54 protein-coding genes (2 of these 54 running past the window's edge) are annotated in these 54,295 nt (G+C 71.8%); 30 read left to right on the forward strand and 24 right to left on the reverse strand.

The window, feature by feature from the left end:
* On the forward strand, positions 1-956 hold the 3' portion of the coding sequence (folP, locus tag HCU73_RS04760) for a dihydropteroate synthase (RefSeq protein ID WP_168622232.1). 61 nt of this gene lie to the left of the window's left edge; the window shows 956 of its 1,017 coding nt (coding positions 62-1,017); the start codon falls outside the window, past its left edge; it ends in the stop codon at positions 954-956.
* 31 nt (positions 957-987) lie between these two features.
* On the forward strand, positions 988-2,331 hold the full coding sequence (glmM, locus tag HCU73_RS04765) for a phosphoglucosamine mutase (protein WP_168622233.1): 1,344 nt from the start codon (positions 988-990) through the stop codon (positions 2,329-2,331).
* Between the two features lie 91 nt (positions 2,332-2,422).
* On the opposite strand, the gene guaD is transcribed toward glmM, so the two are convergent.
* Positions 2,423-3,709 carry a guanine deaminase gene (gene guaD, locus HCU73_RS04770; RefSeq protein ID WP_168622234.1) on the reverse strand — a complete coding sequence of 429 codons (1,287 nt, stop codon included), beginning with the start codon at positions 3,707-3,709 and terminating at the stop codon, positions 2,423-2,425.
* A gap of 105 nt (positions 3,710-3,814) precedes the next feature.
* Between guaD and mgtE the strand changes: the two genes are divergently transcribed.
* A complete protein-coding gene (gene mgtE, locus HCU73_RS04775; RefSeq protein WP_210730475.1) occupies positions 3,815-5,215 on the forward strand; it encodes a magnesium transporter in 1,401 nt (466 codons plus the stop codon).
* 47 nt (positions 5,216-5,262) lie between these two features.
* On the opposite strand, the gene HCU73_RS18800 is transcribed toward mgtE, so the two are convergent.
* Together HCU73_RS18800 and HCU73_RS04785 are read right to left on the reverse strand one after the other, a co-directional pair.
* Positions 5,263-8,322: a hypothetical protein gene (locus tag HCU73_RS18800; RefSeq protein WP_168622236.1), complete on the reverse strand. Its 3,060-nt coding sequence runs from the start codon at positions 8,320-8,322 to the stop codon at positions 5,263-5,265.
* Positions 8,323-8,513: 191 nt separating this feature from the next.
* The gene (locus tag HCU73_RS04785; protein ID WP_168622237.1) at positions 8,514-9,806 is read right to left on the reverse strand and encodes an O-acetylhomoserine aminocarboxypropyltransferase/cysteine synthase family protein; all 1,293 of its coding nucleotides are present in this window, start codon (positions 9,804-9,806) and stop codon (positions 8,514-8,516) included.
* Positions 9,807-10,171: 365 nt separating this feature from the next.
* Here HCU73_RS04785 and HCU73_RS04790 point away from each other — a divergent pair, with 365 nt between their 5' ends.
* The 3 genes from HCU73_RS04790 to HCU73_RS18610 all read left to right on the forward strand — a co-directional run bounded on the left by HCU73_RS04790 (position 10,172) and on the right by HCU73_RS18610 (position 11,669).
* Complete coding sequence (locus HCU73_RS04790) at positions 10,172-10,549, forward strand: NADH:ubiquinone oxidoreductase subunit NDUFA12 (protein ID WP_168622238.1); 378 nt, start codon at positions 10,172-10,174, stop codon at positions 10,547-10,549.
* An 89-nt stretch (positions 10,550-10,638) separates the two neighbouring features.
* The gene (gene mlaD, locus HCU73_RS04795; RefSeq protein ID WP_168622239.1) at positions 10,639-11,097 is read left to right on the forward strand and encodes an outer membrane lipid asymmetry maintenance protein MlaD; all 459 of its coding nucleotides are present in this window, start codon (positions 10,639-10,641) and stop codon (positions 11,095-11,097) included.
* Positions 11,097-11,669: a DUF2155 domain-containing protein gene (locus tag HCU73_RS18610; RefSeq protein ID WP_210730476.1), complete on the forward strand. Its 573-nt coding sequence runs from the start codon at positions 11,097-11,099 to the stop codon at positions 11,667-11,669. Before mlaD ends, HCU73_RS18610 begins: the two co-directional genes overlap by 1 nt.
* Here the strand turns inward: HCU73_RS18610 and HCU73_RS04805 are convergent, their stop codons facing one another.
* The 4 genes from HCU73_RS04805 to accB all read right to left on the reverse strand — a co-directional run bounded on the left by HCU73_RS04805 (position 11,670) and on the right by accB (position 15,418).
* The gene (locus HCU73_RS04805) at positions 11,670-12,641 is read right to left on the reverse strand and encodes a Hint domain-containing protein (protein ID WP_168622240.1); all 972 of its coding nucleotides are present in this window, start codon (positions 12,639-12,641) and stop codon (positions 11,670-11,672) included.
* A gap of 116 nt (positions 12,642-12,757) precedes the next feature.
* Positions 12,758-13,411, reverse strand: coding sequence for a leucyl/phenylalanyl-tRNA--protein transferase (aat, locus tag HCU73_RS04810; RefSeq protein ID WP_168622241.1), 654 nt, complete (start codon positions 13,409-13,411; stop codon positions 12,758-12,760).
* A gap of 151 nt (positions 13,412-13,562) precedes the next feature.
* A complete protein-coding gene (accC, locus tag HCU73_RS04815; protein WP_168622242.1) occupies positions 13,563-14,909 on the reverse strand; it encodes an acetyl-CoA carboxylase biotin carboxylase subunit in 1,347 nt (448 codons plus the stop codon).
* A 14-nt stretch (positions 14,910-14,923) separates the two neighbouring features.
* The gene (gene accB / locus HCU73_RS04820) at positions 14,924-15,418 is read right to left on the reverse strand and encodes an acetyl-CoA carboxylase biotin carboxyl carrier protein (RefSeq protein WP_168622243.1); all 495 of its coding nucleotides are present in this window, start codon (positions 15,416-15,418) and stop codon (positions 14,924-14,926) included.
* Positions 15,419-15,731: 313 nt separating this feature from the next.
* Between accB and HCU73_RS04825 the strand changes: the two genes are divergently transcribed.
* Both HCU73_RS04825 and preA read left to right on the forward strand, forming a co-directional pair.
* On the forward strand, positions 15,732-17,066 hold the full coding sequence (locus tag HCU73_RS04825) for an NAD(P)-dependent oxidoreductase (protein ID WP_168622244.1): 1,335 nt from the start codon (positions 15,732-15,734) through the stop codon (positions 17,064-17,066).
* Between the two features lie 76 nt (positions 17,067-17,142).
* Positions 17,143-18,447, forward strand: a complete 1,305-nt coding sequence (gene preA / locus HCU73_RS04830) for an NAD-dependent dihydropyrimidine dehydrogenase subunit PreA (protein ID WP_168622245.1) — start codon at positions 17,143-17,145, stop codon at positions 18,445-18,447.
* A gap of 74 nt (positions 18,448-18,521) precedes the next feature.
* On the opposite strand, the gene HCU73_RS04835 is transcribed toward preA, so the two are convergent.
* Entirely contained in the window at positions 18,522-19,133 is a 612-nt protein-coding gene (locus HCU73_RS04835) for a TetR family transcriptional regulator C-terminal domain-containing protein (protein WP_210730477.1), read from the reverse strand.
* A 244-nt stretch (positions 19,134-19,377) separates the two neighbouring features.
* On the opposite strand from HCU73_RS04835, the gene aptA reads away from it, so the two are divergent.
* From aptA to HCU73_RS04885, 10 genes are all read left to right on the forward strand, one after another.
* Positions 19,378-20,709, forward strand: coding sequence for an omega-aminotransferase AptA (aptA, locus tag HCU73_RS04840; RefSeq protein WP_168622246.1), 1,332 nt, complete (start codon positions 19,378-19,380; stop codon positions 20,707-20,709).
* A 37-nt stretch (positions 20,710-20,746) separates the two neighbouring features.
* Positions 20,747-21,997 (forward strand): Zn-dependent hydrolase, encoded by a 1,251-nt coding sequence (locus HCU73_RS04845; protein ID WP_168622247.1) that lies wholly within the window; start codon positions 20,747-20,749, stop codon positions 21,995-21,997.
* The gene (locus HCU73_RS04850) at positions 21,994-22,251 is read left to right on the forward strand and encodes a hypothetical protein (protein WP_168622248.1); all 258 of its coding nucleotides are present in this window, start codon (positions 21,994-21,996) and stop codon (positions 22,249-22,251) included. Before HCU73_RS04845 ends, HCU73_RS04850 begins: the two co-directional genes overlap by 4 nt.
* Positions 22,252-22,291: 40 nt before the next feature.
* Complete coding sequence (gene hydA / locus HCU73_RS04855) at positions 22,292-23,746, forward strand: dihydropyrimidinase (protein WP_168622249.1); 1,455 nt, start codon at positions 22,292-22,294, stop codon at positions 23,744-23,746.
* Between the two features lie 23 nt (positions 23,747-23,769).
* Positions 23,770-24,471, forward strand: coding sequence for an SDR family oxidoreductase (locus HCU73_RS04860; protein WP_168622250.1), 702 nt, complete (start codon positions 23,770-23,772; stop codon positions 24,469-24,471).
* A 34-nt stretch (positions 24,472-24,505) separates the two neighbouring features.
* A complete protein-coding gene (locus HCU73_RS04865; RefSeq protein ID WP_168622378.1) occupies positions 24,506-25,309 on the forward strand; it encodes an ABC transporter ATP-binding protein in 804 nt (267 codons plus the stop codon).
* A gap of 110 nt (positions 25,310-25,419) precedes the next feature.
* On the forward strand, positions 25,420-25,752 hold the full coding sequence (locus tag HCU73_RS04870; RefSeq protein ID WP_168622251.1) for a hypothetical protein: 333 nt from the start codon (positions 25,420-25,422) through the stop codon (positions 25,750-25,752).
* Between the two features lie 13 nt (positions 25,753-25,765).
* Positions 25,766-26,761, forward strand: a complete 996-nt coding sequence (locus tag HCU73_RS04875) for an ABC transporter permease (protein ID WP_168622252.1) — start codon at positions 25,766-25,768, stop codon at positions 26,759-26,761.
* A gap of 65 nt (positions 26,762-26,826) precedes the next feature.
* Positions 26,827-27,678 (forward strand): ABC transporter permease, encoded by an 852-nt coding sequence (locus tag HCU73_RS04880; RefSeq protein ID WP_168622379.1) that lies wholly within the window; start codon positions 26,827-26,829, stop codon positions 27,676-27,678.
* A 34-nt stretch (positions 27,679-27,712) separates the two neighbouring features.
* Entirely contained in the window at positions 27,713-28,693 is a 981-nt protein-coding gene (locus HCU73_RS04885) for an ABC transporter substrate-binding protein (protein ID WP_168622253.1), read from the forward strand.
* 84 nt (positions 28,694-28,777) lie between these two features.
* Here HCU73_RS04885 and HCU73_RS04890 read toward each other — a convergent pair whose 3' ends face one another.
* Positions 28,778-29,140, reverse strand: coding sequence for a hypothetical protein (locus HCU73_RS04890; RefSeq protein WP_168622254.1), 363 nt, complete (start codon positions 29,138-29,140; stop codon positions 28,778-28,780).
* A gap of 205 nt (positions 29,141-29,345) precedes the next feature.
* On the opposite strand from HCU73_RS04890, the gene HCU73_RS04895 reads away from it, so the two are divergent.
* Positions 29,346-30,677 carry a helix-turn-helix transcriptional regulator gene (locus HCU73_RS04895; RefSeq protein ID WP_168622255.1) on the forward strand — a complete coding sequence of 444 codons (1,332 nt, stop codon included), beginning with the start codon at positions 29,346-29,348 and terminating at the stop codon, positions 30,675-30,677.
* A 10-nt stretch (positions 30,678-30,687) separates the two neighbouring features.
* Here the strand turns inward: HCU73_RS04895 and HCU73_RS04900 are convergent, their stop codons facing one another.
* On the reverse strand, positions 30,688-31,470 hold the full coding sequence (locus HCU73_RS04900; RefSeq protein WP_168622256.1) for a methyltransferase domain-containing protein: 783 nt from the start codon (positions 31,468-31,470) through the stop codon (positions 30,688-30,690).
* 150 nt (positions 31,471-31,620) lie between these two features.
* On the opposite strand from HCU73_RS04900, the gene HCU73_RS04905 reads away from it, so the two are divergent.
* The 8 genes from HCU73_RS04905 (at position 31,621) to HCU73_RS04940 (ending at position 39,554) form a co-directional block, all read left to right on the forward strand.
* On the forward strand, positions 31,621-32,010 hold the full coding sequence (locus tag HCU73_RS04905; protein ID WP_168622257.1) for a response regulator: 390 nt from the start codon (positions 31,621-31,623) through the stop codon (positions 32,008-32,010).
* Positions 32,011-32,023: 13 nt separating this feature from the next.
* A complete protein-coding gene (locus HCU73_RS04910; RefSeq protein ID WP_210730478.1) occupies positions 32,024-32,308 on the forward strand; it encodes a hypothetical protein in 285 nt (94 codons plus the stop codon).
* Complete coding sequence (locus HCU73_RS04915; protein WP_168622258.1) at positions 32,308-34,992, forward strand: ATP-binding protein; 2,685 nt, start codon at positions 32,308-32,310, stop codon at positions 34,990-34,992. The genes HCU73_RS04910 and HCU73_RS04915 overlap by 1 nt, the downstream gene beginning before the upstream one ends.
* A 59-nt stretch (positions 34,993-35,051) precedes the next feature.
* Positions 35,052-36,008, forward strand: a complete 957-nt coding sequence (locus HCU73_RS18805; protein WP_168622259.1) for a FliM/FliN family flagellar motor switch protein — start codon at positions 35,052-35,054, stop codon at positions 36,006-36,008.
* 67 nt (positions 36,009-36,075) lie between these two features.
* Positions 36,076-36,837 carry an HpcH/HpaI aldolase family protein gene (locus HCU73_RS04925; protein ID WP_168622260.1) on the forward strand — a complete coding sequence of 254 codons (762 nt, stop codon included), beginning with the start codon at positions 36,076-36,078 and terminating at the stop codon, positions 36,835-36,837.
* Positions 36,838-37,136: 299 nt separating this feature from the next.
* Positions 37,137-37,769: a DUF6778 family protein gene (locus HCU73_RS04930; RefSeq protein WP_168622261.1), complete on the forward strand. Its 633-nt coding sequence runs from the start codon at positions 37,137-37,139 to the stop codon at positions 37,767-37,769.
* Between the two features lie 37 nt (positions 37,770-37,806).
* Positions 37,807-39,015 (forward strand): RSP_2647 family RNA methyltransferase, encoded by a 1,209-nt coding sequence (locus tag HCU73_RS04935; protein WP_168622262.1) that lies wholly within the window; start codon positions 37,807-37,809, stop codon positions 39,013-39,015.
* Positions 39,012-39,554, forward strand: a complete 543-nt coding sequence (locus HCU73_RS04940; protein ID WP_168622263.1) for an RSP_2648 family PIN domain-containing protein — start codon at positions 39,012-39,014, stop codon at positions 39,552-39,554. The genes HCU73_RS04935 and HCU73_RS04940 overlap by 4 nt, the downstream gene beginning before the upstream one ends.
* A gap of 72 nt (positions 39,555-39,626) precedes the next feature.
* Here HCU73_RS04940 and HCU73_RS04945 read toward each other — a convergent pair whose 3' ends face one another.
* The 8 genes from HCU73_RS04945 to HCU73_RS04980 form a co-directional block, all read right to left on the reverse strand.
* Positions 39,627-40,325 carry a M48 family metalloprotease gene (locus tag HCU73_RS04945; RefSeq protein ID WP_168622264.1) on the reverse strand — a complete coding sequence of 233 codons (699 nt, stop codon included), beginning with the start codon at positions 40,323-40,325 and terminating at the stop codon, positions 39,627-39,629.
* Between the two features lie 39 nt (positions 40,326-40,364).
* Positions 40,365-41,528, reverse strand: coding sequence for a cytochrome P450 (locus tag HCU73_RS04950; RefSeq protein WP_168622265.1), 1,164 nt, complete (start codon positions 41,526-41,528; stop codon positions 40,365-40,367).
* Positions 41,529-41,561: 33 nt separating this feature from the next.
* Entirely contained in the window at positions 41,562-42,158 is a 597-nt protein-coding gene (locus HCU73_RS04955) for a DedA family protein (RefSeq protein ID WP_168622266.1), read from the reverse strand.
* Positions 42,155-42,499: a hypothetical protein gene (locus HCU73_RS04960; protein WP_168622267.1), complete on the reverse strand. Its 345-nt coding sequence runs from the start codon at positions 42,497-42,499 to the stop codon at positions 42,155-42,157. Before HCU73_RS04960 ends, HCU73_RS04955 begins: the two co-directional genes overlap by 4 nt.
* Positions 42,496-43,680, reverse strand: a complete 1,185-nt coding sequence (locus HCU73_RS04965) for a vWA domain-containing protein (RefSeq protein WP_168622268.1) — start codon at positions 43,678-43,680, stop codon at positions 42,496-42,498. Before HCU73_RS04965 ends, HCU73_RS04960 begins: the two co-directional genes overlap by 4 nt.
* Before the next feature lie 22 nt (positions 43,681-43,702).
* A complete protein-coding gene (locus tag HCU73_RS04970) occupies positions 43,703-43,867 on the reverse strand; it encodes a hypothetical protein (RefSeq protein ID WP_168622269.1) in 165 nt (54 codons plus the stop codon).
* 19 nt (positions 43,868-43,886) lie between these two features.
* The gene (locus HCU73_RS04975; RefSeq protein ID WP_168622270.1) at positions 43,887-45,272 is read right to left on the reverse strand and encodes a DUF2927 domain-containing protein; all 1,386 of its coding nucleotides are present in this window, start codon (positions 45,270-45,272) and stop codon (positions 43,887-43,889) included.
* Between the two features lie 401 nt (positions 45,273-45,673).
* The gene (locus tag HCU73_RS04980; protein WP_168622271.1) at positions 45,674-46,519 is read right to left on the reverse strand and encodes an AAA family ATPase; all 846 of its coding nucleotides are present in this window, start codon (positions 46,517-46,519) and stop codon (positions 45,674-45,676) included.
* Positions 46,520-46,761: 242 nt separating this feature from the next.
* On the opposite strand from HCU73_RS04980, the gene dksA reads away from it, so the two are divergent.
* Together dksA and HCU73_RS04990 are read left to right on the forward strand one after the other, a co-directional pair.
* Entirely contained in the window at positions 46,762-47,229 is a 468-nt protein-coding gene (dksA, locus tag HCU73_RS04985) for an RNA polymerase-binding protein DksA (RefSeq protein WP_168622272.1), read from the forward strand.
* Between the two features lie 99 nt (positions 47,230-47,328).
* Positions 47,329-48,492 carry an FAD-dependent monooxygenase gene (locus HCU73_RS04990; RefSeq protein WP_168622273.1) on the forward strand — a complete coding sequence of 388 codons (1,164 nt, stop codon included), beginning with the start codon at positions 47,329-47,331 and terminating at the stop codon, positions 48,490-48,492.
* Between the two features lie 167 nt (positions 48,493-48,659).
* On the opposite strand, the gene HCU73_RS04995 is transcribed toward HCU73_RS04990, so the two are convergent.
* The 6 genes from HCU73_RS04995 to HCU73_RS05020 form a co-directional block, all read right to left on the reverse strand.
* A complete protein-coding gene (locus HCU73_RS04995; protein WP_168622274.1) occupies positions 48,660-49,400 on the reverse strand; it encodes a proteasome-type protease in 741 nt (246 codons plus the stop codon).
* Between the two features lie 33 nt (positions 49,401-49,433).
* Complete coding sequence (locus HCU73_RS05000) at positions 49,434-50,237, reverse strand: transglutaminase family protein (protein ID WP_168622275.1); 804 nt, start codon at positions 50,235-50,237, stop codon at positions 49,434-49,436.
* Positions 50,238-50,241: 4 nt separating this feature from the next.
* A complete protein-coding gene (locus HCU73_RS05005; protein WP_168622276.1) occupies positions 50,242-51,183 on the reverse strand; it encodes an alpha-E domain-containing protein in 942 nt (313 codons plus the stop codon).
* A gap of 4 nt (positions 51,184-51,187) precedes the next feature.
* Positions 51,188-52,615 (reverse strand): circularly permuted type 2 ATP-grasp protein, encoded by a 1,428-nt coding sequence (locus HCU73_RS05010; RefSeq protein WP_210730479.1) that lies wholly within the window; start codon positions 52,613-52,615, stop codon positions 51,188-51,190.
* Positions 52,616-52,743: 128 nt separating this feature from the next.
* Positions 52,744-53,181 (reverse strand): D-aminoacyl-tRNA deacylase, encoded by a 438-nt coding sequence (gene dtd / locus HCU73_RS05015; protein WP_168622277.1) that lies wholly within the window; start codon positions 53,179-53,181, stop codon positions 52,744-52,746.
* Positions 53,178-54,104, reverse strand: a complete 927-nt coding sequence (locus HCU73_RS05020) for a carbohydrate kinase family protein (RefSeq protein ID WP_168622278.1) — start codon at positions 54,102-54,104, stop codon at positions 53,178-53,180. The genes dtd and HCU73_RS05020 overlap by 4 nt, the downstream gene beginning before the upstream one ends.
* Positions 54,105-54,258: 154 nt before the next feature.
* Here HCU73_RS05020 and HCU73_RS05025 point away from each other — a divergent pair, with 154 nt between their 5' ends.
* Positions 54,259-54,295, forward strand: partial view of an Hsp20/alpha crystallin family protein gene (locus HCU73_RS05025; protein ID WP_168622279.1) — the 5' portion only. It continues 383 nt past the right edge of the window; only the first 37 of its 420 coding nucleotides appear in the window; it begins with the start codon at positions 54,259-54,261; the stop codon falls past the right edge of the window.

Below are 54,295 nucleotides of genomic sequence, written 5' to 3' on the forward strand. Positions count from 1 at the left end.
TGCCGCTGGCCGGGGGCTGGGTGCGCTTCACCCATCTCGAACGCCTCGCCCGCGGGCGCGCGCCCGAGATCGTCGCCGCCGCCGATCTGCCCGAGGCTGTGCTCGCGCCCTTCCTTGCGCCGCGCGCCGCCATCGCGGGCCTGTCGCTGGACCGGCCGCGCCTGATGGGCATCGTCAACGTGACGCCCGACAGCTTCTCGGACGGCGGTCAGCACGGGCAGACCGACGCCGCCGTGGCGCGCGGGCAGGCGCTTCTGTCCGAGGGGGCGGACCTGCTCGACATCGGCGGGGAATCGACCCGCCCCGGGGCCGCGGAACTGCCGGCCGAGGCCGAGGCCGCCCGCGTCGTCCCGGTGATCGCGGGGCTGCGCGCGGCGGGCGTGACCGCGCCTGTCAGCCTCGACACCCGCAAATCGGCGGTGGCCAAGGCGGGCCTCGACGCCGGCGCCGATATCCTGAACGACGTCTCGGGCCTGCGCTTCGACCCGGCACTGGCCGGCGTCGCGGCCGCGGCGAACGCGCCGCTGATCCTGATGCATTCCATCGGCACGCCCGAGACGATGCAGGACATGGCGGCCACGGCCTACGACGACGTGCTGCTCGACGCCTACGACGCGCTGGCGGCCGCGGTGGCGCAGGCCGAGGCCGCGGGCGTGCCGCGCGCGCGCATCCTCGTCGACCCCGGCATCGGCTTCGGCAAGACGCTGGAGCAGAACATGGCGCTCCTGTCGCGCATCGGCCTGTTCCACGGGCTCGGCTGCGGCATCCTTCTGGGCGTGTCCCGCAAGGGCATGATCGGCCGCCTCGCGGACGAGCCCGTCGCCGCGCGGCGCGGCCCCGGATCGGCGGCGATCGGCCTATGGGCGGTCGCGCAGGGGGTACAGATGCTGCGGGTTCATGATATGGACATGCACAGGCAGGCACTGGCGCTGTGGCAGGCGCTGGTGGCGCGCTGAGACGCGCGGGCGAAGGACAAGAGAGAGCGGCATGACGCGAAAACTGTTCGGCACCGATGGCGTCCGGGGGCGCGCCAACACCTACCCGATGACCGCCGAGATGGCGCTGCGCCTCGGCGCCGCCGCCGGGCGCTATTTCCGCCGCGACGGCAGCCGGGCGCACCGGGTGGTGATCGGCAAGGACACGCGCCTGTCGGGCTACATGCTGGAAACCGCGCTGACGGCGGGCTTCACCTCGACGGGCATGAACGTGCTGCTGCTCGGCCCGGTGCCGACGCCGGCGGTGGGGCTGCTGACGACCTCGATGCGGGCGGATGTGGGCGTGATGATCTCGGCCAGCCACAACCCGGCCGAGGACAACGGGATCAAGTTCTTCGGCCCCGACGGCTTCAAGCTCTCCGACGAGGCCGAGGCCGAGATCGAGGCGCTGGTCGACAGCGACCTGCAGCCCGCGCAGGCCGCCAACATCGGGCGGGCCAAGCGGATCGACGACGGCCGGTTCCGCTACGTGGAGCGGGTCAAGGGCACGTTTCCGCAGGGCCTGACCCTAGACGGGCTGAAGGTGGTGATCGACTGCGCCAACGGGGCCGCCTACCGCGCCGCGCCCGAGGTGCTGTGGGAACTGGGCGCCGAGGTGATCGCGCTGGGCGTCACGCCTGACGGCACCAACATCAACGCGGGCGTGGGGTCGACCGCGCCCGAGGCGGCGGCGGCCCGCGTGCGCGAGACCGGGGCCGACGTGGGCATCTGCCTCGACGGCGACGCCGACCGGGTGATCCTGCTCGACGAGCGGGGCGAGGTGGCGGACGGCGACCAGATCATGGCGCTGTTTGCCAACCGCTGGGCCGAGGAGGGGCGGCTCAAGGGCCAGACGCTGGCGGCGACCGTGATGTCGAACCTCGGGCTCGAGCGCTACCTCGCCGAGCGCGCCATCGCGCTGCACCGCACGCCGGTGGGCGACCGCTACGTGGTCGAGGCGATGCGCGCCCATGGCCTGAACCTCGGCGGCGAGCAGTCGGGCCACATCGTGATGACCGACTACGCCACCACCGGCGACGGGCTGATCGCGGGGCTGCAGTTCCTGGCCGAGATGGTGCGCACCGGCCAGCCCGCCAGCCGTCTGGCGCGCAGCTTCGAGAAGGTGCCGCAGCTCTTGCGCAACGTGCGCTACGTCGCGGGGCAGGCGCCGCTGGAACAGGCCGCCGTTCAGGCCGCCATCGCGGCGGCCGAGGCGCGGCTGTCGGGGCAGGGGCGGCTCCTGATCCGCAAGTCGGGCACCGAGCCCCTGATCCGCGTCATGGCCGAGGCCGAGGACGAGGCGCTGATGCGGGCGGTGGTGGACGAGATCGTCGGCGCGGTCGAGGCGGCGGTCTGAGGGGGCGTGCGGGTTTTCGTGCGAAAATCCGGCGGGGGCGCTGCCCGTCGCACCGCCGGAGTATTTTTTTGGGCAAGGATGAAGGCGGGGGTCAGCCCCTGACCGGCCGCCCCGCGACGTAGACCTGCGCGATGGCGCGGTCGTCGCCCATCATGATGGTGGGGAACACCGCCTCCCAGATCGTGTCGGCCCGTGCCGCCGCCTGCGCGATGGCGGGCGTCGAGGCGAGGTCCAGCACCACGAGGTCGGCCTCATGGCCCGGCGCGAGCCGCCCGATCCGGTCGCCGAGCCTGAGCGCCTCGACCGAGCCGCCGGTGGCCAGCCACAACAGCTCGGAGGGGTGCAGCGCGATGCCCTTCAGCTGCGCGATCTCGTAGGCCGCGGCCATCGTCCTGAGCATCGAGAAGGACGATCCCCCGCCGGTGTCGGTGGCCAGACCCACACGCATCCGGGCGCGCAGCCCCATGTCGAACAGCCCCGAGCCGATGAAGCTGTTCGAGGTCGGGCAATGCACCACCGCCGCGCCGACCTCGGCCAGCCGGTCGATCTCGCGCGGCTCGAGGTGGATGGCGTGGCCGTAGAGCCCGTTCGGCCCCAGCAGCCCGTGCGCCTCGTAGGTGTCGAGGTAGTCGCGGGCGGCGGGGTAGAGCGACCGCACCCAGGCGATCTCGTCGGTCTGTTCGCTCAGGTGGGTCTGCATCAGGCAGTCGGGGTGCTCGGCCCAGAGCGCCCCCAGCGCCGACAGCTGTTCGGGCGTCGAGGTGGGCGAAAACCGGGGGGTGATGACGTAGGACAGGCGGTCCACCCCGTGCCAGCGGGTCAGCAGCGCGCGGCTGTCGTCATAGGCCGCCTGCGCCGTGTCGCGCAGGAAGGCCGGCGCGGTGTCGCGGTCCATGCAGGTCTTGCCGGCCAGCACCCGCATCCCCCGCGCCTGCGCGGCGGCGAAGATGGCGTCGACACTGCCCGGGTGGATGGTGCAGTAGCTGGCGACCGTGGTGGTGCCATGCGCGAGCAGCAGGTCGAGGGTGCGCCCCGCCACATCGGCCGCGTAGGCGGGGTCTGCAAACCGGGCCTCCTCGGGGAAGGTGTAGGTGTTCAGCCAGTCGATCAGCCGCTTGCCCCAGGACGCGATGATCGCGGTCTGCGGGTAATGGGCGTGGGCATCGACGAAGCCCGGCAGGATCAGCGCGTCGCCGTGGTCGGTGACCTGCGCCGTGGGGTAGAGCGCGCGCAGCCCGTCCGCGGCCCCCACCGCCGCGATGCGCCCGTCCTGCAGAAGCACCCCGCCGCGCCGCTCGTGGGTGGCCGCCGCGGGGCCGTCGGCGAAGGGGTCGCTGGCGAAGGCCAGCGTCTGGCCCAGGATCAGCCGGTCGGTCATGGCACAGCCCTTTTTCCCGAGAAACCGCCCGCCCGTGATAGCCCCGGGCGCTGCGCTATGTTAGGGGCAACCGACGGCAGAACGCGCGAAAAAGCGGGGGCGGGCATGGCGGATCAGCACGACGACGAGGTCCTGGAGCGCGACGAGGACGAGCGCGACGCCTACGCGCTGGACGAAAGCCTGCGCGGCCGGCTGAAGGCGCTGGTGGCCGCGGGCGACGTCGACGGCATCGACGCGCTGATGGAGCCGCTCCACCCCGCCGACATCGCCGACCTTCTGGAACAGGTGTCCGACGGCGAGCGCGAGTCGTGGCTGGCGCTGTGGTCGCGCGGCATCGACGGCGAGGTGCTGTCGGAGCTCGACTGGGGCCTCCGCGAGGAGGTGATCGCGCTCCTGCCCGGCGACGTGCTGGCCGACGCGGTGCGCGAGCTGGACAGCGACGACGTGGTCGACCTGGTGGAAGACCTCGAGGACGACCAGATCGAGGCGATCCTCGAGGTGCTGGAGCCCGCCGACCGGGTCGCGGTCGAGCAGGCGCTGGCCTATCCCGAGGAGACCGCCGGCCGCCTGATGCAGCGCGAGGTGGTCCACGCCCCCGAGCACTGGACCGTGGGCGAGATGATCGACTACCTGCGCGCCCATGCCGGGCAGCTGCCCGAGCAGTTCTACCACGTCATCCTGACCGACCCGCGGATGAAGCCCACGGGCTATGTCACGCTGGGCCGGCTGTTGTCCTCGGCGCGGCAGACGCCCCTGCAGGACATCGTCGAGGACAGCTTCCGCGTGATCCCCGCGACCCAGCACGAGGACGACGTGGCCTATGCCTTCAACCAGTACCACCTGATCTCGGCCCCGGTGGTCGACGAGGACGGGCGGCTGGTGGGTGTCATCACCATCGACGACGCCATGATCGTGCTGGACGAGGGCGCCGAGGAGGAGATCCTCAAGCTCGCGGGCGTGGGCGAGGAATCGAGCCTGTCGGACCGCGTGCTCGAGACCACCAAGCAGCGCTTTCCCTGGCTGTTCGTGAACCTGATCACCGCGATCCTCGCCTCGCTGGTCATCGCCCAGTTCGAGGATGCCATCGCGCAGATCGTGGCGCTGGCGGTGCTGATGCCGATCGTCGCCTCGATGGGCGGCAACGCGGGCACCCAGTCGCTGACGGTGGCGGTGCGGGCGCTGGCGACGCGCGACCTGACCAGCTCGAACCTGATGCGCGTCGTGCTCCGCGAGGGGGTGGTGGGGCTGATCAACGGCGCGGCCTTCGCGCTGGTGATGGGGATCGTGGGGCTGGTGTGGTTCGGCAGCCCGGCGCTGGGCGGGGTGATCGCGGCGGCGATGGTGATCAACCTGTTCGTCGCGGGGCTGGCCGGGATCCTGATCCCGGTGGTGCTCGACCGGCTGAACATCGACCCGGCGCTGGCCTCGGGCGCCTTCGTCACCACGGTGACGGACGTGGTGGGCTTCTTCGCCTTCCTCGGGCTGGCGGTGGTGTTCCTGCTGTGAGGCGCAGGCACGCCTGACGGCACCGGCGACCGCGCCCCGGGGCCGTGTCAGCCGGGGATTTCCAGCGTGATGTTGCGCCCGTTGCGCACGTATTGCAGCGAGGTCTCGCCGATCGCCGCGACGCGCCCGCCGTCGAGCCGGTCCCCCACCGCGACGCGCACGAAGCGCCCCGAGGGCAGCCGCACCAGCGCGCGGCGGTTCGACGGCGTGCCGGTGACGCCGATCAGGTTGACGTCGCGCAGGCGGATCGCGTTGCGCTCGGTCGCGGCGCGCGCCACGTCGGCGTTGGACGGGATCGAGGGCGCCGCGGCCACCGCGGTCGCGGCCACGGCGACCACCTCCTCGGGGGCGCGCTCGGCGGCGGCGACGATGGTGGCGATGTCGGCGGGCCGGAGCGACGGCATCCGCGACGCGGCCACGGCCAGCGCCGTGCCGCCGACCGGCTCGGGCGCGGGGTCCGCGGCTGCGGCTGCGGCGGTTTCCTCGGCGGGGGCGGCCTCGTCGGCGGGGAAGAGCGAGGCCTGCGCCGCCGCCTCCTGCGCCGACACCGGCCGCTGTCCGGGCCGCAGCCCGGCAAGCTCGGTCACGGTCAGCCCGCCCAGCACCTGCCGCTCGCGGGTCTCGTCAAGGTCGGCGGGCCGCGGCGTCGGCTGGAAGGTGCCGAGGATCGCGTCCTCCACGCCGAGGGCGGGCGCCGCGGGGGCGGCGGCCGGCTCCACCTCGCGCGGGCGCGGCACGGCGGCGATGGGCGGGCGGCCCAGAACGACGAAAGCCCCCTCGGGGGTCAGCACGCCCTCGGGCGTGGCGGCGACGAGGCCGCGGGCGTCGCGTTCGGGCGTCACGCCAAAGGGCGGTGGCGGCGGCACCCGGCGCAGGGTCTCGGCGGGGTTGATGCCGGGATCGGTCAGCGCGACCGCGTCGAAGGCCGACACCTCGGGGTCGATCGAGGCGATGTAGAGGTCGTCGAGGATCGGGAACGGCTCGAAATAGGGCCGGTCCGGGGTGCGCGGCCAGATCCGGGCGGCGGCATAGAGCGCCTCAGTCTCCTCGATCGAGGGCAACATGTCCTCGGGGAGCGGCGGCAGCGGCGGCAGCTCGATCTCGGCGTCGATGTCGGGGAGGGGCGCCTCGGCCGGCGCGGGGGTCTCGGCGGCGGCGATCTCGCCATCCGCGGCAGCCTCGGGGTCGGACAGGGGCGGGGCCTCGGCCTCGGGCACCAGCGCCGCCAGCTCCGTCGCCGCCGGCGGGTCGGTGGCCGAGGCGGTCGGGTCCGCCACCGGCGCGGCGGCCACGGCCTCGGGCGCGGCCGGCGCGGGGTCGAGCGCCGCCATGGCGGGCGGTGCGGTCACGGCCACGGGCGGGGCGGGGCCGTCGAGCGGGTCGTCGGCCAGCGTCGCCTCGGTCTGCCCGCCGCCGAACAGCCGCGCCATCGGGCTTTCAGGCAGGAACAGGACCGACCACAGCGCGATCAGCGCCAGCAGCACCAGCAGCACCAGCGTCAGGATCAGCCCGGTCTTGAAGGACGGGCCGGCGGGCTCGCTGGGCTTGCGCGCCAGAAGCCCGCTGGTGAAGGCGCGGTCGGCGGTCGCCGCCCCCCCGCCGGCCGCCGCGGCCGCCGCGCGCGCGGGACGGCGGAACAGCCCGCCGCGGCGGGGCGCCTCCTCGGGCGCGGTTACGCGGGCGGCCGCCGGCGCCTCGGCCAGATCGTCGATGTCGACCTCGGCCGACGGGGCCGGGGCAGGGACGGTCCGCGGCGGCGGCGCGGGCTCGGGCTTGGGCCGGGCCTTGCTGGCGTCGCGCACCCGGGCGAGCTGGGCCGCGAGGCGGCTGCCGGGGCCGGCCGGGGCGGGCTCGGGCCGCAGCGGCGGGGCGGCATCGGGGTGCAGGACCGGGGCCTCGGCGTCGCCCTCGGGCGCCGCGCCGAAGCCCAGCCGGGAGCGGCGGCTCGACACGATCTGCCCGGCCTCGGCCTCGGGCCGGGCGGCCTTGCCGCGGCGGGCGCCGAAGCCAAGGGCCGGCCCCTCGGCCGGGGCGGGCGGCAGCTCGGGCTCGGCGCGCAGCGGCTCGGCCGGGGTCGGGGTGAAGCGCGCGGCGCGGGCCGGGCGCGGGGCGCCGCCCTCGGGCTTCTCGGCGGTCAGCGGGCGCGCCTCGGCGGAGGGTTTCGGGGCCTTGCCCCGGGCCGCGACGGGGGCGTCGGCGACGGCCGGCGCCTCCGGCTCCGGTTCAGGCTGCGCCTCGGGTTCTGCCTCGGGCTCTGCGGCCGTGTCGGCGGCGCGGGCCGGTTCGGGCTCGGCGTCCTCAAGGATCGACAGCACCGGCTGGTCCAGCGTCGGGTCCGCGATCGGGGCGGGGGCGGGCTCCTCCTCGGCCACGGCGGGCGCCGCGGCCTCCTCGGCGGGTTCCGGCTCGGGCTCAGGCTCAGGCTCGGGGGGTGTCTCGGGCGCCGGTTCGGCCTCCGCCGCGACCGGGGCCACCTCGGCCTCGGGCTCTGCGGCCGGTGCCTCAGCCGTCGGGTCCTCGGTCGCCGCGGCCTCGGGCTCCGGTTCCGGCTCCGGCTCCGGCGCCGCCGGCGGCACCCAGGCGTCCGCGCCAAAGGCCATGCCGGTCGCGGCATCCGGCAGCTCGGGCCGGTCGTCGCCGAACAGCGGCATCCCCGGGAAGCGTTCGGCCGGCGGCATCGCCGCGAAGCCCGCCGCGGAGAACCCGTAGCCCGCGACGAAGGCCGTCGCCTCCTCCAGCGTCTCGCGCGCCACCACGGCGACCTTCACCCGGTCGGCCTCGACCGCGCGCCAGTCATAGGTCAGGTCGGAGACGGCGTAGGGCGTCGCCCCGTCCAGCCCCTCGGTGATCCGCGCGACCACCGCCTCGGCATCGTCGGCCGGCGCCATGAAGGAGGTGTAGAGGATCTGGTCGTCCGGCAGCACCAGCAGCACGCCCGCGCCGTCGCCGCCCCGCTCGGCCGCGGCCGCCTTGAGCCCCGCCATCGCGGCGCCCAGATCGCCGTCGTCCAGCCGGGCCTCGGCCACGAGCGCCCAATGCCCGGCCGCCTGCCGGTGCGCCAGCGCAATGCCTTCCGGCGACAGAAACAGCGCGAAATCGACCGTCACATCGGACCTCAGTCGTCATCCCAGGTGGGGCCGCGCCGTCGGCACAGCCCCGAGTCATGCCGATCTACAGCACAAACGCCGCGGGGAAAACACTTGCCCGCGGTGGCCGGCGCCGATCGGCGGAAATCAGTCTATGTGCAAAGGGCACAAGAAAAAAGGGGCGCGAAAGCCGCGCCCCCCCGTCTGCCGTGTCAGGCCGTGGCCCGCGCCAGCGCCTGGTCCAGATCGGCGATCAGGTCCGCGGCGTCCTCGATCCCGATCGACAGCCGCACCACGTTCGGCGCGGCGCCCGCGGCCTTCTGCTGCTCGGGCGTCAGCTGCCGGTGGGTGGTCGAGGCCGAGTGGATGATCAGGCTGCGGGTGTCGCCGAGGTTGGCGACATGGCTGAAGATCTCCAGCGAATCGACCAGCTTGACGCAGGCCTCGTAGCCGCCCTTGACGGCGAAGGTGAACAGCGCGCCCGCGCCCTTGGGGCAGACGGTCTTGGCCCGTTCGAAGTAGGGCGAGCTTTCCAGCCCCGCATAGGTCACGAAGTCGACGCGGGGGTCGGCCTCCAGCCACTTGGCGATCTTCACCGCGTTCTCGACATGCCGCTCCATCCGCAGAGACAGCGTCTCGATCCCCATCAGCGTGTAATGCGCCGCCTGCGGGTTCATCGTCATGCCCAGGTCGCGCAGCCCGATGGCGATGCCGTGGAAGGTGTAGGCAAGCGGCCCGAAGGTCTCGTGGAACTTCAGCCCGTGATAGGCCGGCTCGGGCGCGGACAGCGACGGGAACTTGTCGCTCGCCGACCAGTCGAATTTCCCCGAATCGACCACGCAGCCGCCGGTGACGGTGCCGTTGCCGGTCAGGTACTTGGTGGTCGAATGCACCACCAGCGTCGCGCCGTGCTCGATCGGGCGGCAGAGGTAGGGGGTGGCGCTGGTGTTGTCGACGATCATCGGCACGCCCGCTGCATCCGCCACGTCGGCCACCGCGCGCAGGTCGGTGATGTAGCCGCCGGGGTTGGCGATCGCCTCGCAGAACACCGCGCGGGTGTCGTCGTCGATGGCGGCGCTGAGCGCGTCGAGGTCGTCGAAATCGACGAACTTGGCCGACCAGCCGAAGCGCTTGATGGTCTGGCTGAACTGCGTGACCGTGCCGCCGTACAGGCGGGTCGAGGCGACCACGTTCTTGCCCGGCCCCATCAGCGGGAACAGCGCCATGATCTGCGCCGCGTGCCCCGAGGAACAGCAGACGGCGCCGACGCCGCCCTCCAGCGTCGCGATCCGCTCCTGCAGCACGGCGACCGTGGGGTTGGTCAGGCGGGAATAGATGTAGCCCACCTCCTGCAGGTTGAAGAGCGCCGCGGCGTGCTCGGCGTCGCGGAACACGTAGGCGGTGGTCTGGTAGATGGGCGTCTGCCGCGCGCCGGTGGCCGGGTCGGGCCGGGCGCCTGCGTGGATCTGCAGCGTGTCGAAACCGTAGGTCGGGCCGTCGGTCATGGGTCTCTCCCCCCTGTGAAGTGTCTCTGGCGCGCAGGATTAGGCCATGCCGCCGCGCCCGTCCATCGGCGCGCGACCACAAAGACCCGCCGTCCCGCCGCCCCGGCCCGCGGCGGCACCGCCGTCCCCCGCCTCCGGCCCAGCACGAACGCCCGTCCCCTCATCTTTGCTTTCCAAATACTCTCGGGGGGAGCGCGAGGGGGGCAGACAGCCCCCCTCGCTCCGGTCGGCGCGGCCCCGGCCGCGTCGACCCGCTCGGGACGCGGCCCCCATCCCCTTTGCGACCGCGTGACACTGGACGCCCCGCCCCGCTTCGGGCAAAACCCGGGGCGACCGGACCTGACCCCATCCCGAAAGGGCTTCCCATGCTCGACTTCCTCAAGCGCCTCGTGACCTGGTGGAACGGCCAGACCATCGGCACCCAGCTCTGGACCGCGCGCCACGGCGTGAAGGTGGGCGAGGACGCGCAGGGCAACGTCTTCTACCGCACCGCGGACGGCAAGCGCCGCTGGGTGATCTACAACGGCGAGGCCGAGGCAAGCCGCGTCGATCCCGACTGGCACGGCTGGCTGCACCACACCTGGGACGCGCCCCCGACCGAACGGCCCGTCGCCCACAAGGCCTGGGAAAAGCCGCATCTGCCGAACCTGACCGGCACGCCGCTGGCCCATGCGCCCGCGGGCTCGATCCGCCGCGCCGACCCGGTCGAGCGGCGCGACTACGAGGCCTGGTCGCCCGAGTGAGGGGCGGGAAATCCGCCCATCCCGGCCATCCCCCCTTGGATCGCGCCCGCCTTCGCGCCATAAGCGGGCGATGACCGGGGGCAGGGACGATGTCCACGCAGGATAACACCATCACCGAGGTCGTGGTCGGCGCCGCCGTGCTCGCGGTCGCGGTGGGCTTCTTCCTCTACGCGTCGCAGGCGGCCGACAGCGGCCCCGCCGGCGGCACCTACACGCTTGACGCCTCGTTCCGCAGCGCCGAGGGCATCGGCGTCGGCACCGAGGTGCGGCTGGCCGGGGTGCGCGTGGGCACCGTCACCGCCATGGAGCTCGACCCCGAAAGCTTCCGCGCCCGGACCACCTTCACCCTGCGCGAGGACATCGTGCTCCCCGACGACAGCGCCATCGCGATCTCGTCCGAGGGGCTGCTCGGCGGCAACTTCGTCGAGATCATCCCGGGCGGCTCGCCCTTCACCTACGAGGCCGGCGACACCGTCGTCGACACCCAGGGCTCGGTCAGCCTGGTCACGCTGCTGATGCGCTTCGTCACGGGTGACGGGTCCGAGTGATGCGGGGCCGGCTCCTTCCGACGCTTGCGGCCTGCCTGGCGCTGGCGGCGCCCGCCGCGCCGGCACAGCAGTTCGACAATTTCGGCGACAGCCCGGCGCCGGGCTTCCTGCTCCTGCCCGAGACGCCCGACGGCGTCCAGGTGCCCTCGCTCGGCGTGGACGGCACCCTGCCCGAGGGTGGGCCCGAGATCACCCTGGCGCCCGGCGCGCAGGCGGATGTCGGGCTGACCGTGTTCCCCGGCACCGGCAGCCCCGTCACCTCGGTCAGCCAGCCCGAGACCTCGCAGGCGACGCGCCTGACGCTGCGGGCGCTCGACCGGATGCTGGGCCGGCCCACCGACGTCGAGATGGCGGTGGGCGAGACGGTGATGTTCGGCCGCATCGCGATCCACGCCATCGAGTGCCGCTTCCCGACCGAGGATCCGTCCTCGGACGCCTACGCCCATCTCGAGATCCTCGACCAGGGCGGCGCGCCCCTGTTCGACGGCTGGATGATCGCGTCCTCGCCGGCGCTCAGCGCGCTGGAGCATCCGCGTTACGACGTCTGGGTGCTGCGCTGCACCGCCGGCTGATCACGCCGCTGCGGCGATCCCCAGCCGCGCCCGCAGGCCCGCGGGCAGGTGCCGCGCCGCGGTGATCCGGGGCAGGCGCGATTCCGGGATCGGGCGGTCGGCGCCATACAGCGCGAGATACTCGGCATGGTTGTCGAAGGCGCGGCGGCCGATGTAGTCGACGAAGGTCTCGGCCGGCGTGCCCTCGGCGAGGATCACGTCATGGGCCGCCGTCTCGACATGGTAGACCGTGTAGCGCGCGCCGGTCTCGGCCTCGGGGATCCAGGTGATGCCGCGGCCTTTCACCAGCGCCCCCGCGGCGACCAGCAGCCCGTCGATCAGCAGCGCGTGGTCCGCCGTCAGGCACAGGTCGCGCCGGGGCAGCCCGCCGCCCAGCGCGCCCTCGGCGATGCGCACCGGCTGGCGGCCCGCGGCGCGGCCGAACACGGTCGAGACGGTCTGGATGCCGACCCAGGTGACCGGCACCGCGCGGCCGTCGGCGGTCAGCACCGTGTCGCCGACCCGCAAGTCCTCGACCGCGGTGGCGCCCAGGGGCGTGGCGATGGCGGTGCCGGGCAGGAAGCAGACCGCGTCGAAGTCGCCGGCGGTGATGTCCGCCGGGTTCAGCTCGGCGGGCGGGGTCACGGCGCCCTCGTCGCGCGCAGATGGAATCAGGTAGACGCCCTCGGGGTAGGTGGTCTCGAAACCGAAAGGCAGCCCGGCGGGCGGCACGAGGAAGACCGGAACCGTTTCACCGTCGAAATCGACGATGTAGCCTTGATACAGGCCCGTGAAGTCGACGGTGACGGGGCCGAAGGGCGTGTTGACGACCGTGCTGTAGGTGAAGAAATCGGCCGGTGGCCCCAGGTCGAACACGCCGTCGGCTTCGCCGTCGTCGATCGTGCCGTCGTCGTCGGCTTGCGGGCCCAGGGTATTCGGGCCCGCCGCGGCCGCGTCGTAGATGAACACCGACCCGTAATCGAAGGCTGCCATGACATTCCCCCCATGCCTGTGCGCCCATGTGCCGGAAAGGGTGACACAGGGAGCCCCACGAGTCTCCTGAAAACGCCCGTGGCCCGGTCAGCGCCGCGACCGGCGGGCGGGCGGGGTCAGGCCCGGGCGCGCCCGTCTTCGTCGCCGGCCCGGCGGTCCACCGCGAAGAAATCGGCGGGCGAGGTCACGGCCAGCTGCAGGCGGCGGCGGTACTCGGCGCGCGGGATCTCGATGGCGCCGAGGCTGCACAGGTGCCCGGTCGTGAACTGCGTGTCGAAGAGCTGGAAGCCCCCCGCGCGCAGCCGCTCGACCAGGAAGGCCAGCGCGATCTTGGAGGCATCGGTGCGGCGCGAGAACATCGATTCGCCGAAATAGGCCGCGCCCAGCGTCACGCCGAACACGCCCCCGGCCAGCTCGCCGTCCATCCAGACCTCGACCGAATGGGCATAGCCCAGCGCGTGCAGCGCCCGGTAGGTGCCACCGATCTCGGCGTTGATCCAGGTCTCGGGCCGGTCGCCGCAGGCCGCCAGCACGCCGCGGAAGTCGCGGTTCACCGTCACCTCGAAGCCGCCCTTGGCGATCCGGCGCCGGAGCGACCGCGACACGTGGAACCCGTCGAGCGGGAACACCCCCCGCCGCTGCGGGTCGACCCAGAAGATGCCGGGATGCGTGGCGCCGTCCGACATCGGGAAAATCCCGGCCGCGTAAGCCCGTATCATCAGGTCGGGTGACAGCGCCGGTCGGGCCGGGCTGAACATGTCATGCGCCATGGGGTGCGACATAGTGTGCCAACCCGGAAAGTCCTGCGGAAAATGCAGGAGCCGTGCGGGCGGCAGTCCGGCGCCGAGGTCGACCACCGTGCCGCCCGCGGGCAGCCGCGGTATCGCGGCCGGGTCGAGGGGCGGCGCCGGCCGGGGCGGCTCAGCCGAAGGTTTCGGCAAGCCAGCCCTCGAGCCAGTGGATGGTGTAGTCGCCCGACTGCACCTCGGGCGAGTCGAGCAGCGCGTGGAACAGCGGCACCGTGGTGTCGACGCCGTCGATGATCAGTTCGCCCAGCGCCCGCTTCAGCCGCGCCAGCGCCTCGGGCCGGTCGCGCCCGTGCACGATCAGCTTGCCGATCAGCGAATCGTAGTAGGGCGGGATGCGGTAGCCATCGTAGATCGCCGAATCCATCCGCACGCCCAGGCCGCCCGGCGCGTGGTACTGGGTGATCTTGCCGGGGCTGGGGGCGAAGTTCGGCAGCTTTTCCGCGTTGATCCGCACCTCGATGGCGTGGCCGTTCACCTCCAGGTCGCCCTGGTTGAACGACATCGGCAGGCCGGCGGCGACGCGCAGCTGCTCGCGCACCAGGTCGACGCCGAAGATGGCCTCGGTCACCGGGTGTTCCACCTGCAGGCGGGTGTTCATCTCGATGAAGTAGAACTCGCCGTCCTCGTAGAGGAATTCGATGGTGCCCGCGCCCTCGTAGCCGAGATCGGCCACCGCCTTGGCGCAGGTCGCCCCGATCCGGTCGCGGGTGGCGGGGTCGATGACGGGGCCGGGGGCCTCCTCGAAGACCTTCTGGTGGCGGCGCTGGAGCGAGCAGTCGCGCTCGCCCAGGTGCACCGCGTTGCCGCGCCCGTCGCCGAAGACCTGCACCTCGATGTGGCGCGGCCGGCGCAGGTATTTCTCGATGTAGACCTCGTCGTTGCCGAAGGCGGCCTTGGCCTCGGTCCGGGCGGTGCGGAAGGCGGTTTCCAGCTCGGCCTCGGAGCGGGCGAGCTTCATGCCGCGCCCGCCGCCGCCGGCGGTCGCCTTGACGATCACCGGGTAGCCCGCGTCCTGCGCCACGGCGTGCGCGGCCTCGAGCGTCTGCACCGCGCCCTCGGAGCCGGGAACGCAGGGCACGCCCAGCTTCTTCATCGTGTCCTTGGCGGTGATCTTGTCGCCCATCAGGCGGATGTGCTCGGCCGAGGGGCCGATGAACTTGATCCCGTGATCCTCGACCGCCTGCACGAAATTGGCGTTCTCGGACAGGAAGCCGTAGCCGGGGTGGATCGCCTCGGCGCCGGTGATCTCGCAGGCCGAGATGATGGCGGGCATCGACAGGTAGGACTGCGAGGACGGCGGCGGGCCGATGCAGATCGCCTCGTCGGCCATGCGGACATGCATCGCGTCCGAGTCGGCCGTCGAATGCACCGCCACGGTGGCCACCCCCATCTCGCGCGCGGCCCGGATGACGCGCAGCGCGATCTCGCCGCGGTTGGCGATGAGGATCTTGTTGAACATGGGTGCGTCCCCGCTCACTCGATGATCATGAGCGGCGCGCCGTATTCCACGGGGGCGCCGTCCTCGACCACGATCCGCTTCACTGTGCCCGCGCGGGGGGCGGGGATCTGGTTCATGGTCTTCATCGCCTCGATGATCAGCAGCGTCTGGCCCTCGGTCACCCGGTCGCCGACCGAGACGAAGGATTTAGCGCCCGGTTCGGGCTGCAGGTAGACGGTGCCGACCATCGGCGAGGTCACGGCGCCGGGCGCCTGGGCGGGGTCCTCGACCGCGGCTGCGGGGGCTGCGGGGGCCGCGGCCATGGCGGCCGGGGCCGGGGCAGGGGCGGCCACCTGGACCGGGGCCGGCATCATCAGGGTCTGGCGGGCGACGCGGACGTTCAGCCAGTCGTGCTCGCCGTATTCGCGCTTCACATGCAGCTCGGTCAGGTCGTTCTCGCGCAGGAGCTCGGCCAGCGCCTGGATGAAGGCCACGTCATTGGCGCGCGTTGCGTCCGTCTTGTCGCTCATGTCTGTCCTCGCAAACTGGGGCGGCATTGCGCGCGCCCACGGCCTCCCTCAGGGCCCGGTCCGCCGGGTCGTCTGGACGACGCCTATAGCGCAGGGTTTCCCCGGGGAAAACCCGCCCCGTGGGGTGCATATGGGCATGGGCGCGCCCCATGCCAGCGCCGCACTGCCCGATTTTTCGGCAAATGCCCCCGATGCCGGGGCAAAACCGGCCCCCGCCACCCCGCCGCAGAAATTTACCGTTTGATAAAAAATGGGACCCGTGCCAGCCTTTCCCCATCGCGACACGCCATTCGCCGCCAGGGAGATGCGCCCGATGACGAACAGCCCCTTCACCCCCGGCATCGTGCCCGCGCGGCTGGACGCCGCCACGCTGGCCGAGAACTTCGCCGACCTCCACGCGCCGTTGGACGACCACGAGGCGCTGGTGGCCGCCGACCGCTGCTATTTCTGCCACGATGCGCCCTGCATCACGGCCTGCCCGACCTCGATCGACATTCCGCTGTTCATCCGCCAGATCGCCACCGGCACGCCCGAGGCGGCGGCCCGCACGATCTTCGACCAGAACATCCTCGGCGGCATGTGCGCCCGCGTCTGCCCGACCGAGACGCTCTGCGAGGAGGCCTGCGTGCGCGAGGCGGCCGAGGGCAAGCCGGTCGAGATCGGGCGGCTGCAGCGCTACGCCACCGACACGCTGATGGCGGCGGGCGTGCATCCCTTCACCCGCGCGGCGCCCACGGGCAAGCGCGTGGCGGTGGTGGGGGCGGGGCCCGCGGGGCTGGCCTGCGCGCATCGCCTCGCCATGAAGGGGCATGACGTCGACCTCTACGACGCCAAGGAGAAGGGCGGCGGGCTCAACGAATACGGCATCGCGTCCTACAAGGCGGTGGGCGGCTTCGCGCAGGCGGAGCTGGACTGGCTCTTGCAGATCGGCGGCATCGCGCTCCACACCGGCAAGGCTCTGGGCCGCGACCTGGCGCTGGATGGGCTGCGCGCCGAGTACGACGCTGTGTTCCTCGGCATGGGTCTGGCGGGCGTGAACGCGCTGCGGGCCGAGGGCGAGGAGCGCGCCGGCGTGCAGGACGCGGTGGGCTTCATCGCCGAGCTGCGGCAGGCCTCCGACCTCGCCGCGCTGCCCGTGGGCCGCAACGTGGTGGTGATCGGCGGCGGCATGACCGCGATCGACGCGGCGGTGCAGTCAAAGCTGCTGGGTGCCGAAAGCGTCACGGTGCTCTACCGCCGCGGGCGCGACGCGATGCCGGCCAGCCGCTACGAGCAGGACCTGGCTGCGTCCAAGGGCGTGCGCTTCGTCTTCAACGCGATGCCGGTGGCGATCCTCGGCAACGGCGCGGTGACGGGGGTGCGGGTGGAATATACCCGGTCCGAGGGCCGCAGCCTGGTGGGCACCGGCGAGACCTTCGACATCCCCGCCGACCAGGTGCTCAAGGCCATCGGCCAGACGCTGGAGGGCGCGCCGGGGGGCCTTGTGATCGCGGGCGGCAAGATCGCGGTCACGGGTGCGGGGCGCACGACGCTTGCGGGCGTCTGGGCCGGCGGCGACTGCGCGGCGGGCGGCGAGGACCTGACGGTGACGGCCGTCGCCGAGGGGCGCGACGCCGCCGAGGACATCCACGCGACGCTGATGGCATGATCAGATTTTTCTAGAAAAATCTGTGGTTTCCGAATTTTCTAGAAAATTCGGTCAGGCACAAAGGGAGACCAGGACCATGGCAGACCTTTCCACCGACTTCCTGGGCATCAAGTCGCCCAACCCCTTCTGGCTGGCCTCCGCGCCGCCGACCGACAAGGCCTACAACGTCGTCCGCGCCTTCGAGGCGGGCTGGGGCGGCGTGGTCTGGAAGACGCTGGGCGAGGCGGGCCCCCCCATCGTCAACGTCAACGGCCCGCGCTACGGCGCGATCTGGGGTGCGGACCGGCGGCTCCTGGGCCTCAACAACATCGAGCTCATCACCGACCGCCCGCTCGAGGTGAACCTGCGCGAGATCAAGCAGGTGAAGCGCGACTGGCCCGACCGGGCGATGATCGTGTCGCTGATGGTGCCCTGCGAGGAACAGGCCTGGAAGGCGATCCTGCCGCTGGTCGAGGAGACCGGGGCGGACGGCATCGAGCTGAACTTCGGCTGCCCGCACGGCATGTCCGAGCGCGGCATGGGATCCGCCGTGGGGCAGGTGCCCGAGTACATCGAGATGGTCACCCGCTGGTGCAAGCAGAACACCCGGATGCCCGTGATCGTGAAGCTGACGCCGAACATCACCGACATCCGCTACCCCGCGCGGGCGGCCAAGAAGGGCGGCGCGGACGCGGTCAGCCTGATCAACACGATCTCGTCGATCACCAGCGTGAACCTCGACAGCTTCAGCCCCGAGCCCTCGATCGACGGGCGCGGCACCCATGGCGGCTATTGCGGCCCGGCGGTGAAGCCCATCGCGCTGAACATGGTGGCCGAGATCGCCCGCGACGCGGAGACCCGCGGCCTGCCGATCTCGGGCATCGGCGGGGTGACCACCTGGCGCGACGCGGCCGAGTTCCTGGCGCTGGGCGCGGGCACGGTGCAGGTCTGCACCGCGGCGATGACCTATGGCTTCAAGATCGTGCAGGAGATGATCTCGGGCCTGTCGCAGTATCTCGACGAGAAGGAGATCACGCTGGCCGAGCTGACGGGCCGGGCGGTGCCGAACGTGACCGACTGGCAGTACCTGAACCTCAACTACGTCACCAAGGCCCGCATCGACCAGGACGCCTGCATCAAGTGCGGCCGCTGCTACGCCGCCTGCGAGGACACCAGCCACCAGGCCATCGCCATGTCGCCCGACCGGGTGTTCACCGTGAAGGACGACGAGTGCGTGGCCTGCAACCTCTGCGTCAATGTTTGCCCCGTGGACGGCTGCATCACCATGGAGCGGATGGAGGCGGGCGTCGTCGACCCGCGGACCGGCGTGACCGTGTCGGACGACTACGCCAACTGGACGACGCATCCGAACAACCCGGCGGCGCGCCCCGCGGCGGAGTAGGGGTTTCGCCGCCTTTGGCGGCGATCCGCCGGGGGCTTTGCCCCCGGACCCCCAGAGTATTTTTGAAGCAAAGATCAGGGCGCGAGAAGGCGCGTGAAGAGCGTGTCGAGGAAGTGTTCGGCCTCGGTGATCGGGTCGCGGCGGGGGCCGAGCACGGCACGCACCTGCACGTCGAAGTCGGCGTAGTGCTGGGTCAGCGCCCAGATCGAGAAGATCAGGTGGTGCGGGTCCACGTCGGCGATGCGCCCGGCCTCGGCCCAGCCGCGGATGACGGCGGCCTTCTCGTCGACCAGCGCCTTGAGCTCGGTCGCCAGCGCCGCCTGCATCCGCGGCGCGCCCTGCACGATCTCGTTGGCGAAGAGCCTCGATTCGCGGGGAAATTCCCGGCTCATCTGCAGCTTGCGCCGGACATAGGCGAGGAGTTCCGCCACCGGCTCGCCGTCGCCGTCCAGCGCGCGCAGCGGGTCGAGCCAGGTGTCCATCAGCTTGCTCAGGAGGGTGACGTGCATCGCCTCCTTGGAGGGGAAATAGTAGAGCAGGTTGGGCTTGGACAGCCCCGCCTCGGCCGCGATCATGTCGAGCGTCGCGCCGCGGAAGCCGTGCTGCGAGAACACCTCGAGCGCCGCCTCGAGGATGGTTTCGCGGTTCTTGCGCTGGATCCGCGTGCGCGGTTTCTGCAGGCCCATGAGCGCATTTGAAGCGCGCCCGCGCGCCCCGCACAAGCCCCGTTTCGCGCCCCGCCCAAGCCCCGGGCAGCGCCGCCCGTTTCGGCATCATTCGCCTTGTCTTTGCGCGGCGCCTCAAGGAAACTGCCGGGACGGGCCGTTGACTGGCACAGCGCCTCTGCTAGCGTGGCCTTGACCATCTGGTCAAAAACAATTCCGCGGTCCGGCGGCGCGCGCCCGGGCCCGTACCACAGGGATGCCCGCGATGGCCCTCGACCGCTCCAACCCGGTGCCGAACGACCTGTCCGCCTTCTGGATGCCGTTCACCGCGAACCGCCAGTTCAAGAAGGCGCCGCGGATGCTCGTCTCCGCCGACCGGATGCATTACCGCACCGCCGACGGGCGCGAGGTGCTGGACGGCACCGCGGGGCTGTGGTGCTGCAACGCGGGCCACAACCGCCCCAAGATCGTCGAGGCGATCCGCCAGCAGGCGGGCGAGCTGGACTATGCGCCGGCCTTCCAGATGGGCCACCCCAAGGCCTTCGAGCTGGCCAACCGGCTGCGCGACATGGCGCCGGCGCCGATGGAGCACGTGTTCTTCACCAACTCGGGCTCCGAGTCGGTCGAGACCGCGCTGAAGATCGCCATCGCCTACCAGCGCGCCATCGGCCAGGCGTCGCGCACCCGCCTGATCGGGCGCGAGCGCGGCTACCACGGCGTGAACTTCGGCGGCATCTCGGTCGGCGGCATCGTCAACAACCGCAAGTTCTTCGGCTCGCTGCTGACCGGGGTCGACCACCTGCCGCACACCCACCTGCCGGGCCAGAACGCCTTCAGCCGCGGCCAGCCCGAGCATGGCGGCAACCTGGCCGACGAGCTGGAGCGCATCGTCGCGCTGCACGGCCCCGAGACCATCGCCGCCGTGATCGTGGAGCCGGTGGCGGGCTCGACCGGCGTGCTGATCCCGCCCAAGGGCTACCTGCAGCGCCTGCGCGAGCTGACCCGCAAGCACGGCATCCTGCTGATCTTCGACGAGGTCATCACGGGCTTCGGCCGCCTCGGCGCGCCCTTCGCCGCCGACTATTTCGACGTGATGCCGGACATGATCGTCTGCGCCAAGGGCCTGACCAACGGCGTGATCCCGATGGGCGCGGTGCTGGCCACGAAGGAGATCCACGACGCCTTCATGGGCGGGCCCGAGCACGTGATCGAGCTGTTCCACGGCTACACCTACTCGGGCAACCCGATCGCGTCGGCCGCCGGCATCGCCACGCTGGAGACCTACAAGGAGGAGGGGCTGTTCGAGCGCGCCGCCGAGATCGCGCCCTACTGGGAGGACGCGCTGCACAGCCTCAAGGGCCTGCCGCATGTCATCGACATCCGCAACCTCGGCCTGATCGGCGGCGTGGAGCTGGAGCCGATCGCGGGCGAGCCGACCAAGCGCGCCTTTACTGCCTTCCTCGAGGCCTACGACCGCAACGTGCTGATCCGCACCACCGGCGACATCATCGCCATGTCGCCGCCGCTGATCATCGAGAAGGGCCACATCGACACGCTGATCGGGACCTTGGCGGACGTTCTTAGGAAACTGCATTAAGGACGGCCGGAAAGAGACTGGGGATAAAGGAAAAGACATGCCGGCACCTGCCGAGAACATGCGGATCGACGGCGAGCGCCTCTGGGACTCGCTGATGGAGATGGCGAAGATCGGGCCGGGCGTGGCGGGCGGCAACAACCGCCAGACCCTGACCGATGCCGACGCCGAGGGCCGCGCGCTGTTCCGGCGCTGGTGCGAGGCGGCGGGGATGACCATGGCCGTCGACCAGATGGGCAACATGTTCGCCCGCCGCGAGGGCACCGACCCCGAGGCGCTGCCGGTCTATGTGGGCAGTCACCTAGACACCCAGCCCACGGGCGGGAAATATGACGGCGTGCTGGGCGTGCTCGGCGGGCTGGAGGTGATCCGCAGCCTCAACGACCTGAACATCAGGACGAAACATCCCATCGTCGTGGTGAACTGGACGAACGAGGAGGGCACGCGCTTTGCCCCCGCCATGCTCGCCTCGGGCGTGTTCGCGGGCCGGCACACGCTCGACTGGGCCTATGACCGGGTTGATGCGGCCGGCAAGCGCTTCGGCGACGAGCTGGAGCGGATCGGCTGGAAGGGCGACGAGCCCGTGGGTCATCGCCGGATGCACGCCATGTTCGAGCTGCACATCGAGCAGGGCCCGATCCTCGAGGCCGAGGGCAAGGACATCGGCGTCGTCACCCACGGCCAGGGCCTGCGCTGGATCGAATGCACGATCACCGGCAAGGAAAGCCACACCGGATCGACGCCGATGCACATGCGCCGGAACGCGGGCCGGGGCCTCGCGCTGATCACCGAGCTGGTGCACGAGATCGCGATGAAGAACCAGCCGAACGCCGTCGGCGCCATCGGCCATGTCGACGTCTACCCCAACAGCCGCAACATCATCCCCGGCAAGGTGGTCTGCACCGTCGACATGCGCACCCACATCCTGCCCAAGCTGAACGGCATGGTCGAGGATTTCCTGGCCCGCGCGCCGCAGCTTTGCGAGGAGATCGGCGTCGGCTTCTCGGCGCAGATCGTCGGCCAGTTCGACCCGCCGGCCTTCGACGAGGGCTGCGTCAAGACCATCCGCCAGGCCGCCGAAAGGCTTGGATATTCCCACATGGACATCGTGTCCGGCGCGGGCCACGACGCCTGCTGGATCAACGATGTCGCGCCGACGGCGATGATCATGTGCCCCTGTGTCGACGGCCTCAGCCACAACGAGGCCGAGGAGATCAGCCCGGAGTGGGCCGCCGCCGGCACCAACGTCCTGTTCCACGCCGTCGTGGAGACCGCGGAGATCGTCGAATGAAGACCATGCGTTACGCCGCGCTTGCCGCGCTGATGGCCGTTGCCGGCTGCGTCACCGCCACGCCCGAGGGCGAGACGGCCGAGATCAGCGAGCAGGTCCGCGCGCTGGCCGCCCCGGGGCAGGACCTGACGCAGGTCCGCCTCGAGAGCGACGGCTGCTACTGGTACCGCTACGACGGGCCGGTCGAGACGACCTTCCTGCCGCTGATGACGCGCGAGGACCGGATGATCTGCGTGCGGGCGCCGACGACCTGACACCGGCAAGGCTGGACCTGATGACCTGGGGAGAGACGAGATGAGCACCGTGATCAAGGGCGGCACCGTGGTGACCGCCGACCTGACCTATGCCGCCGACGTGAAGGTCGAGGGCGGCCGCATCGTCGAGATCGGCCCGAACCTCAAGGGCGACGAGGTGCTGGACGCCACCGGCTGCTACGTCATGCCGGGCGGGATCGACCCGCACACGCACCTGGAGATGCCCTTCATGGGCACCTATTCGTCCGACGATTTCGAGAGCGGCACCCGCGCCGCCCTGTCGGGCGGGACCACGATGGTGGTCGACTTCGCGCTGCCCAGCCCCGGTCAGGGCCTGATCGACGCGCTCAAGATGTGGGACAACAAGGCCGGGCGCGCCACCTGCGACTATTCCTACCACATGGCGGTGACCTGGTGGGGCGAGCAGGTCTTCGACGAGATGAAGACCGTCATCGAGGACCACGGCATCAACACCTTCAAGCACTTCATGGCCTACAAGGGCGCGCTGATGGTGAACGACGACGAGATGTACGCCTCGTTCAGCCGGCTGGCCGAGCTGGGCGGCATCGCGCTGGTCCATGCCGAGAACGGCGACGTGGTGGCCGAACTGACCGCCAAGCTGCTGGCCGCGGGCAACACCGGCCCGGAGGCGCACGCCTATTCCCGCCCCGCCCAGGTCGAGGGCGAGGCGACGAACCGCGCCATCATGATCGCCGACATGACCGGCGTGCCGCTCTACGTCGTCCACGTCTCGTCCGAGGATGCCCACGAGGCGATCCGGCGCGCCCGCAGCCTTGGCAAGCGCGTCTGGGGCGAGCCGCTGATCCAGCACCTGACGCTGGACGAGAGCGAGTATTTCCACCCCGACTGGGACCACGCCGCCCGCCGCGTCATGTCGCCCCCCTTCCGCAACAAGAAGCACCAGGACAGCCTCTGGGCGGGCCTGATGTCGGGCTCCTTGTCGGTGGTGGCGACGGACCATTGCGCCTTCACCACCGAGCAGAAGCGGTTCGGGATCGGCGATTTCTCCAAGATCCCGAACGGCACCGGGGGGCTCGAGGACCGGATGCCGATGCTCTGGACCCATGGCGTCGCCACCGGGCGGCTGACGCCCAACGAGTTCGTGGCCGTGACCTCGACCAACATCGCCAAGATCCTGAACTGCTACCCCAAGAAGGGCGCGATCCTGGTGGGCGCGGACGCCGACATCGTGGTCTGGGACCCCGAGAAGGAAAAGACCATCGCCGCGTCGGCGCAGCAGTCGGCGATCGACTACAACGTGTTCGAGGGGCACCACGTGAAGGGCCTGCCGCGCTTCACGCTGACCCGCGGCCACGTCGCCGTGCATGACGGCGAGATCCGCACCCGCGAGGGCCACGGTCAGTTCGTCAAGCGCCCCGGCAACGGCACCGTGAACCGGGCGCTGTCGACCTGGAAGGAGCTGACCGCGCCGCGGCCGGTGGAACGGACGGGCATTCCGGCAACAGGCGTCTGACCGAGGCGCCGGAGGGGGACGAGATGGTGAAGGTCGCGGTGATCACCGCCGGTGGCTCGGGCATGGGCGCCGATGCGGCCCGGGCCCTGCGCGAGGCCGGCTTCGAGGTCGCGATCCTGTCCTCGTCGGGCAAGGGCGAGGCGCTTGCGGCCGAGCTGGGCGGGCTGGGTGTCACCGGGTCGAACCAGTCCAACGCCGATCTGGCGCGCCTTGTCGACGGCGCGATGGAGCGCTGGGGCCGCATCGACGTGCTGGTCAATTCCGCCGGGCACGGCCCCCGCGCCCCGGTGCTGGAGCTGACCGACGAGGACTGGCACCAGGGCCTCGACGTCTACATGCTGGGCGCGGTCCGGGCGACGCGGCTGGTGACGCCGATCATGGTGGCGCAGGGCGGCGGCGCGATCATCAACATCTCGACCTTCGCGGCCTTCGAGCCCGACCCGGTGTTTCCGACATCCGGCGTGTTCCGGGCGGGGCTGGCGGCCTTTGCCAAGCTGTTCGCGGACAGGTACGCCCCCGACAACGTGCGCATGAACAACGTGCTGCCGGGGTTCATCGACAGCCTGCCCGAGAAGGAGGAGTTCCGCGCCCGCGTGCCAATGGGGCGCTACGGGCGGTCGCGGGCCGAGATCGGCGGCACCATCGCCTTTCTCGCCTCCGACGCCGCGGGCTACATCACCGGCCAGAACCTGCGGGTCGATGGCGGCATAACGAGATCGGTATGACGGGGGACCAGGACGGGTGACTGTGGCAGCTGCAATGCCGGTGCAAGGATCGACGGGCGCGACGCCCGTGATCGAGGCGCGTGGGCTCGACCTGACCTTCCAGACCGCCGACGGTCCGGTGCAGGCGCTGCGCGACGTCAACCTGACCATCGGCAAGGGCGATTTCGTCAGCTTCATCGGCCCCTCGGGCTGCGGCAAGACCACCTTCCTGCGGGTCATCGCGGCGCTGGAGCACCCCACGGGCGGCACCATCACCGTCAACGGGATGACGCCCGACGAGGCGCGGCAGGCCCGCGCCTATGGCTACGTGTTCCAGGCCGCGGGGCTCTACCCGTGGCGCACCATCGAGAAGAACATCAAGCTGCCGCTGGAGATCATGGGCTTCGACCGGGCCGAGCAGGACCGGCGCGTGCAGAACGTGCTGCACCTCGTCGACCTGGAAGGCTTCGGCAAGAAATTCCCCTGGCAGCTGTCGGGCGGGATGCAGCAGCGGGCCAGCATCGCCCGGGCGCTCGCCTTCGACGCCGACATCCTGTTGATGGACGAGCCCTTCGGCGCGCTGGACGAGATCGTGCGCGACCACCTGAACGAGCAGCTCCTCAAGCTCTGGGCGCGGACGGAAAAGACCATCGGCTTCGTCACCCACTCCATCCCCGAGGCGGTCTACCTGTCCACCAAGATCGTGGTCATGTCCCCGCGGCCGGGCCGGATCACCGACGTGATCGACAGCCCGCTGCCGCGCGAGCGCCCGCTCGACATCCGCGACACGCCCGAGTTCCTGGCCATCGCCCACCGCGTCCGCGAGGGGCTGCGCGCGGGGCATGCCTATGACGATTAACGACGCGCCCGCAGGTCGGAAACCGGCGCGCGCCCGCGCCGCCGCCGCCGCTATCACCGCCCCATGTCCGGGGGCCGCGGGGTCGGCCCCCCTGTCGAAAGGGGCGGCGGATGAGTGCGGGGTTCTTCGCGTGGCTCGGGGCGGCGATGGCCGTGTTCCTGACCGCCTCCACGGCGCTCCGGGCCTATGTCTCGGCGCCGCGGATCGGGCTTCTGCTGGTCGCGCTGGGCCTCTACACGCTGGGCAACCTGATCATGGTGCGGCTGATGCGCGAGACCGGGATGGCCGTCGCCATCTCGATCTCGGCGGTGCTGCAGCTGGTGCTGGCGGCCGGGGTGGGGATGCTGCTGTTCGGCGAGCGGCCGGGGATGCTGCAATCGGCGGGGCTCGTGCTGGGCATCGTCGCGGTGGCGCTGATCGTCTGGCCGACGCGTCCGGGCTGAGGAGGGGGGCGGCATGAGCGTCGCGGCCGCCTCCGCGCCGACCGGCCGCCGCGGCGGCGCCGCGCTGGGCACGCTTGTCGGCGCCGTGCTGCCGGTGCTGACGGTGGTGCTGGCCATCGTGGCGCTGTGGTATGCTGCCTCCGTGATGATGAACCGCGCCTGGACGCTCGACCAGATGGAGCGGCGCGGCCTCGAGATGACGGCGATGGAGATCGTCGCCGACACCATGAACCAGGAACGCCCCGTGCTGCCGACACCGCACCAGGTCTTTGCCGAGCTGTGGAACACGACGGTGGGCGAACCCGTGATGCGCGAGCGGCGCGGCCAGATGCAGGGCAACCCCCGCAACCTGGTGTTCCACGCCTACCACACGCTGTGGCCCACCATCCTCGGCTTCGGGATCGGCTCGATCCTCGGCATCCTGCTGGCCGTCGGCATCGTCCATTCCCGCGCGATGGACATGAGCGTCATGCCCTGGGCCATCGCCAGCCAGACCATCCCGATCCTCGCCATCGCGCCGATCATCGTGGTGGTGGTGTCGAACCTGCCCGCGCTGAACAACGCGGTGGATGCGGGCCTCATCAGCGAGGACACCAAGCTCCTGGTGCCCAAGGCGCTGATCTCGGCCTATCTCAGCTTCTTCCCCGTCGTGGTCGGCATGGTCGCGGGCCTGCGCAGCCCCAATGCCATGGACCTCGACCTGATGCGCACCTATTCGGCCAGCCGGCCGCAGACCTTCTGGAAGCTGCGGCTGCCGGCCTCGGTGCCGTTCCTGTTCACCTCGCTCAAGGTGTCCATCGCGGCCGCGCTGGTCGGCACCATCGTGGCCGAGCTGCCCACCGGCGCCCGCTTCGGCCTCGGCGCGCGGCTCCTGACGGGGAGCTACTACGGCCAGACCATCCAGATCTGGTCGGCGCTGTTCATGGCGGCGATCTGCGCGGCCGGCCTGGTGATGCTGCTCGGCGCGATCGAGAAGCTGGTCCTGAAACGCATGGGGGTGAAGCCATGAAGGCCGCGGCCCTCCCGCCCTGGGGCCTGCCCGCGCTGGGTGCCGCGCTGATCGCCCTGGCGGCCATGACCGACCAGCGGCTTGCGCTCATCCTCGCCGTCTGGTTCGGCGCCTGGGGCCTCAACGCGCTCCTGGCGAACCGGGCCCGGGGCGCGGGCGCGCGGCTGATCGTGCCGCTGATCTTCGGCATCACGCTGCTCGTCCTGTGGGAACTGGTCGTCGTTCTCTACCAGGTCAGCTTCGTCATCCTGCCCGCGCCGTCGGCGATCTGGGCGCGCATGATCTCGGAAACCGCCATCCTCTGGGCCGATTTCCAGCAGACCATCCTCAAGGGCGCGCTGGCGGGCTACGCCATCGGCTGCGGCGCGGCCTTCCTCGCCGCGCTCGCCATCGACCGCAGCGGGTTCCTGCAGCGCGGGCTCCTGCCCGTGGGCAACTTCATCGCGGCGCTGCCCATCGTCGGCACCGCGCCGATCTTCGTGATGTGGTTCGGCTTCGGCTGGCAGTCCAAGGCCGCCGTGGTCGTGGCCATGGTGTTCTTTCCGATGCTGGTGAACTGCGTGCAGGGGCTCAAGGCGTCGGACGCGATGCAGCGCGACCTGATGCGCACCTATGCCGCCAGCTACGGCCAGACGCTGCTCAAGCTGCGCCTGCCGACCGCGCTGCCCTTCGTGTTCAACGGCTTGAAGATCTGCACGACCCTTGCGCTGATCGGGGCCATCGTCGCCGAATTTTTCGGCTCTCCGACGGTCGGCATGGGATTCCGCATCAAGATCGAGATGGGCCGCCTCGCCATGGATATGGTCTGGGCGGAAATCGCGGTCGCCGCGCTGGCCGGCTCGCTGTTCTACGGGCTCGTGGGGCTGATCGAGCGGCAGCTGACATTCTGGCACCCGTCGCAAAGGCGGGGCCGATAACCAGGACGACAAGGTCCAACTTGGAGGGAAGACCATGAAGAAGACACTGATACCGGCGCTGGCGCTGGGCATGGCCGCCGGCGCGGCCCAGGCCCAGGACGAGGTGACGCTGCAGCTGCAGTGGGTCACCCAGGCGCAGTTCGCGGGCTACTACGTGGCGCTCGAGAACGGCTACTACGAGGAAGAAGGGCTCGACGTCACCATCCTGCCCGGCGGCCCGGACATCGCACCGCCCCAGGTGCTGGCCGGCGGCGCGGCCGACGCGATGCTGAACTGGATGCCCTCCGCGCTGGCCGCCCGCGAGCGTGGCCTGCCGGTGGTCAACATCGCCCAGCCCTTCGTGCGGTCGGGCCTGCAGCTGACCTGCTGGGCCGACACCGGCATCACCGAGCCCGCCGACCTGGCCGGCCACACGGTCGCGCACTGGTTCTTCGGCAACGAGTACACCTTCCTTGGCTGGATGAACCAGCTCGGCATCCCGGTCGACGGGTCCGAGACCGGCGTCACGCTGCTGCAGGCGGGCTTCAACGTCGACCCGCTGCTGCAGCGGCAGGCCGACTGCATCTCGACCATGACCTACAACGAATACTGGCAGATCATCGACGCGGGCGTCTCGCCCGAGGAACTGGTGACCTTCCGCTATTCCGACTACGGCGTCGACACTCTGGAAGACGGCATCTGGGTGCTCGAGGAAAACCTCAACGACCCCGCCTTCTTCGACAAGATGGTCCGCTTCGTCCGCGCCTCGATGCGGGGCTGGGTCTGGGCGGCCGAGAACCCCGCCGAGGCCGCGATGATCGTGCTCGACTATGACGAGACCGGCGCCCAGACCGAGGAGCACCAGCTCCGCATGATGGGCGAGATCGCGCTCCTGGTGGACGCGAACGGCGGCACGCTCGACGAGGAATCCTATGCCCGCACCGTCCGCACGCTCCTCGAAGGCGGCGACGCGGTGATCACCGCGGAACCGACCGGCGCCTGGACCCACGCGGTCACGGATGCCGCGCTGAACTGATCCCGGCCCCGGCCGGCGTGGCGCAGCCCCGGGGGCAACCCCGGGGCTGTTGCCGTTTCCGGGGGCCGGCCATCGCGGCCATCGCTACCGCCGCAGGTCGATCCGCGGCGCCCCGGCGTCCCTGTCGGGCGGGGCGAGGCGGTCGGGCGCGTAGCCCGTGCCGGGCGGCGGGGGCGGGTCGTCGACCTTGTCGAAATCGCCCACCTGCCGGGTGTTCAGCGGCGGGATGCCCAGCCCCTTCAGCGGCGGCGGGTCGGCGGGCGGCTCCAGCGGGTCGGCGCGCGGGGTCTCCCGCGGGTCGAGGCGGGGGCCGCGCGCGGTTTCGGCGGCGGTGACGGCGGCCGCGCCCAGCATCGGCGGGGCGGCGGCGGGCGTGCCCTTGGGGTCGGGCCGGGCCGGTCCCGCGACGGGCAGCGGGACGGCGGGCAGGGGAGGGAGCGGTGTCATCCACGGACTCCGGGTCGCACAGGCCCCCAACCTGGCCATCATCCTGCCCCGGTCGGCGCCGGACGGGAAGGGGATCGTTAAAATGCCTTGCAAGATCCGGCCCGGGCCCCGTGCGCCGCGCCCACCTGTAAACAATGGCACAACCCGTTCTGTCGGCGCCGGTTTCCTGTTAAGGTCGCGCCGACCCAGCCGCCCGAGCCCGCCCATGCCGCCCGTCACCCCCTCTGCCCGCCGCGCCCAGCTGACCGGCAACCGCATCCGCGAGCGGCGCCTGGTGCGCGGCATCAAGCAGGCGGAGCTGGCCGAGGCGGTGGGCATCTCGGCCTCCTACCTCAACCTGATCGAGCACAACCGCCGCCGCATCGGCGGCAAGCTCCTGGTGGCGCTGGCCCGCGCGCTCGACGTGGAACCCGCGCAGCTGTCCGAAGGCGCCGACGCCACCCTCTACGACGCGCTGCAATCGGCGGCGCAGGCGCTGCCCGCCCCCTTCGGCGCCCGCCCCGAGACCGACCGCATCGACGAGCTCGCGGGCCGGTTTCCCGGCTGGACCGCCCTGATCGCCGCCCAGCAGAAGCGCATCGCCGCCCTCGACGCGCTGGTCGAGGGGCTGCGCGACCGGCTGGGCCACGACCCGGTGCTGGCCGAATCGATGCACGAGGTGCTGTCGACCGTCGCCGCGATCCGCTCCACCGCCGACATCCTGGTGCGCGAGCCCGATCTCGAGGCGGTCTGGCGCAGCCGGTTCCACCGCAACCTCCACGAGGAGGCCGAGCGCCTGTCGACCCGCGCCACCGCGCTCCTGCGCCATTTCGAGGCCGAGGAGGAAGACGCCGGCAGCCGCGCCGCCTCCACCCCGATCGAGACGGTCGAGGCCATGTTCGAGGCCGCCGGCCACCATTTCCCCGCCATCGAGGCCGAGGGCTGGGCCGCCATCCCCGGCGTCATCGCGCGCGCCGCCGGCATGGAGGACCCCGCCACCCGCGACCTGGCCGAACGGCTGCTGACCGCCTACGCCGACGATGCCGCGCGGCTGCCGCTGGCGCTGGTGCGCCCGGCGGCCGAGGCGGCGGGCTACGACCCCGCGGCGCTGCTTGCGCTCGGGGCCGGCGACGTGGCGCTGGTGCTGCGCCGGCTCGCCACCCTGCCGCGACAGGCGGCGCTGGGCGAGGGCGCGCCGCCCTTCGGCCTGGCGGTCTGCGACGGGTCGGGGGCGCTGATCTTCCGCCGCCGGCTCACCGCCTTTTCCATTCCGCGCTTCGGGGCCGGTTGCCCGCTCTGGCCGCTCTACCGCGCGCTCGGCCGCCCCGGCCAGCCCGAGGCCGCGCTGATCGAGATGCCGCAGGGCGCCCGGTTCCGCGCCTGGGCGGTCAGCCAGCCGGCCGCGCCCGCGGGCTTCGGCGAGGCGCCCGTGATGCAGGCGGTGATGCTGGTCACACCGGCCGAGGCGCTGCGGTCCCCGGCGCCCGCCGGCCCGGTCATCGCCGCCGGCCCCGGTTGCCACCTCTGCCCGCGCACGGAGTGCCCGGCCCGGCGCTGAGGCGCGGGGCTCAGCCCGGGGTGGCGGGCTTGCGCGCCCGGATGAAGGTCGGCCGGTGCTCGCCCGAGCGCAGCACCACCAGCATCCGGTCCCAGATCTCGATGTTGCGGTCGACGAACTCCTCGCCCAGCCGCGCCGCGACCTCGGCCCGCCAGGGCCCCCGCATCCGCGCCAGTTCCGCCTCGGCCACCTCCCGGTACCAGGGGTTGCGGTCGACGGTCTCCACCTCGACCAGCCCCGCCGCCTCGGCCGCGGCCCGGTAGCGCGCGGGCGAGGCCATGCCGAAATCCAGCGCCTCGGCGTCCATGTAGGCCCGCATCTCGGGCGAGGGCGGGCCGTCGTGGCCGATCAGCCAGTCCGAGGCGAGGAACCGGCCCCCGGGCTTCAGCACCCGCGCCACCTCGGCCATCAGGGCGGCCTTGTCGGGGATGTGGACGATCGAGTCCTTGGAGAACACCACGTCGAAACAGCCCGGCGGAAAGGGCAGCGGCCCCGGCCAGACCCGCACCAGCCCGATCCGCCGGTCCAGCCCCGCCGCGGCGACCAGCGTCCGGGCGCGTTCCAGCACGCCGTCCTCCACGTCGATGCCGGTGACGTGGCCCGCGCCGTGATCCCGCACCAGGCACAGGTCGATGCCGCCCGCCCCGCAGCCGATGTCGAGCACCGAAAGGCCGGCGATGTCGTGCCCCTCGAGCACGCGGGCCACCTCGGCCGGCCCGCCGGGCGACAGGAACCCCTCGCCCCAGATCGCCTCCAGCAGCGCGATCAGCTCGGCCGGGTAGTGGTCGGTCATGGCGGCGTGCCCCCCTGCGAGTCGCCCGGTGTCGTCCGCGCCATTGCGCATGACGCCGGGGCCGTCGCCAAGGGGGCACGCGGGCACCCCATTGCCTAATCCCGCGCCGCGCTGCAAACTCGCCCGACCCAAGGCGGAGGGAGGACAGCCGTGGGCGGACGCATCCTGCTCGTGGAGGACGAGGGCAACATTCTCGAAGCCATCGGCTTCATTCTCAGCCGCGCCGGCTGGGAGGTGCAGGGCCATGGCAACGGGGCCACCGCCCTCGACGCGGTCGCCCGCACGGGGCCCGACCTGATCGTGCTCGACGTGATGCTGCCCGGCCGCTCGGGCCTGGAAATCCTGCGCGACCTGCGTGCGCGCCCCGAGACGGCCGAGCTGCCCGTCCTCATGCTCACCGCCAAGGGCCAGGCCCGCGACCGCGAGACCGCGCTGGAGCTGGGCGCCAACGCCTACCTGACCAAGCCCTTCTCCAACGCCGACCTGCTCGCCACCGTCACCCGGCTGGCCGAGGCCCGGGCCGCGACGGGCCGCGGCTGAGGCCCGGGCCCCGATGGCGCGGCGGCTGTTTCTCGAACGGCGGACCTACCGGCAGAACCGGCTGCAGGACGCCGCGCGGCTGTTGCCGGTGCTGGGGCTGGTGCTGTTCTTCGCGCCGGTCTTCATCCGCGGCGACGCGGCCGAGGCCGGCCCGTCGCTGTCGAGCTGGCTGGTCTACTACTTCGCCGTCTGGATCGGCCTGATCGTGCTGACCGCGGTGGTGTCGCGCGCCCTGACGCCGGGCGGCCGCGCCGAGCCGGGGTCGCCGCCGCCGCCGCCCGAGGGGGAGGGCGGCTGATGCTCAGCTTCGACGGGCTGGTCGCGGTCTGCGTGCTCTACGTGGCGATGCTGTTCGGGATCGCCTTCCTGGCCGAGAAGCGCGCCGCCGAGGGCAAGGCGCGCTGGCTGTCCTCGCCGATCACCTACACCCTCAGCCTGTCGATCTACACCACCGCCTGGACCTTCTACGGCGCGGTCGGTTCGGCGGTGCGCAACGGGCTCGAGTTCCTGACGATCTACCTCGGGCCGACGCTGGTGTTCATCGGCTGGTTCTGGCTGTTGCGAAAGATGGTCCGTATCGGCCGCGCCCAGAGGATCACCTCGATCGCCGACATGATCTCCAGCCGCTACGGCAAGTCGGGCGGGCTGGCGGCGCTGGTCACGGTGCTCGCCGTCCTCGGCACGACGCCTTACATCGCGCTGCAGCTGCAGTCGGTCACGCTGTCCTTCTCGGTCTTCGCGCGGCCCGGCGCCTTCGGGGCGCCCGACACCGAACAGACGGCGATCTGGGTCGCGGCGGGCCTTGCGCTGTTCACCATCGTGTTCGGCACCCGCTCGCTCGACGTGAACGAGCGCCACCCGGGCCTCGTCTCGGCCATCGCGCTCGAGGCCATCGTCAAGCTGACCGCGCTCCTCGCCGTCGGCATCTTCGTGGTCTGGGGCGTGGCCGACGGGCCCGCCGACATGCTGGCGCGCATCGAGGCCAGCCCGGTCAGCCAGAGCTCGTGGAACGGCGCGCGCTGGCTGGGGCTGTCGGTGCTGGCCGGCGCCGCCATCCTGTGCCTGCCGCGCATGTTCCAGGTGCTGGTTGTCGAGAACTCCGACGAGCGGCACCTCGCCACCGCCGGCTGGGCCTTCCCGCTCTACCTGCTGCTGATCAGCCTCTTCGTGGTGCCGATCGCGGTGGTGGGCCTCGAACTGCACGGCCCCGGCGCCAACCCCGACCTGTTCGTGCTGACCGTGCCGCTGGGCCTGGGGCAGGACGGTCTGGCCCTTCTTGTGTTCCTCGGCGGCTTCTCGGCGGCGACCTCCATGGTGATTGTCGCCGCGCTGGCGCTGTCGACCATGCTGTCGAACCACATCATCGTGCCGGTCTGGCTGCGCCTGTCGCGCCACGACGACCCGATGTCGGGCGACATGCGCCGCGTGGCGCTGACGGCGCGGCGGCTGTCGATCGGGGGCGTGCTGTTCCTCGGCTGGGGCTATTACCGCCTGTCGGGCGGGACCGACGCGCTGGCCGCCATCGGGCTGATCGCGTTCCTCGGCGTGGCGCAGATCCTGCCGGCGCTGCTGGGCGGCATCCTGTGGCGCGGCGCCACCCGGATCGGGGCGGCGATGGGGATCGGCTCGGGCTTCCTGATCTGGGCCTGGCTCCTGCTGCTGCCCAACCTGGCCGAGACCGGGGGCGGGCTGCCCGTCCTGTTCGAGGCCGGGCCCTTCGGCCTCGCCTGGCTCAGCCCCGCCACGCCGCTGGGCCTGGCGGCCACCGACCCGCTCCTGACCGCGATGGTGCTGTCGCTGGGGGTGAACACCTTCCTGTTCATCCTCGGCTCGCTGGTGTCCTTCCCCGGCCCGCTGGAACGGCTGCAGGGGGCGCAGTTCGTCAACGTCTACGACCACTCGCGGCCGCTCTACGGCTGGCAGGGGGTGGCGGGGGCCGCCGACGACCTCCTGATCATGGCGCAGCGGATCCTCGGGACGGGGCGCGCCGGGCGGCTGTTCCAGGCCGCGGCCGAGGCGCAGGGGCGCACGGGCGGCGTGCCGGAACCCACGCCCGATTTCCTCGAACGGCTGGAGCGGGAGCTGGCGGGCTCGGTCGGCGCGGCCACGGCGCATGCCATGGTCGCCCAGATCATCGGGGGCGCCAGCGTGTCGGTGCGCGACCTCCTGGCCGTGGCCGACGAGACCGCGCAGATCATGGAGTATTCCAGCCAGCTCGAGGCGAAATCGGCCGAGCTCGCCCAGACCGCCGCGCGGCTGCGCGAGGCCAACGCCAAGCTGACCGAGCTGTCGCGCCAGAAGGACGCCTTCCTCAGCCAGATCAGCCACGAGCTTCGCACGCCGATGACCTCGATCCGGGCGTTTTCCGAGATCCTGATGCAGGCCGACCCGGTCGACGATGCCGCCCGCGCGCGGTTCTCCCGCATCATCCACGACGAAAGCCTGCGTCTGACGCGGCTGCTGGATGACCTTCTCGACCTGTCGGTGCTGGAAAACGGCCGCGTCACCCTGAACGAGACCGAGGCGCGGCTGTCCGACGTGCTCGACCGCGCCATCTACGCCGCGGGGGCCATGGCCGAGGACGGGCGGCTCGCCATCCGGCGGGACCGCGCGGAGGAGGCCGTCGCGCTGTGGACCGACGCCGACCGGCTGGCGCAGGTGTTCATCAACCTGATCTCCAACGCGCAGAAATACTGCGACGCCGCCCAGCCCGAGCTGACCATCTCGGTGCGCCAGCTGCCCGGCCGGGTCGAGGTGGAGTTCGCCGACAACGGCACCGGCATCCCGCCGCGCCAGCAATCCCTGATCTTCGAGAAATTCGCCCGCGCCGACACCGCCCGCGGCGCGCCGGGGGCGGGGCTTGGCCTCGCCATCAGCCGCGAGATCATGGCCCGGCTGGGCGGCGGCCTGTCCTACGTGCCCTCGGGCGGCGGCGCGCGGTTCCGGGTGCGGCTGCCCGCCCGCGCGCTCCGGGCCGCTTGACCGATCCTTAACCCTTTTCGGGGCAGGGTAGGGGCGATGCCACCCCGGACCCGCCCCCGATGACCGCCCCCCGCCCCGGCGCGCTGCGCCGCAAGATCGCGGCCCATGCCCGCCCCGCCCCGCCGCGCCCTGACCTGTCGGCCGGCGCGGTGCGCGGCTTCGGCCGGGCCTTGCGCCACGCGGCGGCGCCCTTCGACGGGCTCGGCCTGACGCTCGGCGATGTGGGCTTCACGCCGGATGCCGACCTCGACGGCGCCCTTGCCGCGCTGCCGCCCCAGGGCCTTGTCGCCGCGGTCGAGGACGCGGCCGGCCGCCGCGGCCTGATCGGCCTGTCCGCGGGCCTCGTCGACGCGCTGGTCGAAGTGCAGACCACCGGCCGGGTCGAGGCGGCCGAGCTTCCGCCGCGCCCCGTCACCCGCATCGACGAGGCGCTGGCGCGCGACTTCGTCGACCTCGCGCTTGCGTCCTTCGCCGCCGAGACCCAGGGACTGCCCGGCCGCGACTGGCCCGACCGCGTCACCTACGGCAGCCGCATCCGCGACCGCGGCCAGGTCTCGCTCCTGCTGCCCGAGGGGCGCTATGGCGTCCTGTCCGCGGCGCTGGGCTTTGCCGGCGTCGCGCGGCGGGCCGGCGTGGTGCTGGTGCTGCCCACGGTCGCCGTGGCCGCCGCCGCCGCCCCGGCCGAGGTGCGCCCGCCCGACCCGGCCTGGGTGGCCGCCCGCGCCCGCCTCCTCGACGATCTGTGCCTGCCGCTCGACGCCGTGCTCCTGCGGGTCCGGCGCCCGCTGGGCGAGGTGCAGGCGCTGGCCGTGGGCGACCTGGTGCCGTTTCGCGCGGCCGACCTTGCCGAGGTCGCGCTCGAGGATGCCGCGGGGCGCGTCCTCGCCCGTGGCCGTCTCGGGCAGGTCGGCGGCCACCGGGCCCTGCGCCTGCCCGCCGCCCCCGCCGCCGCCGCACCCGCGCCCGCCGCCGACCCCGCGCCGCCCGCGCCCGCCGCCGCCCGCGCCGCCGGCTGAGCCGCCTTGCAATCCCCGCGGCGCCCCGCCAAGGTCGCGCCGAACCGCGCCAAGGGGGAGGGACCAGATGGGCCACGCCAGTTTCCGCCGCGACCTCGTCGCGGGCACCACCCTCGTCGGCACCTTCATGAAGACGCCCGCCGTCGACGTGCTCGAGGTGCTGATCCTCGCCGGCCTCGATTTCGTCTGCCTCGACGGCGAACACGCCCCCTTCGACCGCGCCGCGCTGAACGCCTGTGCCGCCGTCGCCCGCGCCGCCGGCCTGCCGCTCCTCGTCCGCGTTCCGTCCGCCGCGCCCGCCGACATCGGCGCCGCCCTCGACCTCGGCGCGACCGGTATCGTCGTGCCCCATGTCACCGACCCCGAGACCGCCGCCCGCGTGGCGAAATCCGCCCGCTTCGGCCATGGCGGCCGCGGCTACGCGGGCTCCACCCGCTGGGCGGGCTTCGGCACCTCGGACATGGCGACGCTGCTCGCGCGCAGCCGCGAGGAAACCGTGGTCATCGCCCAGGTCGAGGACCCCGAGGCGGTCGAGGCCTGCGAGGCCATCGCCGCCGTGCCCGGCATCGACGCGCTGTTCCTCGGCCCCGCCGACCTGTCCGTCGCCTACGGCAAGACCGACCAGTCGAGCCCCGAGCTGCACGCCGCCATGGCCCGTGTCGGCCGCGCCGCCGCCGCCGCCGGCAAGGGCTACGCCACCTTCGTGCCCCATGCCGAGGCCGGCCGGGCGCTGGAACAACACGGCTTCACCGCCTGGTTCGTCGCCTCCGAGCACGCCTGGATGCTGGCCGGCGCCCGCGCCGCCGTGGCCGGGCTCAAGCGCGGCTGAGACGCCGCCGCCGGGCCCGCACCGGGCGACCGGGCGGGCGCGATCCCGGGGGCCTGTCCCGCACCCTGCGGGCGGCATCCCCCTTGCGCGCCGTTGCCGCGATAGCCCCCCAACCCGGGGCATTCGTCGAAAATCCGCCGCAATTCCGGCGCGAAGAAACCCCTGCAATACCTCCGGTCCGACGCGGCCGCACCCCGCTTTCGCCCCGCCGCTGGCCCAGCTTCAGGTCGTCCCGTTGAGGCACGGTCGACATCGAACGCCCGCAAGAAGCCCGCACCAAGCGGCAAGGAGGCACGGCAATGAAACGGATCCTGATCACCCCCGCCCTGATCGTCGCGGCCGCGCTGGGCCTTTCGGCCTGCAGCACGCCCTTCGACGTGTCGCGCGACACCCCCTTCGACCCGATCACCCCGGTGATCGAGGCCCCGACCCAGGACTGGTCCTTCACCGCGGTCGAGATCGTGGTGCCCCGCACGCTCAGCGTGTCCGAGGCCAATTCGATCAAGCCCGCGTCCGACATCGTCTGGCGCGAGGACCCGCTCGGCGACCGCTACGTGCAGGTCGAGGCGATCCTGCGCGACGCGCTCACCCCCGTGCTGCAGCCCCGTGAGGGCGCCGCGACCCCCGTGGTGGTGGCGATCGAGGTCACGCGCTTCCACGCCCTGACCGAGCGCGCCCGCTACACCATCGGTGGCGAGCACGAGATCGAATTCATGCTGACCGTCCGCCACGCCGAGACCGGCCAGATCCTGTCGGGCCCGCGCCCGGTCGACCTGACCTTCCGCGCGCTCGGCGGCCAGGCCGCGATCCAGGCCGAGGCGCAGGGCATCACCCAGCGCGTCCGCATCACCGAGCGCCTGCAGGAGTGGGCCCGGGTGGAGTTCCCCGCGCCCCTCGCCACCCTGATCTCGGTGGCCGAGGTCCAGAACTGATCTTCCCCCGGACCGGCCGGAGGGGTAGAGGGGGCGCATGACAGCGCCCCCTTTCGCCTTGCCCGTCCTGCGCCTGAAACCCAAGGCCGATGCCCGCCGCATCCGCCACGGCCACCCCTGGGCCTGGGCCGACGACCTCGTGCTCGACCGCCGCTCGCGCGCCGTGCCCGCGGGCGCGCTGGCCGTGCTGGAGGACGCCGAGCGCCAGCCGCTGGGCCTGGGCGTGGCGACGGTGGAGGCCAAGATCGGGTTGCGGCTGCTGGACCGCGATCCGGGCGCGGTGATCGACGGGGCGTGGCTGACGGCCCGGATCGGCGCCGCGCAGGCGCTGCGCGACCGGCTCTACGACGCCCCCTTCTACCGCCTCGTCCATGCCGAGGGCGACGGGCTGCCCGGCCTGATCGTCGACCGGTTCGGCGACACGCTGGTGATGCAGCCGAACGCGATTTGGCTGGAGGAGCGCGAGGCGGCGCTGGCCGAGGCGCTCCTGTCCGTGACCGGCTGCACCACGCTGATCAAGAACGGCACCGCGCGGGCGCGGCTGGCCGAGGGGCTGCCCGAGGTGACGGCCGTTCTGGCGGGCACGGCGCCTGAGGCCCCGATCCCGGTGCCGATGACCGGCGCGACCTACATGGCCGACGTGATGGGCGGGCAGAAGACGGGCCTGTTCTACGACCAGCGCGACACCCACGCCTTCGCCGCGCGGCTGGCCCGCGGCGCCCGCGTGCTCGACGTGTTTTCCCATGTGGGCGGCTTCGCGCTGGCCTGCCTTGCCGCGGGGGCCGAGGCCGCCGTCGCCGTCGACGCCTCGGAACCCGCGCTGGCGCTGGCGGGGCAGGGGGCCGCGGCTTCGGGCCTTGGCGACCGCCTGACCACCCGTCGCGGCGACGCCTTCGCCGAGATGGAGGCGCTGGCCGCCGAGGGCGCGCGGTTCGACCTCGTGGTCTGCGACCCGCCCGCCTTCGCGCCGTCAAAGCAGGCGCTGGAGGCGGGCTTGCGCGCCTACGAACGCGTCGCGCGGCTGGCCGCGCCGCTGGTGGCCGAGGGGGGCGTGCTGATGCTCTGCTCCTGCTCCCACGCCGCCGACCTGGCGAAGTTCCGCGCCGCCTGCCTGCGCGGCATCGGGCGCGCGGGCCGCGACCCGCGGCTGATCCACACCGGCTTCGCGGGGCCCGACCATCCGCAGCACCCGCAGCTCACCGAGACCGGCTATCTCAAGGCGCTGGCCTTCCGCCTGATGCCATGAAGGCGGTGATCGACGCCTGCGTCCTCTACCCCACGGTGCTGCGCGAGATCGTGCTGGGGCTGGCGCGGGGCGGGTTGATCGTGCCGCTCTGGTCGGACCGTTTGCTGGAGGAATGGGCGCGGACCGCCGCCCGCCACGGCGGCGCGGCGGACGAGGCGCTGGCGCGGGGCGAGATCGCGGCGGTGTCAGTTGCGTTTCCCGGGGCGCGTGTCGCCGCCGATCCGGGGCTGGAGGCGCGGCTCTGGCTGCCTGATCCCTCCGACATCCATGTGCTGGCCACGGCCATCGCGGGCGGCGCCGACACGATCCTGACGCTGAACCTGCGCGATTTCCCGCGGCGGGAACTGGACGCGCACGGCGTCGAGGCGGTGCACCCCGACGCGGCGCTGTATCAGATGTGGCTCGACGCGCCCGCGGCGGTGGAGGGGGTCGTCGCCGCCGTCCACGCCACGGCGGAGCGCATGGCGGGCGAGGAGCTGCCGCTGCGGGCGCTGCTCAAGCGCGCGAGACTGCCGAGGGTGGCGAAGGCGGTGGGGTAAGCGCCGGAAAACCCGGGTTTTCCGGTCGGGAAACCTCGAGGTTTCCCGTGCGTTTTCCTCGAGGAAAACGCCTCACTCCTTCGGCAATTCCTTCGCCCAGCGCGCCTCCAGCGCCTCGATCGCGCGCACCCGGTCGGCGGTCTTGGGGTGGCTCATCAACCACGCCGGCATTCCGCGCCCGCCCATCCCCGTCAGCCCCTCGAGCTTGAGGAACAGCGCCTTCTGCGGCCCCGTCCCGATCCCCGCCCGCGTCAGCAGCGCCGCGGCATAGGCGTCGGCCTCGTATTCGTCCTGCCGCGACAGCCGGGCGGCCAGCATCCCGGCCAGCAGGTTGGCGATCCAGACCCCCACGCCGGGGATGAACCGCCCCAGCACGGTGGCCAGCGCGATCCGCACCGCGTTCTGCCCGGAGAAATCGATCATCCGCCGGCGCGCATGGCCCAGCGCCACGTGGCCCAGTTCGTGCGCGATCACGCTCGCCAGCTCCTCGCCCGTGACCTCGCCCGCCCGGTATTTGTTGTAGAAGCCCCGCGTCAGGTAGATCCGCCCGTCAGGGGCCGCGAGGCCGTTCACCGGCTCCACCTCGTAGATGTTCACCCGGATGCGTTCGATCCCCAGCGCCTCGGCCATGCGGTCGGTCAGGACGCGCAGCCGCGCGTCGGCCAGTTCCGACGACCGCGCCTCCAGCTCCCGCGAAGTGCGCCATGCCGAGAACAGGTACATCACCAGCGCGTAGCCGATGGCAAGGAGGATCGGGGTCAGCTTCAGCATGGGTGGGATATGGGGCGACGGGCCACGGGCGGCAACGGCTCAGGGCCCCCACGCGACGGGAACGCGCAGGGGGCCCCGGAAGGCCCAGCCGCCGAAGGGCGCGTCGCCCGCCAGCCGCAGCCCGGGCAGCCGCTCGAACAGCATCGGCAGGGCCACCTCCGCGATCAGCGCCTTGGACGCCGCGGCGCCGGCGCAGAAATGGGGGCCGGCGCCGAAGGGGATCGCCGCAGACCCGTCGCGCCAGGGGTCGAAGTGGTCGGGGTCGCTGAACGCGTCCTCGTCCCGGTTGCCCGAGCCGAACATCAGGAACACCCGCTCGCCGGGCCGGACCTCGACCCCGTTCACGGCGTCCAGGCGGGCCACCTCGCGCGGGGACATGCCGATGGGGCTCATCCAGCGGGCGTATTCGGCAAAGACCGCGTCCCAGCCAAGCGCGCCCGTGGTGGCCGCCTCGCGCACCTCGGGGTGGGTCAGGACGGCCCAGGCCGCGCCCGCGATGGCATCCCGCGGTTCGTTTTGGCCGCCCGAGATGATCAGCTTCACGTTCGCCCGCAGCCGGTCCATCCCCAGCCCCGCCTCGTGCATGACGCTCAGGGCCGAATGGTCCGGGGCGGCCATCAGCCCCGGCATCGCCGCGTCGATGTGCCGGTCGATCGAGGCGGTGCAGTCGTGGCAGCGCGCCTCCACGCCCGCGTCGCCCCCGTAGTTCGCGCAGCCGTCGATCATGCCCTGGCTGACCCGGTCCATCTCGGGCGCGGCCATGTTGGTCAGCCCGGTGATCAGCTTCAGCGCCTCGGCCGAGACCGGCATCGCGTAGTCGCGGACGAGGTCGGCCTGGCCTTGGGGCGCCAACGCGTCGAGGATCGCGGCCGTGCGCGCCTGGAACAACGGCAGCCAGACCTCGCGCACCGTGCGGGGGCTGAGCGCGGGGAACAGCGCGCGGCGTTCGGACAGGTGCGCCTCGCCATCACGGCGCATCAGGTTCTCGCCCATCAGGCGGGTCATCAACCCATTCGGCTGGCGGGAGGAAAACACCTCCACCCGCTTTTCCTCGCGGTGGATGTCGGCGCGTTTCGTCAGCAGGATCGCGCCGCCTAGCTCGGGCACGCGGACCACGGGCGTCTCGGCCCGCATCGCGGCCAGCGTCGGGTAGGGGTCGGCCCAGAAGGCGCGGGCGTCGATGGAGCGGACGGGCGGCTGCATGGGCCGATCATGGCGCCCACGCGGAACCCCCTGTCAAGCCGCGCCCCGTTGGCGCAGCGCCGCCCGCAGCCACATCGCCAGCCCGCCCGCCACGGCAAGCGCCGCCATGAGCCCCGAGGCACTGCCCATGAGGTCGGCCAGCGCCAGGATGTCGTCGGCGAACATGGCCCCTAGGCCCACGTAGATCGCCACCCACACCACCTCGCCCGCCACGCCCGCGCGGGTGAAGCGCCCCCAGTCGAGCCGCGCCGCGCCGCCCGCGAAATTGACGTAAGGCCCCAGCGGCGACACCAGCCAGCGGCTGAAGAACACCGCCGCCGCACCGCGGTCGCGGAGGTAGCCGGTGGCCTTGCCCATCAGCGCCGCGCGCTTGGGCGACACGCGGGTGCCGGAAAACAGCCGCCCGCCCCAGCGCCCCATCTGGTAGCCCAGCTGGTCGCCCGCCACCGCGCCGACCAGCGCCGCCGCGCCCGCCTGCCACAGCACCAGGTCGCCCGCGGCGGCAAAGCCCCCCGCCGACAGCATCACCAGCGACGACGGGATCGGCAGCGCGAGGCAGGACAGGAAGGTCGCCACGGCGATCAGCGCAAGGCCGTAGACCGGCACCAGCGCAAGGATGGTTTCCGTCATCGGGCGCGCGCCGCGGCGATGGCGGCCTCCAGCCGGGCGATCAGCTCGGGCAGGGGCACGCCCTCGGCCTCGGCGACCTGCGCCAGCGTCGGCCGGTGCCCTTGCTCCAGCGCCAGCGCCGCGCGGATCACCCCGGGCTCCACCTCCCAGGACCGGGCGATGTAGCCGGGCGTCATCCAGCCCTCGATCCGCTGGTCCCGGTGCGCGGGGTCGGCCCAGTAGATCGTGAAGAGCGTCAGCCGCACGGCAAACACCGCCGCCACCGCCAGCGCCAGCCCCATGCCGATCAGCGCCACCCGGTGATGCCGCCACAGATAGGCCAGCGCCGAGGGTCGGCTCACCGGCCGAGCTCCCGCATCCCGCGGTCGAGCCCTTCCAGCGTCATCGGCACCATCCGCCCCTCGAAGATCTCGCGGATCATCCCGATCGACTGGGTATAGCCCCAGAGCCGTTCCGCCACCGGGTTGATCCACAGGTGGTCGGGCCATTGCGTCCGCGCGCGCTGGAGCCAGACCTGCCCGGCCTCCTCGTTCCAGTGCTCGGACGCGCCGCCGGCAAAGGCGATCTCGTAGGGCGACATGCTCGCGTCGCCCACGAAGATGCATTTGTAGTCCGACCCGTAGGTGTTCATTACCTCGTGGGTCGGGATGGTTTCCGTCCAGCGCCGCCGGTTGTCGCGCCAGACGCGGTCGTACAGGCAGTTGTGGAAATAGTAGTGTTCGAGGTGCTTGAATTCCGACTTGGCCGCGGAAAACAGCTCCTCCACCACGCGGATGTGGTCGTCCATCGACCCGCCCACGTCGAGGAACAGGATCACCTTGACCGCATTGCGCCGCTCGGGCCGCGTCTTGACGTCGAGCCAGCCCTGCTCCGCCGTGGCGCGGATCGTGCCGTCGAGATCCAGCTCCTCGGCCGCGCCGTCCCGCGCCCATTGCCGGAGCCGCTTGAGCGCCACCTTGATGTTGCGGGTGCCCAGTTCAACGTCGTCGGCGAAGTCCTTGAAATCGCGCTTGTCCCAGACCTTGACCGCACGGCGGTGGCGGCTTGTGTCCTGCCCGATCCGCACGCCTTCGGGGTTGTAGCCATAGGCGCCGAAGGGCGAGGTGCCGGCGGTGCCGATCCACTTGTTGCCGCCCTGGTGGCGGCCCTGCTGTTCCCGCAGACGCTCGCGCAGCGTCTCCATCAGCCTGTCGAAGCCGCCGAGCGCCGCGATCTCGGCGCGTTCCTCGGGCGTCAGGTGTTTCTCGGCCAGCTTCTCCAGCCATTCCCGCGGGATCTCGGCGGCCTCCAGCACCTGATCGGGCGTGATGGCCTCCAGGCCCCCGAAGGCTTGGGCGAAGCACTGGTCGAAGCGGTCGAGGTGGCGCTCGTCCTTTACCATCGCCGCGCGGGCGAGGTAGTAGAACCCATCCAGGTCGTAGGTCACGAGGCCGGCCGACACACCCTCGAGAAAGCTCAGGTATTCCCTGAGCGACACCGGGATGCGCGCGGCGCGGAGCGTGTCGAAGAAGGGCAGGAACATGGCACGCGCCCCCTGCGGGAAGTCAGCCCGGCGCCGGGATCACCAGCATCGCAAAGGCGCCCAGGATGAACCCCAGAATGCCGAAGATCGTGGCGTAGTGCAAAAGGTCCAGCCGGTTGCCGCCGCGCCGCCGCGCCGTCCACAGGCCAAGGACGATCCCGAGGCCACCCCCGATGAAATTCAGCATGTCCCACCCCGGATCACTGTCAGGGCGCGAGCGCTGCCACCTCTGTCAGGCGTGCGCCCACCGCCGCGTTGGTGCCGAACCCATACCGGCCCCAGGCGAGGCTGTCGAGCCGCACCTGACGCGCCTCGGACGGGCGGCCCAGCGCATCCAGCGCCTCGGCCCGGATCATCAGCACCGTGGACAGCAGCGAGGCGTTCTGGAACGCCGTCGCCGCCGGCATCGCCCGGCCGGTCAGCCGCAGCGCATCCTCGGGGCTGCCCGAGCTGAGCGCGAAGGCGGCCAGCTGCATGTCGATGTGGGCGGCATGGATGCCGTTCGGCGCGATCCGGTCATAGATGTTCTGGGCCGCGAGGAAGGCGTTCACCGAGGCCTCGGCATCGGTGGCCAGCGACAGCCGGCCAAGCGCGAAGTAGCTGAAGGCCAGCCGCGCGTCCGACATGCCGGCCTGCCGCGCCAGCGTCACCGCGCGTTCGGCGGCGGCGATGCGCTGCGCGTCGCGGGTGCCGGGCCCCAGCGCCGTCTCGATCGCGTCGATCCAGGCGCGCGGCGTGGCGGCGGGGGTGGTCGCGCCGCCGCGTTCGCCGCGCGGGTTCAGCCGCGCCAGCACGCCGGGCAGCACCGCCGCGACCTCGGACCGGGTCATGCCCGAGCGCAGGGCGGGGTCGTAGTAGGCGCGCAGCACCAGCATGTCGAAGCCGGTCAGCACGGCGTGGAAATTGTCGTCGTTGAACACCGAGTCGGGCAGCCGGTAGAGGTCGTTCAACGGCCCCAGCGCCTGCGCCAGTTCCTCGTGGAGGCAGTCGCGGATCTCCTGCGGCGGCACGTCCGAGGGCAGGAACACGGCCACCTGCTCGCGGGTGCCCAGCGTGGTCCAGTCCATCTCGCGCGAGTTGCGCAGGCGGCGGAACTCGGCCCAGGAGGCCACGCGCGGCACCACGAAGCAGGCCGCCTCGGGGACGAAGCGCTGCATCTGGGCGCGCGGCATGGTCTCGATGGTGATGCTGGCCGGCCCCTCGGCATAGGGCGTGCGGCGGATGTCGATGCCGGCCTCGCCGCGCAGGCGGCCGATCAGCCGGTCCAGCTCGGCGGGCAGGGTGGCCGGGGCGCCCGGCGCGATGCGGACCGTCACCGGCCCCTCGAAACGCGACAGGCGCGGGATCACGCGCCCCGATTCCATCTGGAAGCTGAGGTCGAGGAAATCCGCCGCGATCTCGGCGTTGGACCGGCCCGGGGCCTCGGGCCGCGCGGGGCCGAAGGTGTTGGCGATCGGCAGGCCGCCGACCTGCTCGGGCGTGGCGCGCCGTTCGGCGACCTCGCGCACCGGCGCACCGGAGGTGGACACGCAGCCCGACAGCCCGAGGGCGACGACGAACAGCAGGGGGAACAGGCGGACGACCGGCGTCATGGGCAGCTCAACTCCGGATGGGACTGGGGACAAGCCAGGACATCCGCCGCCGCGCCCCCGCACGGCACGAACCGGCCGCATCGGCGCAGATACCGCGCGCGACAGCGGCGGCCGCGCAGCGCGCCCCGCCTTGCCATGCCCGGGCGGCACGGGGCCGCGATCTGCGCGTCTGATGCATCGGGTCCGATTCCGGGTTGTGTCCTGATGATGGCAACGTGGTGGCGGATTATGGCAGGAATTTGGTCCGGAGTCCGAATTATCGCGCCCGCCCGGCATGGAATCGCCATCGTTTCATGCTTTGGAAACAAAGGGAAATCCTTGCAGGAAACAGTGTCCGCCGGTGCGGCGGTCTGGTGCCGGGATGGAAATGCGCGCCTTGCTTCGGCCCCGTTCCCGCCGCCTCAGCGCTGCCGCCGCGCCATGAAGGCGAGTCGCTCGAACAGCGCCACGTCCTGCTCGTTCTTCAGCAGCGCGCCATGCAGTTTCGGCAGCGCGCTGGCCCCGTCGCGGCGCAGGTCCTCGGGCGCGAGATCCTCGGCCAGCAGCAGTTTCAGCCAGTCCAGCACCTCGGAGGTGGAGGGCTTCTTCTTCAGCCCCTGCTGCTCGCGGACCTCGTAGAACTGGGTCAGCGCGGTGGTCAGCAGCTGCGCCTTGATGCCGGGGAAATGCACCTCGACGATTCGCTTCATCGTCTCCATGTCGGGAAAGCGGATGTAGTGGAAGAAGCAGCGCCGCAGGAAGGCGTCGGGCAGCTCCTTCTCGTTGTTCGAGGTGATGATGACGATGGGGCGCGTGCGCGCCCGGATGGTCTCGCCGGTCTCGTAGACGAAGAACTCCATCCGGTCCAACTCCTGCAGCAGGTCGTTGGGGAACTCGATGTCGGCCTTGTCGATCTCGTCGATCAGCAGCACCGACTTGCCCGGCGCTTCGAAGGTCTGCCACAGCTTGCCCTTGCGGATGTAGTTGCGCACGTCGTTGACGCGTTCGTCGCCCAGCTGGCTGTCGCGCAGCCGGCTGACCGCGTCGTATTCGTACAGCCCCTGCTGCGCGCGGGTGGTCGACTTGATGTGCCACTCGATGATCGGCAGCCCGAGGCTGCCCGCCACCTGGCGGGCCAGTTCCGTCTTGCCGGTGCCGGGCTCGCCCTTGACCAGCAGCGGGCGTTCCAGCGTCACGGCGGCGTTCACCGCCACGGTCAGGTCCTCGGTGGCGACGTAGCTGTCGCTGCCTTCGAAACGGGCTGTCATCGCGGTCCTCCCGGTCTGTCCGCCCCCGGTCTAGCGGCTCCGCCCCCGCGGGGGAAGGGGTGGGCCGCCGCCGGCCGCGGGCGGCGGCAAATCTGCGCAGCCGGCGGGCCAAGTGCATGAAAAACGGACCTCCCCCGCGACGCATCGACCGCCGCCCCTGTGACTCCGGGCGCTGGCGCATTAGATAGGTGACAAGGAACGCGCGGTCTTGTAAGCGGGCGGCGAGGGGCCGGGAGGGTGGTATGCCAGACCGACAGATCGACGCCGGCTCCGCTGAGGGGAGCGACATGAAGGCCGAGAATTTTCTGCCCGAGGACTATCGTCCCGCCGAGGACGAACCATTCATGAACGAGCGCCAGCTCGAATATTTCCGGCGCAAGCTGATCACCTGGAAGAACGAGCTGCTCGAGGAAAGCCGGACCACGGTCGAGGCCCTGCAGGATGGCACGCGCAACATTCCCGACATCGCCGACCGGGCGAGCGAGGAAACCGACCGCGCGCTGGAGCTGCGCACCCGCGACCGCCAGCGCAAGCTGATCGCCAAGATCGACAGCGCGCTGCGCCGGATCGAGGAGGGCGAATACGGCTACTGCGAGGTGACCGGCGAGCCGATCTCGCTCAAGCGGCTGGACGCGCGCCCGATCGCCACCATGAGCCTCGAGGCGCAGGAGCGCCACGAGCGCCGCGAGAAGGTGCATCGCGACGACTGACCGCGCTGCGTCCGCGCGCGGCGGATGGAACAAGCAGGGGGCGCCGCCGGGGTGGGGGCGCCCCTTGTGCTTTTCGGAGCGGGTTTCTCGGAGGCGGCCATGCTGATCGGGCAGGAGATCACCGTCATCGGCGGCGGCATCGGCGGGCTCGCCGCGGCGCTGGCGCTGGCCCGGCGCGGCGCGGCGGTCACGGTGCTGGAACAGGCGCCCGCGATCACCGAGGTCGGCGCCGGCATCCAGATCTCGCCCAACGGCTGGCGCGTGCTGCAGGCCCTCGGCGTGGCCGAGGCGGTGGCCGCCACCAGCCCGCGGTCGCAGGCGGTGCGGCTGCGCGATTTCCGCCGCGGGGCCGAGGTCTTCGCGATGCCGCTGTCACGCCCCGACCAGCCCTGGCACCTCGTGCACCGCGCCGACCTCGTGGCCGCGCTCGCCGGGGCCGCGGCCGAGGCTGGTGTCGCGCTGCGGCTCGGCACCCGCGTCGCGGCGGTGGAGCCCGGCCCGATGGGCACCGCCCTCAGGCTCGCCGACGGCACCACCGAGACCCATGGCCTGACCATCGCCGCCGACGGGCTGCACTCGCCCGCGCGCGCCGCGCTCAACCCGAAATCGCGCGCCTTCTTCACCGGGCAGGTCGCCTGGCGCTGCACCATCCCGGCCGACACGCCCCTCGCGCCCGAGGCGCATGTGTTCATGGGCCCCGGCCGGCACCTCGTGCGCTACCCGCTGCGCGACCGGCGGCTGGTCAACGTCGTCGCCGTCGAGGAGCGCGACGGCTGGGCCGCCGAGGGCTGGCACCACCGCGACGACCCCCGCCACCTCGCCCGCGCCTTCACCGATTTCTGCCCCGAGGTGGGCGACCTGCTGGCACAGGCGACGGAGGTCTATCTCTGGGGCCTGTTCCGCCACCCGGTCGCGCCGGTCTGGCACGATCCCCGCCTCGCGCTCCTCGGGGACGCCGCGCACCCGACGCTGCCCTTTCTCGCCCAGGGCGCGAACATGGCGCTCGAGGATGCCTACGTGCTGGCCCGCTGTCTCGCCGAGGACCCCGACACCCGCGCGGGCCTCGCCCGCTACGCCGCGCTCCGCCGTCCCCGCTGCGCCCGGATCGTGCAGGCCGCCACCGACAACGCGACGAACTACCACCTGCGGCCCGGCCCGCTGCGCTTCGCCGCCCATTCCGCCCTTCGCCTCGCCCAGCGCGTCGCCCCCCACGCGGTCGCCGCGAAATTCGACTGGGTGCACCGGCACGACGTCACCGCCTGACGCCACGCCCCTCCCATCTTTGCTTTCCAAATACTCTCGGGGGTCCGGGGGCAGACAGCCCCCGGCTTCGGGAGCTAGGTTCCCCCAACGCGCAACGATCAAATAATTAAGGGGGGTCCGGGGGGTGAACCCCCCCGGCGGGTCGCCGCCGGAGGCGGCGAAACCCCTCAGTCCAGCGAGTAGGCCGGCAGCCGGTCGAAGGCCGCCCGCAGCGCCTCGCCCCAGCCCGACGAGATCATCTCGTAGAACGCGTCGTCGCGCTCGATCCGCCGGATCATCCCGGTGCGGAAGCTTTCGGCCGTGTAGAGGTGCAGGTCCAGCGGCAGCCCCACCGACAGGTTCGCCTTGACCGTCGAATCGAAGCTCAGCATCAGGAGCTTCACCGCCTCCTCGAAGCTCATGCTCGGGTCGTAGGCGCGCACGAGGATCGGCTTGCCGTATTTCGTCTCGCCGATCTGGAAGAAGGGGGTGTCGAGGCTCGCCTCGACGAAATTGCCCTCGGGGTAGACCAGGAACAGCCGCGGCTCGCCGCCGCGCACCTGCCCGCCCAGGATCAGGGTCGCGGAAAACGGGCCGTCGGCCTGCGGGCCGACGCGGCCGGTCTGCTCGGCGATCACCTCGCGCAGCGTCTCGCCCACCAGCTTGGCCACCTGGAACATCGAAGGCGCCTCGAGGATCGAGGGCGCGCCGCGCTCCTCGGCCGGTTTCGCGCGCTCGTTCAGCAACGACACCACCGCCTGGGTGGTGGCGAGATTGCCCGCGGTCATCAGCGTGATCGACCGCTCGCCCTCGCGTTCCCAGAGGAACATCTTGCGGAACACGCTGATGTTGTCGACGCCCGCGTTGGTGCGGGTGTCCGACATGAACACCAGCCCACGGTCGAGCTTGAGACCCACGCAATAGGTCATGCGCCTGCCACTCCCTGCCTGTCCCGCGAAGGCTTACTGCTGCTGCACCTGGATGTCGATGGACATCGCCTCGCCGCCATGGCCGAAACGCAGGCCGCTGACGGGGGCGGCCTCGCGGTAGTCGAGGCCGGTCGCCACGCGGACGTAGCGGGCATCGGGCGAGATGCCGTTGGACACGTCGAAGCCGACCCAGCCCAGCGGCTCGACATGGACCTCGGCCCAGGCGTGGCTCGCGTCCTGGTGCACGCGGTCCTCCATCATCAGGTAGCCCGAGACGTAGCGCGCCGGGTATCCCATGGCGCGGGCCGCCGCGATGAAGATGTGGGCGTGGTCCTGGCAGACGCCGCCGCCGTGCTCCAGCGCCTCCTCGGCCGAGGTGGTCGCCTGGGTCAGCCCGATCTCGTAGGGCACCGCGGCCAGGATGCGCGCGGACAGCGCGTGCAGCCGCGGGATGTCGCCGGCCTCTTCCTCCTTCAGGCCCTTCGTCAGCGCCCGCACCCGCGCGCCGGCGCGGGTCAGCTCGGTCGAGCGCTGGAAGTACCACAGCGGCGCAAAGCCCCCGTGCCGCCCGGTCACCCCGTTCAGGTCGGCGGTTTCCACCTCGCCCTCGCACTGCACGACGATCGCCGTCGCCTGCGGGTCGAAGGAGATCAGCGACACGCGGTTCTGGTGGTGGTCGGTGAACTCGGTCTCGGCGGTGCCGCCGTCGATGGCCATGGCCCAGCTCGCCACCGTCTGCCCGGCGCGGCTTTTCGGGATCAGGCGCAGCTGTTGCAGGCCGTAGGGCACGGGCCGGTCGAAATGGTAGGTGGTGGTGTGCAGGATCTTCAGGCGCATGGGGTCATCCGAGAAACCGGTAGTCGGTCTCGATCTGCTGGCCGAGCCGCGCGATGTCGGCCAGGAAATCGGTGATGAATTCGTGCAGGCCGTCCTCGAAGACGCGGTCGATGGTGCCGTGGGTCAGCCGCGCCGAGATCACGTCGATCTGGTCGTGGCTGGGGTGGCGCAGCCCATAGGCGCGGTCGAGGTAGCCGAGGTTGGTGGCGATCTTGCCCACCGAGAACGCGAGGCTGCGCGGCATCCGCCCGTCGAAGATCAGGAAATCGGCGATGCCCTTGGGGTTCGTTTCGCCCTGGTTGATCCAGCGATAGGCCCGCATCCCCGCGACCGAGCGCAGGATCGTCTCCCATTGCACGTTGTCGAGGCTCGAGCCGATCTGGCTGATCGAGGGCAGCAGCACGTAGTATTTCACGTCGAGGATGCGCGCGGTGTTGTCGGCGCGTTCGAGGAAGGTGCCGAGCCGGCAGAAATCGAAGATGTCGTTGCGCAGCATGGTGCCGTGCATGGCGCCGCGCACCAGCGCCGACTGCTGCCGGATCAGCGCCAGAACCTCGGGCAGGTCGCGCGCCGACACCGGCCGCGCGAGCGTCTGCTTGAGGATCATGTAGGTGTCGTTCACCGCCTCCCACACCTCGCGGGTGATCGCGGTGCGCACCAGCCGCGCGTTCTGCCGCGCCGCCGCGATCGCCGACATCACCGAGGACGGGTTGGTCGCGTCGCGCAGCAGGAAGTCGATCGCGCGGGCGGCCTCGATCTGCTCGTATTTCTGGAAATACAGGTGCGCCACGGCCGCGGTCTGCAGCACGCTCGTCCATTCGTCGTCGTCGCCGTCCGCCCGCGTCAGCGCGATGCGGAACCCCGCCTCGATCAGGCGCGCGGTGTTTTCGGACCGTTCGAGATAGCGGAACATCCAGAACAGGCCGCCTGCGGTCTTGCCCAGCATCGCCCTATTCCTCCAGCACCCAGGTGTCCTTGGTGCCCCCGCCCTGCGACGAGTTCACCACCAGCGACCCCTTCTTCAGCGCCACCCGCGTCAGCCCGCCGGGGGTGATCGTGATGCGGTCGGGCGCGACCAGCACGAAGGGCCGCAGGTCGACGTGCCGGGGCGCAAGCCCCGCCTTGGTCAGGATCGGCACGGTGGACAGGGCCAGCGTCGGCTGCGCGATGTAGTTGGCCGGTTTCGCCATCAGCTTGGTCCGGAACGCCGCCAGTTCCTTCTTCGAGGCGGCGGGGCCCACCAGCATCCCGTAGCCGCCCGAGCCGTGCACCTCCTTGACCACCAGCTCCGACAGGTGGTCGAGCACATAGGCCAGCGCGTCGGCCTCGCCGCAGCGCCAGGTCGGCACGTTCTGCAGGATCGCCTTCTCGCCGGTGTAGAATTCCACGATGTCGGGCATGTAGCTGTAGATCGCCTTGTCGTCGGCGATGCCGGTGCCCGGCGCGTTGGCGATGGTGATGCCGCCCGCGCGGTAGACGTCCATCACGCCCGGCACGCCCAGCATGCTGTCGGGGCGGAAGTTCATCGGGTCGAGGAAATCGTCGTCGACCCGGCGGTAGAGCACGTCGATCGGCCGGTAGCCCTGCGTCGTGCGCATCTGCACCTTGCCGCCGACGATGCGCAGGTCGTGGCCCTCGACCAGCTCTACCCCCATCTGGTCGGCGAGGAAGGCGTGCTCGAAATAGGCCGAGTTGTGGATGCCCGGCGTCAGCACCGCCACCGTGCAGTGGTCCGAGCAGTTCGCCGGCGCCGAGGCGGCCAGCGAGCGGTGCAGGTTCACCGGGTAATCCTGCACCGGCTGCACCTTGATGCGCGTGAACAGCTCGGGGAACATCTGCAGCATCGTCTCGCGGTTCTCCAGCATGTAGGAGACGCCGGAGGGCGTGCGGGCATTGTCCTCGAGCACGTAGAAGTCATCCTCGCCGGTGCGCACGAGGTCGACGCCGACGATGTGGGTGTAGACGCCGCCGGGCGGCGACATGCCGATCATCTGCGGCAGGAAGGCGTCGTTGCGGGCGATCAGCTCGACCGGCACGCGGCCGGCGCGCAGGATCTCCTGCCGGTGGTAGATGTCGTGCAGGAAGGCGTTGATCGCGCGCACCCGCTGCTCGATGCCGCGCGTCAGCCGCGACCATTCCCGCCCCGAGATGATCCGCGGCACGATGTCGAAGGGGATCAGGCGCTCGTCCGCCTCGGCCTGGCCGTAGACGTTGAAGGTGATGCCCGTGCGCCGGAAGAAGCGCTCGGCGTCCTCGGATTTCTTGCGCAGGTCGCGCAGATCCTCGCCGTGGAACCACGCGCTGTAGGCGTCGTAGGGCGGGCGATGCCCGCCGTCGGCGCGGCTCATCTCGTCGAAGAAGCGGGAAGTGTCGCTCATGTCGTCCAGTCGAAAACCCTGCTCTCATCGGCGCAGACTGCGCGTGCGAGGGCCAGCGTTGCCCTCGGGGCTGCCCCCCGGGGCGCCCGATGTGTCACACCCCTATGCACAGATTTCAGGCAATTCGCTCAGGATTCAAGCCAGATCGTCACGGGCCCGTCATTCAGCAGGCTGACGGCCATGTCGGCGCCGAAGCGGCCGGTCTGCACCTCGGGGCCGAGGGCCGCCAGCGCGCGGGCGAATTGCAGGTAGAGACGCTCGCCCTCGGCGGGCGGCGCGGCGGTGGAAAAACCCGGCCGGTTGCCGCTCCGGGTGTCGGCGGCCAGCGTGAACTGGCTGACCACCAGCGCGCCGCCGCCGGTGTCGAGCAGCGAGCGGTTCATCTTGCCCGCCTCGTCCTTGAAGATGCGCAGCTTGGCGATCTTGGCGGCCAGCGCGTCGGCCTGCGCCGCGCTGTCGCCCTGCATCGCGCAGACCAGGACCAGGAGGCCCGGGCCGGTCTGCCCCACCACCGCGCCGTCGACCTCGACCGAGGCGTGGCGCACCCGCTGGACCAGCGCCCTCACGCCAGCTCCTCGCGGCGCGGCGGGTTGGCGCCGGCGCGCGACACGGTGACGGCGGCGGCGCGCACGCCGAGGGTCAGCGCCGCCTCCAGCACGTCCCGGGCCAGCCCCGCCCGCACCGACGCCTTGTCCATCGCGCCCGCGTCCGACAGCCCGGCCAGGAAGCCCGCGTTGAAGGTGTCGCCCGCGCCCACGGTGTCGACCACCGTCACCTTGCGCGCCGGCACCTTGAGGGGCGCGCCCGCCCCGAAGGCGGTCACGCCCTCGGCGCCCTCGGTCACCAGCACCAGCGCCGGGCCGCGGGCCAGCAGCGCGGCGGCAAGCTCGGGCAGGGGGCCTTCGCCCATCAGCCAGGCGAGGTCCTCGTCCGAGATCTTGACCACGTCGGCGGCGGCCAGCATCCGGTCCATCCGCGCGCGGAACCGTGCCTCGTCGGCGATGAAGCCGGGGCGGATGTTGGGGTCGAGCATCACCAGCCGGTCGGCGGTCGCGCGGGCAGCCAGCGCGGCGTAGGCCTCGGCGCAGGGCTCCACCGCCAGGCTGATGCCGCCGAGAAACACCGCCTGCACCTCGGCGGGCAGGGCGGGCAGGTCGGCCTCGGTCAGCATCCGGCCGGCGGTGTTCTCGTCGTAGAAGGCATAGCGCGCCTGCCCGTTGGTCAGCGTCACGAAGGCCAGCGTCGTGGGCCTGTCCGACCGCGCGGCCAGGCGCGTGTCCACCCCGGCCGTCGCCAGCACCGCGGCGAGGCGTTCGCCGAACAGGTCGGTCGACAGCCCGCTGAAAAAGCCCGTCCGCATCCCCAGCCGCGCCGCCGCCACGGCGGTGTTGAACACCGAGCCGCCGGGGTAGGGGGCAAAGCCCGCCTCGCCGGCCTCGGTCTTTCGCGGCAGCATGTCGATCAGGGCCTCGCCCGCGCAGAGCAGCATGGCGGCTTTCCTTTCCTGTCCCGGTCCGTCGTGCCTGACTACGACGCGCGCGCCCGGCGGGCCAGACCGTTTTGACGTCGGTCAATGCCGCACCCGCCCGGCCCGCCGAGGATCGGGCCGACCCGTTCAACCCCCAGTGAAAGGAGGACCCCAGATGGTCGAGACATCCCACAGGAGCGGCTTCCTGCCCT

It is taken from the genome of Roseicyclus persicicus (assembly GCF_012395815.1).
Lineage (GTDB): Bacteria > Pseudomonadota > Alphaproteobacteria > Rhodobacterales > Rhodobacteraceae > Roseicyclus > Roseicyclus persicicus.

What these genes read in the sequence shown, in the direction of transcription:
- HCU73_RS04850 (WP_168622248.1), top strand. Translation starts at nt 21,994, where the DNA reads ATGAAGACCATGCGTTACGCCGCGCTTGCCGCGCTGATGGCCGTTGCC.
- accB (WP_168622243.1), bottom strand. Translation starts at nt 15,418, where the DNA reads ATGAGCGACAAGACGGACGCAACGCGCGCCAATGACGTGGCCTTCATC.
- HCU73_RS04975 (WP_168622270.1), bottom strand. Translation starts at nt 45,272, where the DNA reads ATGACGCCGGTCGTCCGCCTGTTCCCCCTGCTGTTCGTCGTCGCCCTC.
- mgtE (WP_210730475.1), top strand. Translation starts at nt 3,815, where the DNA reads ATGGCGGATCAGCACGACGACGAGGTCCTGGAGCGCGACGAGGACGAG.
- HCU73_RS04940 (WP_168622263.1), top strand. Translation starts at nt 39,012, where the DNA reads ATGAAGGCGGTGATCGACGCCTGCGTCCTCTACCCCACGGTGCTGCGC.
- HCU73_RS04875 (WP_168622252.1), top strand. Translation starts at nt 25,766, where the DNA reads ATGAGCGTCGCGGCCGCCTCCGCGCCGACCGGCCGCCGCGGCGGCGCC.
- HCU73_RS04950 (WP_168622265.1), bottom strand. Translation starts at nt 41,528, where the DNA reads ATGCAGCCGCCCGTCCGCTCCATCGACGCCCGCGCCTTCTGGGCCGAC.
- HCU73_RS04895 (WP_168622255.1), top strand. Translation starts at nt 29,346, where the DNA reads ATGCCGCCCGTCACCCCCTCTGCCCGCCGCGCCCAGCTGACCGGCAAC.
- HCU73_RS05000 (WP_168622275.1), bottom strand. Translation starts at nt 50,237, where the DNA reads ATGCGCCTGAAGATCCTGCACACCACCACCTACCATTTCGACCGGCCC.
- mlaD (WP_168622239.1), top strand. Translation starts at nt 10,639, where the DNA reads ATGTCCACGCAGGATAACACCATCACCGAGGTCGTGGTCGGCGCCGCC.
- HCU73_RS04925 (WP_168622260.1), top strand. Translation starts at nt 36,076, where the DNA reads ATGGGCCACGCCAGTTTCCGCCGCGACCTCGTCGCGGGCACCACCCTC.
- accC (WP_168622242.1), bottom strand. Translation starts at nt 14,909, where the DNA reads ATGTTCAACAAGATCCTCATCGCCAACCGCGGCGAGATCGCGCTGCGC.
- HCU73_RS05005 (WP_168622276.1), bottom strand. Translation starts at nt 51,183, where the DNA reads ATGCTGGGCAAGACCGCAGGCGGCCTGTTCTGGATGTTCCGCTATCTC.
- HCU73_RS04835 (WP_210730477.1), bottom strand. Translation starts at nt 19,133, where the DNA reads ATGGGCCTGCAGAAACCGCGCACGCGGATCCAGCGCAAGAACCGCGAA.
- HCU73_RS04995 (WP_168622274.1), bottom strand. Translation starts at nt 49,400, where the DNA reads ATGACCTATTGCGTGGGTCTCAAGCTCGACCGTGGGCTGGTGTTCATG.
- HCU73_RS04845 (WP_168622247.1), top strand. Translation starts at nt 20,747, where the DNA reads ATGCCGGCACCTGCCGAGAACATGCGGATCGACGGCGAGCGCCTCTGG.
- HCU73_RS04935 (WP_168622262.1), top strand. Translation starts at nt 37,807, where the DNA reads ATGACAGCGCCCCCTTTCGCCTTGCCCGTCCTGCGCCTGAAACCCAAG.
- HCU73_RS05020 (WP_168622278.1), bottom strand. Translation starts at nt 54,104, where the DNA reads ATGCTGCTCTGCGCGGGCGAGGCCCTGATCGACATGCTGCCGCGAAAG.
- HCU73_RS05010 (WP_210730479.1), bottom strand. Translation starts at nt 52,615, where the DNA reads ATGAGCGACACTTCCCGCTTCTTCGACGAGATGAGCCGCGCCGACGGC.
- HCU73_RS04915 (WP_168622258.1), top strand. Translation starts at nt 32,308, where the DNA reads ATGCTCAGCTTCGACGGGCTGGTCGCGGTCTGCGTGCTCTACGTGGCG.
- HCU73_RS04980 (WP_168622271.1), bottom strand. Translation starts at nt 46,519, where the DNA reads ATGACAGCCCGTTTCGAAGGCAGCGACAGCTACGTCGCCACCGAGGAC.
- HCU73_RS04785 (WP_168622237.1), bottom strand. Translation starts at nt 9,806, where the DNA reads ATGACCGACGGCCCGACCTACGGTTTCGACACGCTGCAGATCCACGCA.
- aptA (WP_168622246.1), top strand. Translation starts at nt 19,378, where the DNA reads ATGGCCCTCGACCGCTCCAACCCGGTGCCGAACGACCTGTCCGCCTTC.
- HCU73_RS04945 (WP_168622264.1), bottom strand. Translation starts at nt 40,325, where the DNA reads ATGCTGAAGCTGACCCCGATCCTCCTTGCCATCGGCTACGCGCTGGTG.
- HCU73_RS04955 (WP_168622266.1), bottom strand. Translation starts at nt 42,158, where the DNA reads ATGACGGAAACCATCCTTGCGCTGGTGCCGGTCTACGGCCTTGCGCTG.
- HCU73_RS04860 (WP_168622250.1), top strand. Translation starts at nt 23,770, where the DNA reads ATGGTGAAGGTCGCGGTGATCACCGCCGGTGGCTCGGGCATGGGCGCC.
- HCU73_RS04790 (WP_168622238.1), top strand. Translation starts at nt 10,172, where the DNA reads ATGCTCGACTTCCTCAAGCGCCTCGTGACCTGGTGGAACGGCCAGACC.
- HCU73_RS04990 (WP_168622273.1), top strand. Translation starts at nt 47,329, where the DNA reads ATGCTGATCGGGCAGGAGATCACCGTCATCGGCGGCGGCATCGGCGGG.
- HCU73_RS04900 (WP_168622256.1), bottom strand. Translation starts at nt 31,470, where the DNA reads ATGACCGACCACTACCCGGCCGAGCTGATCGCGCTGCTGGAGGCGATC.
- HCU73_RS04805 (WP_168622240.1), bottom strand. Translation starts at nt 12,641, where the DNA reads ATGGCAGCCTTCGATTACGGGTCGGTGTTCATCTACGACGCGGCCGCG.
- HCU73_RS04910 (WP_210730478.1), top strand. Translation starts at nt 32,024, where the DNA reads ATGGCGCGGCGGCTGTTTCTCGAACGGCGGACCTACCGGCAGAACCGG.
- HCU73_RS18805 (WP_168622259.1), top strand. Translation starts at nt 35,052, where the DNA reads ATGACCGCCCCCCGCCCCGGCGCGCTGCGCCGCAAGATCGCGGCCCAT.
- HCU73_RS04865 (WP_168622378.1), top strand. Translation starts at nt 24,506, where the DNA reads ATGCCGGTGCAAGGATCGACGGGCGCGACGCCCGTGATCGAGGCGCGT.
- HCU73_RS04890 (WP_168622254.1), bottom strand. Translation starts at nt 29,140, where the DNA reads ATGACACCGCTCCCTCCCCTGCCCGCCGTCCCGCTGCCCGTCGCGGGA.
- HCU73_RS04885 (WP_168622253.1), top strand. Translation starts at nt 27,713, where the DNA reads ATGAAGAAGACACTGATACCGGCGCTGGCGCTGGGCATGGCCGCCGGC.
- aat (WP_168622241.1), bottom strand. Translation starts at nt 13,411, where the DNA reads ATGGCGCATGACATGTTCAGCCCGGCCCGACCGGCGCTGTCACCCGAC.
- HCU73_RS04970 (WP_168622269.1), bottom strand. Translation starts at nt 43,867, where the DNA reads ATGCTGAATTTCATCGGGGGTGGCCTCGGGATCGTCCTTGGCCTGTGG.
- HCU73_RS04880 (WP_168622379.1), top strand. Translation starts at nt 26,827, where the DNA reads ATGACCGACCAGCGGCTTGCGCTCATCCTCGCCGTCTGGTTCGGCGCC.
- preA (WP_168622245.1), top strand. Translation starts at nt 17,143, where the DNA reads ATGGCAGACCTTTCCACCGACTTCCTGGGCATCAAGTCGCCCAACCCC.
- dksA (WP_168622272.1), top strand. Translation starts at nt 46,762, where the DNA reads ATGCCAGACCGACAGATCGACGCCGGCTCCGCTGAGGGGAGCGACATG.
- HCU73_RS18610 (WP_210730476.1), top strand. Translation starts at nt 11,097, where the DNA reads ATGCGGGGCCGGCTCCTTCCGACGCTTGCGGCCTGCCTGGCGCTGGCG.
- glmM (WP_168622233.1), top strand. Translation starts at nt 988, where the DNA reads ATGACGCGAAAACTGTTCGGCACCGATGGCGTCCGGGGGCGCGCCAAC.
- hydA (WP_168622249.1), top strand. Translation starts at nt 22,292, where the DNA reads ATGAGCACCGTGATCAAGGGCGGCACCGTGGTGACCGCCGACCTGACC.
- guaD (WP_168622234.1), bottom strand. Translation starts at nt 3,709, where the DNA reads ATGACCGACCGGCTGATCCTGGGCCAGACGCTGGCCTTCGCCAGCGAC.
- HCU73_RS04825 (WP_168622244.1), top strand. Translation starts at nt 15,732, where the DNA reads ATGACGAACAGCCCCTTCACCCCCGGCATCGTGCCCGCGCGGCTGGAC.
- HCU73_RS04965 (WP_168622268.1), bottom strand. Translation starts at nt 43,680, where the DNA reads ATGTTCCTGCCCTTCTTCGACACGCTCCGCGCCGCGCGCATCCCGGTG.
- HCU73_RS04930 (WP_168622261.1), top strand. Translation starts at nt 37,137, where the DNA reads ATGAAACGGATCCTGATCACCCCCGCCCTGATCGTCGCGGCCGCGCTG.
- HCU73_RS04870 (WP_168622251.1), top strand. Translation starts at nt 25,420, where the DNA reads ATGAGTGCGGGGTTCTTCGCGTGGCTCGGGGCGGCGATGGCCGTGTTC.